This window comes from Saccharomonospora sp. (assembly GCF_027317685.1).
GTDB lineage: Bacteria > Actinomycetota > Actinomycetes > Mycobacteriales > Pseudonocardiaceae > Saccharomonospora.
Genome location: NZ_DAHVQP010000139.1, coordinates 1 through 57,671, shown reverse-complemented (window position 1 = coordinate 57,671; position 57,671 = coordinate 1). Strand labels below are relative to the sequence as shown.

Below are 57,671 nucleotides of genomic sequence, written 5' to 3'. Positions count from 1 at the left end.
TCAAGCCAATGATGCACCACAGTGCGTACCGCTGCTGGAGATTAACGACCTCGTGCGTAGTTGTGGATCTGGTGAGATGGTTTTGGTGTGGATCGTGTGGGCTTGTTGTCTCAGCGTCGGGTGATCGGGTTGTCGGCCGAGGTGATTGGTAATCTGGTGGCCGAGCTTGGCCCGGTATGGCAGGCGCGGCGGGAGGCTCGATTGTCCGCGCGGGCGTGGCAGCGCGCGCTCGGGGCGGGTGCCAAGTACCGACTCGTGTTTGTGGATCGGCTGTGGGCGACGTTGGTGCACCTGCGTCAGGTCACGACGCACGATGTGTTGGCGGCATGGTTCGAGGTCGATGGTTCCACGATCACTCGGGCCATCGGCGAGACCCGGCCCCTTTTGGTCGAGCGCGGCTGCCGGATCGGCCAGGGACAGCGGTTGTCCACGTTGGCCGAGATTATCGACCATCTCGGCGCCAGCGGGCAGGACGCGATCCTGGATGCCACCGCGATTCGAGTCCGCCGACCGGCTGCAGGGAGGATCGATCGGGACTGGTTCACCTGGGGAAAGAGCAAGTGGAATGCCGTGAAAGCCCTGGTGTTCACTGGCCGAGAGGGGCGGATGTTGTTCTGCGGAGCGGTGCGGCCGGGCAGTTGTGCTGATATCACCCACGCTCGGCAGTCTGGATTGGTTGACCTGCTCCGTCACGGCCCCCGCGTCTCGATTCTGGCCGATGTCAGCTGCCAGGGACTCAGGCTCCCACACCGATGGGTAGATCATCACTCCGCCACACCGGAAGTTCCGGAAGAACCCGCCATCTTGGTACGAGCAGTACTACACCCGGCAACGGAAAGCCCATGTCAGCAGGCGAATCCGGGTCGAACACGGCATCGCACCCCAGAAACTGGGAAGCCCTGGCCCGCCACCACGGTCGCCGAGAACTCCTCGACGACACCATCCGCGCCGTCGCGGCCTCATAATCCCTTGGCCGCGGGTTCGAGTCCCGCCCGGCCCACTCGTCTGATCTCGAATCGCAACCACCGACGAGATCACGCGTGATCGCTCGTCCATGGACAGCGCGTTGACGTGTCCGGCTGAACCGGCTGGACGCTGCGGCCATTCGATCAACTGGGGCGGTGGTCGGTCCGTTCCGGAGTTTCGAGTCAGCACTTGCGTGTGGCACTCGCTGCTCGAGTCATCGAAGGCTGTGTTAGAAGCTTGGCGTCCATGGTTTTTGTCCATGAACTCGTGCCGTTCACTGTTCTTCAGGCCTGACGGGTGATTTCGTGACCTCATGATCCTTTGGCCACGTGTTCGGGTCCGCCCGGATCACTGTCGACCTTCCAGCTGCGCCAACGGTCAATGCGGAGCGCTTTGCTCTTCCTGCTATTACCCTGGACGGTAGTTGGGCTGGTTTCTGCTTGCCGTTGGGAAGCGACCGTGTTTGCATGCTCGTGTTCTGGTGTCCCGGCAGGGTATCGGGTGAGGTCAAGCCGAGCGCGGGCACTGCACGCGATGGTGACGTTCTCGCCCTCGCTCTCGCGGCGTAGTGGGAGCTTCGGGTGCCGGTCGAGCTCGAACCTGGCGTGCTTGTTCGACAGGCTGGGGCGCAGGTATGGGTTTGCCGCAGCCACATCCACGTCGACACGTCGCTGGGCGGGCTTGTGGACATAGTTCCGCTGCAGGCTCAGGGCCGGACCCGACACCTAACCGGCCAGTCCGCATTCCGCTCGGGGACCGATATCCAGTGCCTTCGCCCCGTAATCGCGATCCGACATGAGATGGGCCCCGACATGAGACGGGCACTGTCCTTCGGCTGCGGATGTGCGTCCGTCAAGGGGGGCGTGGTGTTGGCTTTTCCGGGCCCACGGATCTCGCTGGCAATATCACCGGGACGAATTCGTTGACGTCCTGACACAGATTCATACCTAGGTGGGCGCAGTGGCCCGTGGTGATTTCTGTTGGTCATGGGGAAGGAACGCGCGTCTTCTGTGGTGATGGCGTGGCCCGGAGGTCGCAGTGCCCGCTCACGCAGGCCAGTGGTCTACATGAGCTGCTGGAGTGTCCTTTGAGGAGGGCGTGCGGCGATGGTGTGGTCGGATCGGCCCAGGCGATGAGGCGCCAGTCGTCATCGACCAGGGACAGGTCGGCAGCGACGGATGGCCGATCGGCAACGCGGGGAAGTGCAGCGGTTGTCGAGTGCCACAGCTGTGTGGGGTTCGTCGTCGAGAGGATCCAGTCGCTGACGGGCAGACGATCACTGTGTGTCCGTCTGCCCGGGGGCATCGGGTATCTCGTTCGCCGGGAAGTCGAGTCGGATGCGGATTTCCCGATCGCACTGCCAGCAGGTGGGATCGAGCCAGACTCCGACCATGTCGTCTGCCTTCGGGGTAACGGTCGCGCCGCACAGAACCGGTAGTGCCCGTGCTGCGGCTGGATGGTGATGCTCGGTGTCGTAGGCGTGTCGTTTGCCGTCCGCCTGTTGCCAGAGGTAGCGCTGCACCATGCCCCCAACTGGTAATGTCATCTGTGCCAGTTGGTGCGGTGGCGGACCGAGGGGCGGGGGTCAAGACGTGATCTGGTCATGACAACCGACCCCGGGGAGAATCGATCGAATGGTGGACAAGACAAGCGGTGTCCCCGTGCACCGACAGGTCGCAGCGGACTTGAGGGAGCGCATCACCGCGGGCGAGTACGCGCCTGGCGACAAGCTGCCCAGTGAGCGAGCCATGATCGAAACCTATGGTGTTTCGCGGCTCACCATTCGCGAAGCACTCGGCATCCTTCGCGCTGAAGGAGTTGTTGTCACCGAGCACGGGCGCGGAGTGTTCGTGCGTCCACCCGCATCCATCCAGCGTCTGTCGCGATCCCGGTTGTCGCGGGCGGCGCGCGCGGAGAACAAGGGCGCCTTCCTCGCCGACGCGGCCGCGCAGGGCTTCACGCCCAGCAGTTCGGTGCGCGTGCGGTTCGAGCCGGCCGACGAGCGTGCCGCCGGTCATCTCGGAATCCAGCCGGGAGATGAGGTGACCGTGCGGGATCGCGTGATGCGGGCCGACGGGCTCGTGGTGCAACTCGCCGTTTCCCGCCTGCCGCGCACGTTCACGCGCGGCACCGCGATCGAAGAGGTCGACACCGGCCCTGGCGGAGCGTACGCGCGACTGGAGGAAGCCGGACACACCATCGGCCACTACGCCGAGCACGTCGGCTCCCGCATGCCCACACCCGAGGAGGCATCAGCACTTCAGCTCGGTCAAGGCATCCCGGTCATCACCGTGACGCGGGTGGCCTACCGGGAGGACGGCACACCACTGGAGATGAACGACATGGTCCTCCCCGCCGACCGGTACGAACTGACCTACGAATGGGCCGCTGAGTAGGTCCGGCATCGCGCGATCACGACACGGACGCGAGGCCGGTAGCCGTCAGGTCCAGTGGCAACCACCGTTGTCCACGGCAGAATGCCGCTTACGGTACGGCCTGCGACGAGCGGAAGCCGGTCCGTGCCACCGAAAGCCGGACGGGGCTCACCGGTGGACGGGGGGTTCACGTCGGTGTCGAGGCGGTTCCGGGTAATCGGCAAAGGTATTCCGCCATTCCGATGTGCTCGGACAGAAGAGCCGGATAGGGGTCTGATGCGCACTGGCGCGTACTCCCGAACCGTTCAGAAAGGACGGTTGCCGACCGAACGGCTTCAGCCACTGTGGGCGATTGTCGCGGGAAACGATCGGGACGGTGTTCCGATCGACACCCCCGATTCAGGATCGACCCGACAGCTCGACGATCAGCGGGCTTTCGTTCGGGAGGCCTGCGGTCGGGACGGGCGTTCCCGCGCCGGCCCGACCGTTTCGAATCAGCACCGTGGCTACACGACCGTCGGCGCCGTCTGTTGGCTGTCGGACCAGGCGTCGAGCGCGCGGATGAGGCCGTCGAACAGGTCACGGAGCACGGTCAGCCAGGTGATGGCGTCCGTCATCGCCTTCCCCAGCGCTGTCAGCAGCTTGCCCACCTTGCTCACCACGCGGGAGATCGCGGTCGTGGCCTGGGCGGCCACGGCGGGGGCGGCCGTGCCCAGCGAACACAGCAGTTCGATGGTCCAGCTCACCAGGGAGCCCGCGATGCTGGCGAGCAGATCCCGCACCGCCGTGCGGACACCGTTGACGACCTCGGCCATCCCCACGGTCAGACCGGCGATGCCGTGCGCCGCGCCCGCCGCGTTGTTGTACACGGCGGAGAGTTCCTCCGCCTTCGCGCGGTAGGCCTCAGCGGCACCGCCCAGCCAGTTCTGCGTCTCCGCCGGAGCCGCGCTCTTGACCTCCTCGGCGAGCTCGGTCATCTCCTTCTCGATGTTGGTCCACGACTCCGCGTAGGCCTTCACCATGTCCGGGTTGCCCGCGAGCTTGTCGAGCGCCTCCCGCGCAGGCTCGATGTGTTCGAGCATCCACGAGATCACCTGGCCCGCGACGAAGCCGATCGGGTCCGTGACGGCGGCGGCGGTGTCGAGCCCCACCCCGACCAGGCCACTGACCGACAACGCCCAATCGCCCCGGTCGATGCCTTCGGCGATCGCCCACCCGGCCTCGAACGGCGTGATCCCGGTCATGAACCCGGTGCCGTCCCGGCTCGGGATTTCCATCTTCGTGAACGGGTCGCCGTCCTTACGGTCCTCGGCGTAGAAGTTGTCCGGGTCGGTGTTGTCCACGACCAACGGGTTGTTCACCGGGCCCCGCCCCCGTGCACGAAGTTCCCGGACGCCTCGACGTCACGGCCGATCCGGTTGAGCCGTTCGACGATGAACTCTTCGAGCCGTTCGTAGGCGTTCGCCGCCTCGTCCAGGGCCCGTGCCAGGTTTTGAGTCACTTTCTGGGTCTTCGCCAAGGCCTCGGCACCTCGGTTCTGCGGTTCCCGCACCATCGAACCGAACGGCTGGCACAACACGCCGTACGCTTCGTCGAGACCGGCCAGGTGCGAGCCGGCGTCCGCGGCCGTGCCAGCCCTCTGCGAGAACGACTCCATCGTCTTCGCGTGGCTGCGGAGTTCCTCCAGCACCACTTGGAAGTCGGCCATCAGCGTCCTTTCTCTAACGCCGCAGGATGGACCCGCCACCCAGATCGTCGTCTTCGTCCTCGAGTGGACGTGGCCGAGGCCGTCGCGGTTCCGGTTTCCGTTCAGCCGATTCGTCTTCGAGTCGACCGATCGACAATTCGCGCAGGGACGGATCGTCCCCGTCCTCGTCGACCGGGTCGGGGAAGCGTTCGGCGTACTGGTTGACGATGTTGTTACCGGCGGGGTCGTCGCCGACCGTCTCGTGCACGAGGGTGGCCACCTGCTCACGCAGCTTGGCCTGCGCCTGCCGCAGACAACTCATGATCGTGGCGGACACCATGGCCGGGTCCATCCCTTTTGTCCGCTCCGACAGCTCCAGATCGGTCAACACGCCGTTCGCGTCGACGGTGACCGTCACCTCACCACCCGCCGAGCGCTCCGTGACGCCGACCGAGCCGAGGCGCTGGTGTAGCGCGGAATAGCGCTGTGCCTTCTGTTGCAGGTTCTCCGCGAATTGCTGCAGTTGCTCACCGGCCTTGATGGGGTCCTGGCCCAGCATCACTGCTCCCTCACGATCCGTGGTTGCGCAGCGAATTTAGCAGCCGGGTCAGGACGTCGGCGGCGGATAGGGCGGCATCACAAAGGCGGTGTCGCGCGCCAGGTCGAAACGCGTACGGAGAGCAACCGGGCGAACACATGCGGTTCGTCCACAGGTAACAGCACGGTTCGGGAGGGAGTGTGCAGGAGCACGGCGGGTCCGGGCGTGGCCTGCACCGCGGAACCGTCGGACAGCATCAGCCACGGAACCGGTCCGGCCGCCTCGGGCAGCACGGTGGGCTGGACGTCGCGTAGTTCGGAGAAGAGGAGTCGGTCGTGGCCGACGGCTCGGTGCCGACGCGCCGTCCACTCGAGGCCGGTCCTGCCGATCGACACCGAACCGGACACGAGTCCGGTGTCGCGAAGCCGTGCTCGAACCGCGACGGTGAACGGTGTCGCGCCCAGTTCCGGGGAGACGGGGGTCAACAACGTGCTCATGGCTCGGCGGGCGAAGGACACGGCGAGTGTCACCGCCGCCAACGCGAGGACGAGGACCACGGTCGCGACGGCGGCCCCGGCCCCACCCGAACCGGCGGCGACACCGACGACCGGGAACACGCCGAGCAACAATTGGGCCCCACCGGTGAAGAACGCCGCCCGCACCCACCGCGGTGGTTCATGCACCAATCCGCGGACACCGACGAGCGCGATCACGGCGGGGAGTATCGAGCCCGCCATCGGTGGGATCAGCCACGCCGTGAAACCGTCCGTGGCGCCGGTGAGCACGGCCGCGAGTACGCACAGCACGACGATCGCCCACGGGCAGCCGGCCAGTGCCGTCAGGAGCAGGCCGCGCGCCCGGTCCCACCGGGGTTGGAGCAGTGCGGCCGTCTGCGGATCGGCGACCCCGGGCATCGTGGTCGGAACGAGCATGCCCGAAACCTAACAGCGGCGACGAGCGGGAAACAGGCCGTGGCGGTGGGGTGGGGTCCCGAGCACCGACCGACGAGTGGCGTGCCCGGCGGAGCCGTTCTCGCTCGCCGAAGGCACCGTCCGCGCCGCGATGAATCCGCCCCACTCGGGCAGAAGACCTGCTGGTCCTTCATGGACAGTCCATGACGGCCACCGCGGCACGCCGGGTGGTGTGGAGCGGGATGTCCGTCGCGTCGTCGAAGACGCCGATCGAGTCAGCGCTCGTGCGCGTGCCGGACCGTTCGTCACGGACGACTCCACGCGGTGCCGTGGAAGCCCGGTGTGGGGAGGGGGAAACCACGCCCGGCGAACACCCCGGCGGTGTCGCTTGCGCATCCGGACCACGACAGGAGGCGGGGTAGGACCGAGGACGGGAGACCATGACGCCCCGACGACCTCCGGTACCGAGGTCGTCGGGGCGTCACCTCACGGTGCCCGCACCGCGGGTCGATCGAACCCGGGACCGGATCACCAGCGGTAGTCGAGGAACTTCCCGTCGAAGGTCACGACCACGCGGTCGCCGTCCGGGTCCTCACGGCGGGAGACGTCGACGCGGAAGTTGATGGCGCTCATGATGCCGTCGCCGAACTTCTCGTGGATCAGTTCCTTCAGCGCGGGCCCGTAGACCTTCAGGGCCTCGACGAAACGGTAGATCGTCGGGTCGGACAGCACCTCGGGGTCGCTGCCGCGCATGGGTTGGCGCTGCAGGCTTTCCGCCACCGAGGAGTCCAGATCGAGCAACCGGCACACCCGATCGGCCTGCTCCTGGGTCATCGGGTGCTGACCGAGCAACGCCGCTGTCGTCCATACGACCGGAGCGCCGATCTCCTCGGCGATCGCCTCCCACGTCAGTCCCTTGCGGATGCGGGCGGCCACGACGAGCTCGGCGGCCTCGGACTTGCTCAGGATCGGGGTCATACCGTCCTCCTTCCAAAACAGGCGCACCCTGATTGTGGATGTCGCATGCGTGCCGTCGCAGCGGGAGGCCTCGTGGAGGGCCGGGCCACGACGGGAGCCGGACCCGCGGGGCAGGGACCGTGACCGGGGTGGGTTCGAGAAAGCCACGAGGGTGTTCAGTCGCGGCGCGACCGCTGTGAAGGGCGGCCGGGTTCGGCGGTTCCCCGGAGGAGGAGCGCCGCCGTGTCGGTCTCCCACGAATCCCTCCTCTCACGAATCCCGCCGACTGCGACCACGCGGACTCGCTGGTCGCCGAGTGTCATGCCCCGGTTTCTTTGAGTGTCACGGGCCGACCGGGGCGGGAGCCGCAGTGCCGGTGACACGGCCCGAGCGGGTGCCTGCGCAAAGGGCGCGGATTCACCGTGTTCCCGCTTATCCGTCCTGCCGACGGGGTAGAGGGACGTCGTGGCGGTCGTGCCACGGGGGTCGACGACGCCCGAAACGCGCAGGCACGTGGGAGGAGTCACCGTGGACGAGTCCAACCCGATCTGGTCAGTGGTCAGCAGGATCGTCGACAGGGTGCGGGAAGGGGACGAATCCACCGAGACCATCCCGGGGCAGCCGGCCGGCCAGTCGCCGGCGTTGGAGGAACCGACCGAACCCCGGGACCCCCTTCACCCGAAGCCCGACCAAGCCGCCCCGGAGCTGCGCACGGCCACGGGCAGGCCGGTGGACGGCTCCGCGCAGGACAGGGCGCAGGACGGCGCACACCTGACCAGCGCACAGGGGGTTCGGCTGTCCGACTCCGATCACTCGCTCAAGGCGGGACCCCGTGGGCCGGTGCTGTTGCAGGACCACCACCTGCGGGAAAAGCTCATGCACTTCGACCACGAGCGGATCCCCGAACGCGTGGTGCACGCGCGGGGAGCGGCGGCCCACGGCGTGTTCGTCAGCTACGGGACGGCCGCCAACGTCACGAAGGCGGCGTTCCTCCAGGAGAGTGTCGAGACGCCGACCTTCACCCGGTTCTCCACGGTGATCGGGTCCCGGGGTTCGGCGGACACCGTTCGGGACACCCGTGGTTTCGCCACCAAGTTCTACACCTCCGAAGGCGTGTACGACCTGGTCGCCAACAACATCCCGGTGTTCTTCATCCAGGACGCGATCAAGTTCCCCGACCTCGTCCATGCCGCCAAACCGCATCCGGATCGGGAGATCCCCCAGGCCCAGAGCGCGCACGACACCTTCTGGGACTTCGTCTCCCTGCACACCGAGGCGATGCACCACACGATCTGGGTCATGTCCGACCGGGGCATCCCGCGCTCCTACCGGACCATGGAGGGCTTCGGCGTCCACACCTGGCGGCTGGTCAACGCCCATGGCGAGACGACGTTGGCGAAGTTCCTGTGGAAACCCAAACTGGGCGTGCATTCCCTGGTGTGGGAGGAGGCGCAGATCTGCAACGGCGTGGACCCCGATTTCCACCGCCGTGATCTGGCCGATGCGATCGAGGCCGGCATCTATCCGGAATGGGAGCTGTGCATCCAGACCTTTCCGGACACGCCCGAGCAGACGTTCGAGGGCATCGACCTGTTGGACCCCACCAAGCTCGTCCCCGAGGAGTTGGCGCCGGCTCAGCCGGTCGGGCTGCTCACCCTCAACCGCAACCCGACCAACTACTTCGCCGAAACAGAGCAGGTCGCCTTCCACGCCGGACACCTGGTGCCCGGCATCGACGTCACCGACGATCCACTGCTGGCCGGGCGGCTGTTCTCCTACCTCGACACCCAGCTCCTGCGGCTCGGCGGGCCCAACTTCGCGCAACTGCCGATCAACCGCCCCCACGCGCCCATCAACGACATGCTGCGGGACGGCATGCACCAGACGGCCGTGCACACCGGTGTCGCCCCCTACAAACCCAACTCCCTGGACGGTGGGTGTCCCTTCTTCGCCGGTGTTCCCGAAGGCGGATACGTCGAGGTCCCCGCGCCGGTCGCGGCCGCGCAGAAGGTACGCGAGGCACCCGAGTCGTTCGCCGATCACTTCACCCAGCCGCGGATGTTCTGGTTGAGTCTGTCACCGGTCGAACGTGAGCACACCATCGACGGCTTCGTCTTCGAACTCGGCAAGTGCTACGAGCAGGCGGTCAAGGAACGCACGCTGCGGGCACTCGCCGAGATCGACCCCTATCTGTGCGAGAGGGTGGCGGAGGGACTCGGACTGCCCGCGCCCGAGCCTGCTCGGGAGCTCCCGGATGTGCCGCCGAGTCCGGCGTTGTCCCAGGTGGGGAGCATATGGCCCGTCAAGGGGCGGGTGGTCGGCATCGTCGCCGACGACAGCGCCGACCTCGACGAGGTCCGATTCCTGCGGAGTGCGATCTTCAACGGCGACATGGTGCCGCTGATCATCGCGCCCACCGGAGGTGAACTCGGGGCCGACACCGACGATCCCCTCACCGTGCAACGCAGTTTCGTCACCGGACGGTCCGTCGAGCTCGATGCGTTGATCCTGGTCTCGGCACCCACCCCGGGCGGGGACGCTTTCGCCACCCGCGACGCCAAGGCGTGGAGCGGTGCCGACGCGTCCGTCGACCCGCGCGTGGAACTCATGCTCACCGAGGCGTATCGACACGCCAAACCGTTGGGTGCCTTAACCGCCGCCCGGTCCGCGTTCGACAGTGCGAGGATCCCCACGAGAGCGCCGGGAGTCGTCATCGACGACGACGTCGAAGCGCTTTTCCGGGGGGTCGTCGATCTGCTCCATCAACACCGGATCTGGGAACGGTTCCCGGCCCACGCCTAGGTCGGTTCCCCGGGATGGCCGTGTCGTGCGCGGTGCGAGGGAGATCCCTGCCTGTGCGACCGGGGGGATTGGAAGGTGATCGACTGGCGTGGCACGCGGACCCCTTCGACCGTTCGGGAACCGGGTGATGCCGAAGCTCGCTCGCGGATGTGGTCCACTCGGCTGGACCGAACATGAAAGCCTTTCATTGCCGGTGCGCTGCGATTAGGATCTTCCGTCAACGATCAACGGAAGGACTCGCAATGTCGCGACTTTCGCGCACTGTGGCCGTGTTCGCCGTCGCGGCCGTGGTCGGTACCGGCTTGACCGCACCTCCCGCGAGTGCACGCCACGCGCCCCTGCCCGAGCCGGCCCCGGACTACTGCGGCGAGCAGTGTCACGACATCCTGCCGCCCGGCCAGAGCGGCAACGCCACCTTCATCGAGCTCATCGGCCACCTGCTGTTCGGCACCCTGCCGAAACACTCCGGGGATCAACTCGACGCCTACGACGAACTCGCCGCCCGGTATTCGAGCCTGACCACCGACACCATCGACGAGTTCTTCAACGACCATTCGTTCGGCGTTCCCGCGGACCAGGTCGAGCGGAGTTACCGGCCGCGCGAGGACGTCACCATCGTCCGCGACAAATCCACCGGGGCTCCCCACATCACCGGCACCACCCGGTCCGGGACCATGTTCGGCGCCGGATACGCCGCCGCCGAGGACAAGCTCTTCCTCATGGACGTGATGCGCCGGGCCGGGCGGGGGACGGTCTCCTCGTTCGCCGGGGGCGCACCCGCGAACCGTGCGCTGGAGCAGCAGTTCTTCGCCGCCGCGCCGTACACCGAGGAGGAACTGCAACAACAGCTCGACGACGTCGCCCGCAAGGGCGAACGCGGCGCCCAGGCGATCGAGGACCTCGAGTCCTATGTGGAAGGGATCAACGCCTACATCGAGAAGGCGCACCGGGGACGTTACTTCCCCGGTGAGTACGTCGCCACCGGACACATCGACGCGATCACGAACAAGGGGCGTATCGAGCCGTTCAAACCGACCGACATCGTCGTGCTCGCCGCGTTGATCGGTGCCCAGTTCGGCGGTGGCGGTGGTAACGAGGTGCAGAACGCCATCGCCCGCCTGGAACTGCACGAACGATTCGGCGTCGAACGTGGAGAGGAGATCTGGAGGGTCTTCCGCGCCGAGAACGACCCCGAGGCCATCAGCACCATCCACGACGGACAGGTCTTCCCGTACGGCAACGCGCCCGAGGACCCGGAGGGCGTCGTGTGGCCGGACCGGGGCTCGGTGATCGAACAGCAACTCGTGTTCGACCCGACCGGATCGGCCGCCGAGCGCGTCGACACGGCCGCGAAGAACGCCGCGCCGAGGAGGCACGACGTGCCACGGCCGGACTCGGACGATCAGACCGAGGTACTGCGCGGGATCTTCGACGACGGTGTCCTGCCCGAGAGTCTGGGCCGGGCTCGGGGCATGTCCAACGCGTTGGTCGTGTCGGGCGCCCACACCGACAGCGGACACCCGGTCGCAGTGTTCGGACCCCAGACCGGCTACTTCGCACCCCAACTGCTCACCCTCCAGGAGTTGCAGGGGCCGGGGATCTCGTCGAAGGGCGCGTCGTTCGCGGGCCTGAGCTTCTACACCCTGCTCGGTCGCGGCCAGGACTACGCCTGGAGCGCCACCACGGCGGGTCAGGACATCATCGACACCTACACCGTGGAACTGTGTGAACCGGACGGTGGCCCGGCCACCATCCACTCGTCGTCCTACCTGTTCCGCGGCGAATGCGTGCCGATGCGCACGGTGGAACGACACAACGAGTGGGAACCCAACCTCGGTGACTCGACCCCGAAGGGTTCGTACCGGTTGGTGTCGTTCCGCACCCACTACGGTCCGGTGACCCACCGCGGCACCGTCGACGGCAAGCCCGTGGCGTTCACGACGGTGCGGTCGACGTTCCTGCACGAGATCGATTCGATCATCGGGTTCCAGAAGTTCAACGATCCCGAGGCCATCACCTCGGCGGAGGACTTCCAGCGCGCCGCCCACGACATCAACTTCACGTTCAACTGGTTCTACGTCGACGCCGACGACGCCGCGTACTTCAACTCCGGGGCGAACGTCGTGCGCCCGCCACAGGTCGATCCGAGCATGCCGATCGCCTCGGACCCCGCCTACGAGTGGGAGGGCTGGAACCCGGACGACAACACCGCGCGGTACATGTCGTTCGAGGAACATCCCCATTCGATCAACCAGGACTACTACATCAGTTGGAACAACAAGCAGGCACCGGGAACGGCGGGCGCACTGCCGGAGAAGGGCGCCGTGCACCGCGGGGACCTGCTGGACCACCGGATCGCCGAACGTCTGGAGGCCGGTGACACGTTCGACCGGGTCAGTCTGACCCAGGTCATGGCCGAGGCCGGGGTCACCGACCTGCGTGCCGAACGGGTCCTGCCCGATCTGCTGCGGCTGATCGACACCGAGCCCGTCGACGACCCCGAACTGGCCGCGCGCGTCGACGAGTTGCGGGAGTGGTCGGAGGACGGCGGTCGGCGGGTGGAGACCGAACGCGGCAGCCACGTCTACGAGCACGCGTCGGCGATCCAGCTGATGGACGCGTGGTGGCCGCTGCTGGTGCGGGGCATGTTCGAACCGGAGCTGGGCACCCCGGCCTACCAGGCGTTGACCGATGTGCTGCGCATCAACGAGTCGCCCTCCGGTTGGCAGAACGGGGAGCCGGGACTGCAGTCCGGCCAGGGGCACCAGGGCTCGGCGTTCCAGCACGGCTGGTTCGGACAGGTGTCCAAGGACGTTCGGGTGGCGCTCGGTGACGATGTGCCCGGCGGGCTCGACGAGTCGCTGTGCGGAGGAGGCGACGCGTCGGCGTGCCGCCAGGTGCTGCTGGACACGTTGGCCGAGGCGGCCGTGACCCCGGCGGAGGAGGTCTACCCGGGTGATGCGGAGTGCGAGGCCGGTGACCAGTGGTGCGCCGACGCCATCGTGCACTCCAAGATCGGCGGCATCGGCCACAAGAAGGTGACCTGGCAGAACCGCCCGACCTACCAGCAGGTCGTGGAGTTCCCCTCCCGCCGCTGACGAAGCTCGACAGGCCCATCGCGGTGTTCTCGACCAGAGCACCGCGATGGGGGTTTTCGGGCGGCTGGGGACACCCCTGTTCTGGTCCGACCACAAAGGACATACGTGCTGTCCGGGGTGTATACGGCGCGGGTGACCGCGTGGAACCGAATACGGCATGGACGTCCGGTTGGGTCCTCCCAGCCGGGCGTTCTGCGTTGCTCACTCCTTCCCGGGCGCTTTTCCGGGATCGCAGATCGTGTGGTGGGGTTTCCTCGTGCGTCGACGGTGCACGACGGGGCCGGCCACGCGCGTGAGTGGTGAATTCGAGCGGTCACAGCGCGTGGGTGATCACCGTCGGGAGCGACCCGGCCGATCCACGCCTTCGGCTGTGCGACACCTTCTGGTTTCGCGAACGACGTCGGATCCGGGTTTGATCGTCGAACGGCGCGGGGAACGGATAACCAAGGACGAGGCTCCCGCGAACCACGTCGCTTTGGTCACGCATCGCACACGACCCGGGCGCAAGCGGTCGCACATGCAGGGGCAACAGAGAAGCTACTCGTACGGAGGGGATCGTGACGAGCGCTCCGACCCAGCACACCGGTTCCATCGGGACCGTGTCACAGAAGGGAATTCCGGACGAGGTCGACGTCGCGGTCGTCGGCTCCGGCGGGGCAGGGCTGATGGCGGCACTCAGTGCGGCCAAGCAGGGAGCACGGGTCCTCGTCGTGGAGTCCAGCCGATCGTCGGTGGCGCCACCGGCATCTCCGCGGGGGCGGCGTGGGTCCCCAACCACGGCTTCTCGACCGAACAGCTCCAGGTGGACGACGACCTGGACAAAGCCCGCCGCTACATCTACGGCGAAGGCCGGTACAAGATCCTCGACCACGAGATCGTGGAGAAGTTCCTGGAAACGGGTCCACACGTCGCCCGGTTCATCGAAGAACACACGTCCTTCGGGTGGGTCCCGGCGATCTGGCCGGACTACCGGTCCGACATCGACGGCGCGTCGGTCGGCCGGGCCCTGTTCCCCGGCCCTTTCGCCCCCGAGAAACTGGGGGAGGCCCGTCAGTACGTGCGACCGGCCTTGCAGACCGGCATGGCCAGGAACCCACTTCCGTTCTGGATGCTGGCCGGGCTGGACAGTAAGGACGTCTGGATGGCCGGGCCGGCCCTGGTCGGCGCGCTTTTGGAAGGGTGCCTGAACAACGGCGTCGATGTGCGGATCGAAGCGCCCGCGGCCCGGCTCCTCACGGAGGACTCCGGGGCGGTGCGGGGCGTCGTCGTGCGGACGAACGGCGCCGAGAAGACCGCGCGCGCCGCCAAAGGAGTGGTGCTGGCAAGCGGCGGCTTCGAAAGCTCGGACGACGTCACCAAGACCTATCTCCACGCGCCGTTCAAGGCGCAGGTCTCCCCGAAGGGACATGAGGGGATCGCGGTGCAGCTGGCCAAGGAAGTGGGCGCCGACCTGACCTCCATGCAGGACGCCTGGTGGATGCCCGCGGTGCAACTGCCCGGCGAAACGCTGGAAGGCCGCCCACTCGCGCGAGTGTTCCTGGGGGAGCGTTCCCTGCCACACAGCATCATGGTGAACAGCAAGGGCGAGCGTTTCGCGAACGAGGCCCTGCCCTACGACCAACTCGGCAAGATCATGCGGGAGGTCGACCCGAAGACGGGCACCATGCCGAACGCCACGGCATGGCTCATCTTCGACCACAACTACTGGACCAAGTTCGGGATCTTCGGCATCCCGCCCGGTGGGGAGGTTCCCGAGTACATCCACCGTGCCGACACCCTGGCGGGGTTGGCGGCCCAGATCGGCGTCGACGAAGTGGGACTGTTGCGGACCGTCGACCAGTTCAACCCCGAAGCCCGAAAAGGTCGCGACCCGTGGTTCGGCCGAGGGGAGACATTGTTCGACCGGTACTTCGGTGCCTACCACCCGTGGTTGGGCAAGAACTCCCCCGACGCACGATTTCCGGGACTCACCGCGAAGGCTCGGGCGGGCATCGCGGCGGCGCTCGGGCCGGTCGTGACCAAGGCCGCGGAAGCCGCGGCGAAGAAGAACGACCCGGAACGTCTCCGGTCGGTCATCGTCGGACCCCTGGCCAAGATCACGCGTCCGATCCTGGAAAGCCCGCAGTCCAGCGTCCTCGGTCCCATCGACACCTCGCCGTACTACGCGCTCAAGGTGGAGGCCAGCGCGCTCGGCACGGTGGGCGGCCCGAAGACCGACGCCCACGGACGCGCACTGAACACCGAAGGCAAGCCCATCCCCGGCCTGTACGCCGCAGGCAACACGGGAGGCGCGCCCACGAAGGGCTTCTACGGAGGTGCGGGAGGGGCGATCTCGCTGGGACTGGTGTTCGGCTACCTGGCGGGACGCGAAGCGGCCCGGTAGGTGGGCGGTCGGCGCTCAGCCCTGACCGTGGGCAAGGCACAAGGGGTATCCGTCGGTATCGCCACTGACGATCCGTCTCGTTCAAGACGTTCCCGATCTTTCGGACGTGCTCTGCACACGGCCGGCGGGTACATACCTGTCACGTTCGGTAGGCGATTGTGCGTGCACCAGCCGAAGCGGCGACGATCCCGGCGACCCCGATGGGATGGAGCTGTACGACACCGAGGTCGGCAGGCGCATCGGGATGGAGAATCCCGACGTGGGCCTTGACGAACCGGTTGTGCTCATCGAGCGAGTCGTGTGACGGGGAGACAAGCGTCATCGACGGGTGACAAGTCCGTGCGCACCGGATCGACCTCGGCGAGGCCGGGCGAACGGGGTCCGACGATGATGGGGCCACCGACAGCCCGAGCGCTGAGGCACATCACACCGGACGACACCTCGGCGTGTTCGGAGCACGATTGCTGGCATGGGACCTCTCATGCGAGTCGTTGCGTTGGTGCTCTTTCTGCTCGTCACGTTCACCGCGTGTGGCGTGGAGGGGGAAAGCGGTTCGATGGAGTACGACGAGGAATTCGCCAATCAACTGCGCGAGCTGCGCGACGGCAAGCAGAGCAGGCCACTCAAGGAGTTGGTGCCGGGGGACTGGACCACCGTGCACATCATCATCGGACCGCATACCGAGGAGTGGATCGAGCGTGAGGTCGGCGCTCCGCTACCGGAATCCGAGTACGGGTTCGACACCGAGGGCAACATCCTCGTGTTCCTATGTGGTGAGGAGGTCGTCCGAATGAAGGGCACCACCGGGCGGTTGTTGGGTGAGGGTCATTTCTCCTCGGAAGTCGTGTTGCGGGGCACGGGCAGCACCATCGACATCATCGACCCGACACCGCCGCAGCCGAACTAAAGCCCCTGCCGGCGGTGGGCGCATCACTTGTCGACATTGATGCACCATTGCCGTCTGTAGCACGAGGTCAAGTAGCGCCCACGCTGGACAGCCCACGGGCCCACGGCGGCAACTTCCCGCGAGGCACGGGAGGCACGCGCATTCCAGGCGCTCCACCGCCGCGCCCTGATCCGGGGCAGTGGTCGAGAGCTCTCGCCAGCTGCAGCGGGCTTATCGCCGCCATCACGGCCCTAACTAGCCTGGCGCTGCGCTGCCACGGCGCGTAACCTCTGAGGCGAAGACCGCAGACCGGTTCCCCAGCGCCGCTGCGCTTCGCGAACAGGTCGTGCAACTCGCCGACCCCGACATACGGCCCGGCACCTTGAAGACCGACCTCCTCACCGCCGGGAACGACCGGACACCGTTCTGGCATGACTGGGACGGCTGAAACACCGAAATTACTCCGGCCAGCACGGATGATTGAGCTGCCAGGTGTGTTCGCTGTCGGGCTGGTCGAGCCAGACGGTGTGGACACCAGGCGTGACGGTGAGGCCGAAGCGGTCCCAGCCGGGTTGGCCTAGTTCGATCCAGGTGCGGTGGGCCTTCTCGACAAGACGCCAGAGGCGACGAGGACCGCCCTCGGCCACATCATGCCGACCATTCTGATCAGCAAGTGTGGTTTCGGCCCAGGAGCCGTCCGATGTGGCGATCCAAGACGCGGTCGGCGCGTTGTTGCTATGGGCGGGGAGGGCGCCGCCGTCCGGGATGGTGTAGCCGTAGGCGATCTCGCCTCCAAGATCGAAGGATGCGAGGAACCAAACCAACAGTGAGCTCCACGGAGTGTGGGGGTCCAAGTTGGTCGTGCCGCGTTCGGCCTGATCACGGTCGCGCTCGACCCGGAATCCAGCCGGGCTGTGGCGGGGCTGAGGGCGCAGGTCCATGAACGCCGCGTAGGTCGCGTCGAAGCGGCCCTCCGCACGGTTAGTGGCGGTGCGGGTGAGCCGGACGAGGTTGTCCGCGCCGGGTGCGGGCTTGAGATCAGTGAGGACCACCCCGCCGGGGGTGGTCTGCTCGATCCACGCCCAGGGGGACGACCGGGACGGCGCAGGTGGCGATAATCGCATCGAACGGTGCGTGCTCGGCCAGGCCCTCGGCGCCGTCGCCGACGACCACGGTCGGATGATAGCCAAGTGCGGCCAGCCTCTGGCGAGCCAGCTCGACGAGCTCGGGCTCGACATCGACGGAGAACTTTGTCCTCCCCCAACCGGTGCGCCAACCGGGCCGCGTTGTAACCGGTGCCGGTGCCGATCTCCAGCACCCGCATCCCGTCGGCGAGGTGAAGAGCTTCGATCATGCGGGTCATCAAGCCCGGCTGAGTCGACGACGACAGCACCGTGATACCGACCGGAGTGGGAGCGAGAGCGGTGATCAGCGCGGTGTTGGCATAGATCGTGCCGAGATAGTCGAGACCGGTGTGCTCGGTCCAGTCACCGTCCGGGGCCTGGCTGGTAGTAGGTGGGTACGAATATGTGTCGCGGAACAGCTCGGATGGCGTCGGCCAGGCGGGGGGTCGATGAGTTTGCCCACCGCGGCCAGCTCATCCGCGAGCCGTGCGGCATACAAACCCCATTCGACGTCAGTGGCCGTGCTCATCATGGGCGTTCCTTTGGCTGGTGAGCAGATCAGCCAGGGCAGCGGTGAGCGGTGCCCCGGTCTGGGCTTCCAGCCACCTGTACTGGCCGGAGCTGTTCGACTCCAGAAAACACCACCGCCCGTCGGCATCAATAGCGAAATCGACTGCGGCGTAACCCAAGCCGAGAGTATCCAGGTAGCGGCGTAGTCCCTTCTCAATCTCGGGCGGCGTGTCGATGAGGCGATAACGCAATGCGGTGAAATCGGCCCTCCAATCCACTCACGCCTGCGGAGAGTCCGCGGTGATGGTGATGGTGAACATCCGCTCGCCGACCACGACCACTCGGGCTTCATAGGCCTTATCTACCTACCGTTGCAGCTGAGTCGCGGTGGAGGCGACCCCGTCCAACTCGACCAAGTCGTTCTCGGTGAGGCAGCGGGTATAGGCGGTCTTGAGCTGACCGCCTTCGGTAATGGTGTTCGGGCCGAAGGACTTGCAGACCACCTCATCGACACCGTGCTCGCGGATGAACCGCGTCGCGGAGGCCAGCGAGTTGGTGACCAGGGTCGGTTGGATGCGCAGCCCGCAGGCCGCAGCGGCCGCGAGCTGAAGAGGTTTGAACATCGCGTCTGCTGCCCGGTTAGGGTGGTTGACCCAGAGCACCGGCAGTGCGGTGAGTACGCCGCCGAAGTCGAGGCGCGCCTCGCGGTGGGCGTGACCTGCCCACGCTGTCGCGATGACCTCGGCGGCTAAGAACACCGGTTCGACACGTTCACGACTGGCGTCCCAGATGCTGATCGCCTGGTCGAGGTAGTCGTCGTGGAAATCCCGCACTCGCCAGACCGGCACGGCACACCTCCACATTCCCGAGGGATGTAAGACGCCTACCCAGTCGAGCCGGTTTTCACCCGTGCGCCACATGGCCGGGCACGGCGAGCTTCCCAGCTGACGAATGCCGGCAGCTCAACCTGCCCGAGGTCGGTCCGTCCCCGGGTTCAGCCGACACGACGCCGGTACGCCCACATCGCGAGGGGGAAGAACACGGCGACGATCCCGACCAGCCACGCCACGACGCCCAAGATCGACGGCGAAAGCTCGTTCCTCAGCATGAGTCCTCGCATGACGTCGGCGATCAGGCTCACCGGGTTGACGTCCGACCAGGCAGCCAGCCAACCCGGCATGGTCTCGGTGGGCACGAAGACGTTGCTGCCGAACGTGAGCGGGATGACGAACATGGTCATCAATCCCTGCACCGACGCGGTGGTCCGCACCAGCATTCCGACGAACACGGACATCCAGCAGAAACACAGCCCGACCACGACGAGCACCACGATCGTCATGAAGAACGCCGGGATCGAGGAGTTCAGGGAGAAGCCGAGCGGGAACGCCGTGAGCAACAGCACCGCCAAGGCGACGAAGTATCGGACGATGTCCGAGATCACGGCACCAATCAACGGTGCCGACCGTGGGATCGCCAGGCTCCGGAACCGGTCGAAGATGCCCTTGTTGATGTCGGTGTTCAGATAGACACCCGCGGCGAAGCTGGCCATGATCGTGTTCTGCACGGCGAGACCGGGGACCAACTGCTGTAGGTAGTCCTCGGTGCTGCCCGCGACCGCGCCACCGAAGAGGAACGAGAACAACAGCAGGAACAACAGCGGCTGCAGCGTGACGTCCAGCAACTGGTCCGGTGCCTTACGGATGCGTAGCGCGCCGCGCCAGATCAGCGCGGCGATATGATTCATCCCCTCGGTGAAGGAGACGCGGTCGGCGTGTTTCGCCGTGGAGTCGGGAGAATCCTCCGCGGCGAACAACGAATGAGGCACGGTGGTCATCGCGTTAGTTCCAATCGATCCGTGGCCTGGCTGTCCGATCCGGCATCGCCGCTGTCCGTGCCACTGTCCGTGGCTTCGGAGTCGCTCTTGTGCCGGCCGGTGAGGCCGAGGAACACCTCGTCCAGACTCGGGAGGCGCAGTGCGAGCTCTTCCACCGCGATGTCCGCCAGATCGAGTTGGCGCACCACGGCGGACATGATGCGGGAATCCTGCACCGGTGCCTTGAACGTGCGTGTCTCGGCTTGGAAATCCGGTCGGGTCTCCGTCAATTCCTCGAGAATGCGAGTGACCGTCTCGGTATCCGCATCAGCCGGGATGCGCAGCTCCAGGGTTTGGGAACCGATGCGGCGTTTGAGCTCGTGCGGTTTGCCCTCGGCGATCACACGACCGGTGTCGATCACTGTGATCGTATCGGCGAGCTCGTCGGCCTCCTCCAGATACTGGGTGGTGAGCAACACGCTCACCCCCTCGCCGACCATCTCACGGATGATCGTCCACATATCGCTACGGGCTCGGGGATCGAGGCCGGTGGTCGGTTCGTCGAGGAAGAGGACACGGGGGCGGCTGACAATGCTCGCCGCCAGATCGATCCGCCGTCGCATACCGCCCGAATACGTCCGCACCGGTCGGTTGGCGGCGTGGACGATGTCGAACCCTTCGAGCAGTTCCTGGGCACGCCGGCGAGCCTCGGCGCGACTGAGGTTTGACAGCCTGCTCACGAGGACGAGGTTCTCCAAGCCCGAGAGGTCCTCGTCCAAGGACGCGTACTGCCCCGTCAGTCCCACCAGCCTGCGCACACGAACGGGGTTGCGCACCACGTCATTGCCGTATACCAGCGCACGACCCGAATCCGGCCGGGTCAGCGTGGCCAGAATCCGTACCGCGGTGGTCTTGCCGGCCCCGTTGGGGCCGAGCAGACCCACGATGGTGCCGGGGGAGATCGCGATGTTGAAGTTGCTCAGCGCCGTCGTCTTGCCGAACCGTTTCACCAGGTTTTCGGCTTCGACTGCGTATTGCAAGGCTTACCTCTCTTCACTTCCCACGGCGCGGCAGCGACGTCTACTTCGCCTCTTCGGGGATTTCGGGAATATCGACGAGGCCGAAGTACTCCAGCCGGAACAGCGCATCGCTGCTGATGTACAGACCGGCGACGACGCACAAAACCAGCAGACCGGTGCGTGAGGTCTTCTTCTTCTCACGCTGGCGCTGCATCCATGCATCGATCTTCGCCCTGAACCTGTTCTTGGATCGCGAGTACAGCACTGCCACGAGCAGACACGGGCTGACCGCGATGAAGTTGTAAACGATGAGGATCAACGCGACTACGGGGACCGGCAGATCCGCTTGGGTCACGATGGCGATGGCACCGAAGTACGGCAACGCCGTTGCCACCTCGATGGCCGAGGCGGTCAGCCCGAGGCCGACCGCGCCGATGATCGATGTCGCCCCTTCAGTGTTGTAGCGTGTCTTCTTCTCCCGTGGCGCGACGAGCCCGTACAGCAGCAGCGCCGCTCCGATGCCGAGCTGGATGTAATCGACGGTCGTCTCATTCAACTCCAGTGATCGCGCGCCCGCCGCGAGCAGATTGCCGACAACGACGTAAATCGTGAAGAAAACACCGATGAACGCCAGTACGCGCGACATCGGTCTTTTATTGGAAACGACGAGGTAGATTGTTCCCAGGATGAGGGAAAAGTTAGTCGAGTCGACAACGGCAAGGCCTGCTACCGCTAGGATATCCTGAGTCCCCAAGTCTTCCTCCGTCGATTACGCGCTCGTTGTCAAACCGCAGCGCGTGTGCGCTGTGTGATCGATCATGGCGCTCGCGTGACGGGGAGCATAGCAGCGCCTCCTTTTCAGGCCTATCGGCCGATCGATCCGCGCCATGGGCCACGGGAGAGTGTGTGTCAGCTCGGGATGGCTTGCTGTGTCACGTAGTCGACGAGGTCTCCCACGCTCTTCAGCTCGGCCAACTTGTCGTCGGGAATCGCGACCCCGAGGTCGTCCTCGATGGTCGCGCCAATCTCCACCAACGACAGAGAGTCGATGTCGAGGTCGTCGATGAGGTACTTCTCGTTCTGCACCTCATCGCGGGGGATATCGCCGATGTCCGCGATGATGTCGATCAGCTTCGAGGTGATTTCCTCAGCGGCCATGACATTCTCCTTTGCTGTTTAGACGCGGTCTATGATCTTCAGTTCGGAAGCCAGCAGTAAGCTTTTGCACTCGCTGCGACGAACTTTCCGACTACTGGTCTTGGGAATTGTTCCACGAGGTACCAGGACGATTTGCTGAATGTGGATTCCGTGAGTCTGATGGACCACTCGACGTAGGTTTCGACCAAGTTCTGTGCGGGTTTCTTCCTCGGCCATGTCCACCCGCCTCACCTCGGTCACGATCACGACCTGCTCGGCGTGGCCGTCGTCGACCGACAGCGCGGCGGAACATTCGACAACCGATCCCGCGGGGGAACCTTCGATGGTGGCCTCGATGTCGGCGGGATCGTGGTTCTTGCCGTCGATGACGATGAGGTCCTTACGCCGTCCCGACACGAAAAGAAGTCCATTATGGAAGAAACCGAGGTCCCCGGTACGCAACCACTGGCCCGGCAACCCATCGCAGACGGCGCCGAACACCTCGGCGGTGCGCTCGGGCTGACGCCAATACCCATCGGCGATATTGGGCCCCTGGACCCAGATCTCGCCGACGCCCTCTCCCACCACCTCGGTGTGGGACTCGGGGTCGACGATACGAACATCGATATCCTTGAGAGCGGTCCCGCACGGCGCCATAGGACGCCCGGTCGGACTGTCGGGTTCGACACGACGGACGACGTTCGCGGCGAGCAGGTCGCGATCGAAGACGAACTCGATATCGCGGGAGTCCTCGTTCCACGAAGTGACGCAGAGGGTGGCCTCGGCGAGTCCGTAGGAGCCCGCGTCGATGTGTGGCTTGAGGCCACATTCGGAGAACGCCTCGAAAAACGCGCGCTGGCTGTCCGGACGTACCATCTCGCCGCCGCTGATCAGCCCGTGTACACAGGACAGGTCGAGGTCACCTTTGAGTTCGGGCCGTACCCGTCGAACACACAAGTCGTAGGAGAAGTTCGGTCCGACCATCCAGCACGATCGGTAGTCCGAAACCGCTTTGAGCCAGCGATACGGAACCTGTATGAACGCGGTCGGGCTCAACTGGACGACATGCGCACCCGCCGCCAACGGCACCACCAAACCGGTGACGAGCCCGAGGTCGTGGAAGTACGGCACCCAGCTCACGGTCGTGGCACCGGGGCCCACGAACGGTGCGAAACCGAGGATCTGCTCGGTGTTGGCGCGGATGTTGCCGTGGGTGATGCGGACCCCGGACGGAGTTCCCGTTGACCCCGAGGTGTATTGCAGGTAGGCCAGATCCGATGGCGCCATCGGCTCCGGCGACCACCCGGCCGGGTCGATGGTGACCAATTCCTCCACCGCGACGACCTGGGCGACCAAGTCGGCTTCCCGGAGGACATCGGCAACCTGGTCCACCGTGGACTCCGCGGTCAGTACGATCTCCGGCTCCGCATCGGAGATCACGGAGACAAGCCGGTCGTTCGGTCGGTACGACTCGACGTTGGGTAGGGGAACGGCGATGCGACCGGCGTAGAGGCAGCCGACGAACGCGGCCACGTATCGATAGTCCTGCGGACACACGATCGCAACGCGGGCCCCCTTCCGCGACCGCTGCGACAGCCAGTTCCCGATGGCAAGGGCGTCGCGATCCAGCTCCGTGTAACTGCGGGTGGTGGCCGATGCGTCGTTGCCCCTGTGATACTTCAGTTCGGTGAACGCGGGACTGTCACCACGTTCCCGTGCAGAGGCGCGCACAGCCTCGACGAATCCCTCGATCACGATTCCTCGCTTGTGTCTTCGCTGTCGTTGTCGAGATTCAGAATTCCGACGGGGACGTCCTTGTCGTGAACCGGAACCCTGATGAGGGAGAAAATCCCCTGCGCGGAGTTTCGGATAGCCTTCGCGAGCGCGGAGCTGAGCTGTCGCTCGTCGGCCACGTCGCAGCCCCAACCGCCGAATGCGGTCGCGAGGTCCGTGACGGAAGGGTGTGCCCGACGCTCGGTGAGCGTGACGTCGACCTGCTCCGAGGCGCGTAGGTGGCGCGGCCAGCCGTAGCCCTGGTTGTCCAGGATGACCACGACGACACCGAGTCGGTGTTCCCTAAACGCGTTGAGCACGTTGACGTTGAGCAGAAACGCGCTGTCACCCGTGACGGTGACGACCGTGCCTTCGTCCGTCGCGATCGCGGCGCCCACCGAGGCGGCGAACCCGAAGCCCATCATGGTTTGTTCACCAGGGCACACCACACGCGTGCCGGGCCGCAGGGTGGTCACGGGGTAGTGGTACGACCAGATGTCATGCAGACCGTTCTCCTGTACGAGTACGGAGATCGGGTCTATCTCCCGTTGCAGCGCAGCGAGCGTGGCGCGTGTGGGGGAACGGTCGAAACCGACGTCCGTGAGCGCGGACTGCTCCGCGCGAACCGCTCGTTGTCTGTGCGCCCACTTCGTCCTGTCCGGATGGGTGCGCCCGGAGAGCTCGTGAAGCAGCTGGGGGACGGTGAGCGCCGCGTCCGCGAGGATTGGCACGGAGGGTTCGACGCTTTCGCCGAACGCCGTGTCGTCGACGTCGACATGGACGACAGGGATGTCTCGCCAGCTGTCCCAGCCCATGCGCGCGGTTTCCTCGAATCGACTACCCACGATGACGAGGAGGTCCGCGTCCTCGAGAATCCGCCCCGCCGGTGGGGTCGTGTAGAGGCCCACGAGGCCAAGGAATCGGTCGGACGACTCCGGCATCACACCCCGGCCGGCCGCGGTGCAGAACACGGCCGCCCCGAGCGCGTCGGCCAGGGATTCCAGCTGTGTCGGCGAGACGCCGCGTGCGCCTCCCCCGACCACCAGCAGTGGGCGCTCGGCCGCCGCGGCGAGATCGGCCGCGCGGGTGAGCGCCTCCGGGGCCGGAGCGGGCGGGGACACCGGTACAGGACGGGGTAGCCCGCTGTCCGGGATCTCGGCCCTGACGACTTCATCGGTGAGTTCGATCAAGGTGATGCCACCACGACCGGCGGAGGCGAGCCGGACGGCGCGGCCGACCGCCCACGCGAGGTTCGACGGATCATCGACGACGTACCGCCACGTGACGAGGTCGGCCGCCATGCCTTGCTGATCGAGGTATTGAAAGCCACCACGTCCGATGTTCTCCGCGGGAACCCTGGTGGTCACGACGACGAGCGGCGCTGAAAGGGACGCGCACTCGAGCAGGCCGGGTATGGCGTTGGCGAAACTCGGACCCGAGTTCAACGCGAGGACCGCGGGCTTTCCGGCCGTGATGGCATAGCCCGCCGCTGCGCACGCGGCAACTCGCTGATCGCCGATGACACGGACGTCGAACTCGGTGCGTTCAGCGGCCTGGTCGAGTAGTCCGGGTTCGTCCGACGGCAGCCCGAACACGGTCGTGCATCCGAAGGCCGACAGTACTTCGGTGACGACGTCCCAGCAGCTTCGCCCTTGTGCCATCAGTGGCTCCACAGTTCGGACAGCTTGGCGTGACCGAGTTCCGCCGAGAGCAGCAGGGGACGTGCGACGACATTCTCGCCTCGCCGGACATGTCCGCTCTCGACGCCGAACCCACCGAGCGGCTCATTGCCGTTCTCGAAGTCGAACGTGGACTGTTCGCGCAGCACGATGCTGGTCCCGACGACATCACCGGTGAGTCCGGGTTCGCCGTAGACGCACAAGTACATGCCGCGTCGCATCTCCTCGGGGCTGTGCAACCACGAGGAGACGTCGGCCGCGTCGCGATACTTCATGACACACAGCACCGGGCCGAAGAACTCCGGGGGATGGAACGTCTCGTCCCAGTCCATCTCCACGATCGTGGGCTGGACGAACCCTGTGTCGAGATCGACCTCACCGCCGGCCGTGATCAGCTCACGGTGTTTCTCGATGAACTCCTGGATGCCTTCGATGGCGTCCGGATACGCCAACGGTGCCACGTCGGTGGTGGGGTCGGTGGTCGGACCGAGCCGTAGTTCGGTGACGGCCTTGTGGAGGCGTTCGACGACCTCGTCGGCCACGGACTCGTGGACGAAGATGAGGTCCGGAGCCAGGCAGTCCTGGCCGGAGTTGTAGAACCGGGCACGCATGATGTCGTCGATGACGGTGAACTCGTCAAGCCGGGGCCCGATCACCACCGGGTTGGGACCGGAGCCGAAGCACAGCATCAATTGCCGAGGGAGCTGCTCGGACACTGAGACGGCGTTCTCCGGCTTCCCGTTGAACACGACGACGTCGGCGTCCTGGCACCGGCGGATGAACTTGCGCTGTGAGATCGGCGCGAACTCGATCGGGAACTGACCGAGCGGCTCGAGCTCCGCCTGGAGGAGATCATGGATCTTCGTCGAGATCTCCCGCACCCGGGCCGAAGGGCGGATCACCACTCGCTCCGCATACCCGGCCGGAATGAGACCGAAGAGGACGTACGAGTAGAGGACATTGTTGGAAGGGAGGAAAACCGCGAGTTCGGAGATACGCCGTGGCTTCCTGCGTTCGATCTCCCACGGTCCTCCGGCCAACGTCGAGACGGACCACCGTAGCTCGTCGACGGCAGCCGAGTGGCTGGCCACGCCGGTCAGTACGTCAAGTAGGTCGTCCCAGCGATCGAGGATCACCCTCATCGCCGCCAGCGTCAGTTGCTCGATGTCTCGCTCAGCCCAGGACAGAGAACCCTCCGAGGGCTTCCTTACCTCCTGTCCCACGGCATCAAGCTCGAGATTCGGCACGTCCACCCCTTCCGTAGTCCTTGTGACGGCTGTGCTCGGTCCACTTTCCGGGCTTCTCACTGGCACCACTCACGCACGAGGAGTACGACGTTGTGCCCGCCGAATCCGAACGAGTTGCTCATCGCGACCTTGACCTTGTGTTCCTGCGGCCGGTGGGGCACGAAGTTCATCTCGGGGTCTTCCGGGTCGTCACAGTTGATCGTCGGTGGCACGACACCGGAACGGATCGTCTCCAGGGTCGTCATGAGCTCGACCGCGCCCGCACCGCCCAACATGTGGCCGGTCATGCTCTTGATAGAGCTGATCGGGATAGCCGGTGCGCGGTCACCGAACACGGAACGGATCGCCAGGACCTCGACGGTGTCGTTGAGTTTGGTCGAGGTGCCGTGCGCGTTGATGTAGTCGACGTCGTCCGGTGTGGCACCGGCGCGATCGAGGGCCATCCTCATGGCGCGCTGGGCGGCGAGCCCTTCCGGGTGCGGAGCGGTGATGTGGTAGGCGTCCGTGGTGGAGCCGGTCCCCGCAAGCTCACCGATGATCGTGGCTTGTCGAGCGATCGCGTGCTCGGCACTTTCGAGGATGACGACACCGGCACCCGCGCTCATGACGAAACCGTCTCGGTCCTTGTCGAACGGTCGGCAGACCTGCGTCGGGTCCCTGTCGCTTCGGGACAGCGCGCGGGAGATAGCGGCCGAGGTGATTTCGAGACGCGTCATGGTGTCGTCTGTCCCACCCGCGATGACGACGTCCGCCTCGCCCAGCTGGATCATCCGGCTCGCTTCCGCGATGGCTGTCGCACCGGTCGCGCATGCCGTGGAGACACAGTAGGAGTTGCCCTGGGCGCCGGCGAGCAACGCGATCTCACTGGCGGCACTGTCGACGCTGCTGCCGGAGAAGCAGAACGCGCTGATTCCCCGTGGGCCGACGGTGTCCAGCTTCGTCCGTGCAGCGGCGGTCAAGTGCACCGGTCCACCTCCCGAGCCGAGCACGACACCGACTCGTTCGGCCAGATCGTCGTCGATCTCGAGCTTGGCGTCCTCCATCGCCATCACGGCCGCTGCGATCGCGATGTGCACGGAACAGTCGGTGCGACGGATCACCTTGCGCGACATGTACTGCTCGGGATCGAAGTCCTTGATCTCACCGCCGATGCGCACGGGGAGGTCATCGCACTTGATACGCGTCAACGGTGCGATCCCGATGACTCCGCGCAGCATGTTCGCCCAGGTCTGAGACCACGTGTTGCCGATCGGCGTGACCGCACCCATACCGGTGACGACGACTCGTCGAAGTGGTGGAGGAGCGTGCTGGGGAGAACTCATGGTCATCTTCTTCCTGCCGAACCGCCGATCATGGCGGGCCGAGGACTGAATGTCTTGCTTCGGAAGGTGTGGACATCCGCGGCTTCCGCGAATGCCGTCAACTGCACGATGTCGGTCTTTCCATTGCTCAGTCGGGGGAACTCGGGAAGGACGAGCACACGGTCCGGTGCCTCGTACCGGGCGAGAACCGATTCGAGACGTCGGCGCCAGGTGAGCGCGTCGGCGTCGGACGGGTCCTCGACGAGGAACACGAGACGCACGTCGCCGTTCCGTCCCGGTGTGGGGACGATGTGGACCTCCACGCCGAGTTGTGCGGCCTTACGGGAGAGCGCGTCGGGATACAGCGTGTTGCCGCGCCGGTGCACGGCCCCGCGTCGCCCGATCACGTGTAGCCCGCCGTGTTCGTCGAGGTACCCGAAGTCCCCGGTGCGGAACATCCCCCGTGGTTGCGGGTGGAGGCCGTCGCCGTGGATCACGCCGGCCATCAGGTCCGGGGAGTCGACCCAGATCTCCCCGGTCTCACCGGTGGCACAGGGCGATCCGTCCGGCCCGGTGATCGAGATCCGCACTCCGTCGAGAGCGGACATCACATGGGGTGCGTCCGGACCGGCAAGAGCGATGTTGCCCAGTTCGGTGGAGCCGTAGCCGTCGAGCAGAGGCTTGCCCATGAGTTCGGCGAAGTCGCTCGCCACGGCTTGCGGTAGTGGTGCGCCACCCACGCACCACATTCGAACACCACTCAAGCGTTGTCGTAGCTCATCACGGTGCCGAAGGAAGTTTGTGGCGCTGCGGAACGTCGAGGGCGTCCCGTCGACGACGGTGGCTCCATGGTCGGCGATAGCCACCAACGCGTGGTCGAGCCGAGCGTAGGGGGTGATGAGCAACGGTACCCTGTTGACTCGGGCCAGCAAGACCAGCGACATGCCGTATTGGTGGCTGAACGGGATCAGTGGAGCGAGGATGTCGCTGTCCTGATAGGACATCCGTGCCGATGTACGACGCATGTTGTTCAGGACGGCGTTGCCGGAGCGGGCGATCAACTTCGGCGTGCCCGTCGAACCGGACGACACCGTGGTCAGTCCGTCGTCCCGGGAAAGCCACCCCGAGGTGTTGTCACCCACGTCCTCGGGATGCTGGGATATGTTCTCGACCAGGTCGGTCAAGCCGAGGACGGTGGTCGTCCCCTCCTCGCCGAGCGCTTGGTGTGCCGGGGTGTCACTGATCAGCCAGCGCACACGTGCCCTGCCGAGGTACTGTCTGATATCGCCGACGGCGAGGGCCGGGTCGAGTAGGACGACACCGCAACCGAGCTTCATCAAGGCCTGCATGGCCCAGATGAAGCCGGGGGAGTTGGTGTCGGACACCGCGACGCGGTCGGCTTCCCGGACACCGAGGCGACGGAGGTCAGCAGCCATGCCGGCCGACCTGGACAAAACGGCATCCGGATCCATTAATGCTATCGGACTCGACACCATTATGCCCTCCAGGAACAATTTCAGCAGGTCTTCGGCCGGGACTGTGCCAAGCTTGCTGGAGCATGTCCGCGAACGCTGTTTCCAGCAACGGATGACGCATTAATTAATGCGTTGTGAACAGTAGACAGTGCTTTCTTGCGCGCATATTAAAGACACAAAGGTGCGTCGCCTTGTGTGGCTTCCACGTCTAAGGGTTGATCGCACAGAGTTGTAGGGGCCTCCCGTTAACTAACCCTATTAGGGTCGCTCTGTCTGGCAGATCTAACAGTGTGTTGATCATGACGTCAAGAAACTTCAGGGGAAGATACGACGTTTGGGGGAGTAGGCCTTCTTTTTGTGTCACCCATACGGGTGCATGCTCTCGATGTCGTCCATCTGGGCGTATATCCCGGCCGCCGAATGGTGTCATGTTTCCTTTGGGCTCGGTGTAAAACGAACTGACAACGTTTAAGTGTAGAGTTCGGCCCACTGCGTTGAATGAGTCTGCGGTTCACATTAGGGCGGTCGCCGGGAAGGAGTTTGCATTCGCACAATTTTATGGGGTCCTGCTTACACCTGGAATCCAAGTCCGGTACAACTAGGCCAAAGTTCTCGTTCGAACGGCTTCGGAGCGCGATGCAAATCGGAGCCACGGATTTCCCATGGTTTCTGTCAAGCTGCCGATGTGCTCGGCTGGCGAAAGCAATGGCGGTCCACAGGTTGAAAGGGCGCATGAACAGCGATGAAAGGGAAGTTGGTATCGCTTGACCCGTCGATGACCGCCGAGGACTGGGATCTACTCGCCCAGTGGTCGTCCTCAGAGGTGTCGGTCTTCTCATCGGGTGGCGTCTATGCCGTGACAGGCGAACAGCTCCGCACGCAGACCAGCGGCCGCATGACGTACATGATGGTCATCGACAAGGACGGCGAACGTGTCGGAGCGGTGAACTGGCATCAGTTGACCTACGACGGACACTTCGAAGTCGGTAGCGCCGTCGGCATCCCGGAGCTGTGGGACCTCGGCTACGGCGTCGAAGCGGTGATGTTGCTGATCGAGTTCCTGTTCCACCAACGCAATGCACACCGCATCCACCTCAAGACCGGAGCCTTCAACCGCCGCATGGTCCAGATCTTCACCTCCGGCCACATCCGCATCGAAGGTGTGCTGCGGGACTACTTCTTCCTCGACGGTGAGTACCACGACGCGATCATCGGCTCGATCCTGCGGCACGAGTACTACCACTACGCGGAGCTGGACGGCGACCAGGCGTCGATGGACCTGATCCCCGCCGAGGACAAGGTCGAGGCCAAGCGCCGACTGCGCGAATACCTGACCGAGAACCCGATCAGGTTCTGAAACCGTGAACACAGCAGGACACATGAGCGAGGGAACTTGATGAAGGTCGTCGCGCCTACCGAACAGCAACTGGCGATCCGCGGCCGCATCCTCGACTGGGTCAGCGAACGAGCCGACATCCCCCAGCACTCGATCAGCCTGACCATGCCGGTGTACGAGGTAGGTCTGAGCTCGGCGGACATCGTGGAACTCACCGGAGAGCTGGGCGAGCACTACGGCCTGGACATTCCGCCGGACACGGTGTTCGAGTTCCCGAGTATCGCCCTGCTTGCGGCCCACATCGCGAGTCGGCTGTCCCCGGGTGCCGAACAGGAAGTGCCGGAAGAGTCCACTGTAGATGCCAAGATGGACGATCCCGTCGCGGTGATCGGACTGGGGTGCCGGTTCCCCGCCGGTATTCACGGACCCGAACGGCTGTGGGACTTGTTGGTCTCCGGCCGGGACGTCATCGGGCGTGTCCCCCGTGGCCGGTGGGACTTCGAGAAGGCAAGGTCGACCGACGTGGCCACGCTGGTCGACGGCCCGGCGGGTCTGGGAGGGTTCCTCGACGACATCGCCGCGTTCGATCCCGGCTTCTTCGGCATCTCGCCCAACGAGGCGAACGCCATGGATCCGCAACAGCGGATCGCTCTGGAAGTGGCCATCGAGTGCCTGGACCACGCCGGTGTCACACCGGCGACGCTGTCCGGATCCACCACCGGGATCTTCATGGGCGCGTCCTCCGCCGACTACGTCCCGGACGATCTGTCGACCCTCGACGGCTGGGCGGCGACCGGCGCCTCGATGGGGATCGTGGCGAACCGGATCTCGTACGCGCTCGGCACGCGCGGCCCGACGATGACGGTGGACACGGCCTGTTCCAGCTCTTTGGTCGCGGTTCACCTCGCGGTACAGAGCTTGCGCGCCGGTGACTGCGACATCGCACTCGCCGGTGGGGTGAACGTGCTGCTCTCACCCGCGGTATCGGTGGCGTTCACGCGTTCCGGTGTGCTCTCAAGCGATGGCCGGTGCAAGACTTTCGATGCCGACGCGGACGGCTACTCGCGCAGCGAGGGCTGCGGCATGGTGGCGTTGAAACGGCTGAGCGACGCCGTCCGGGACGATGATCGGGTGCTCGCCGTGATCCGGGGTAGCGCGGTGGGGTCGAACGGCCAATCCAACGGCCTGATGGCACCCCACCCCGGTGCGCAGGAAGAACTGCTGCGTACCGCCTACCGCAATGCCGGGGTCGAACCGGGCAGTGTCGATTTCGTCGAAGCGCACGGCACGGGAACGACCTTGGGCGATGCCGTCGAGCTGTCCGCGCTCCAGGCCGTCATGACCGCGGGCCGTGACCCCGCACATCCGCTGCGGCTCGGTGCGGTCAAGACCAACCTCGGCCATCTCGAAGCCGCGGCCGGTATCGCCGGGCTCATCAAGACGGTCCTCTCGCTGTGGCACGAGCGGTTGCCGGGGAACCTCAACTACGCCACACCGAACGCCAAGCTCGCCGAATCCGATGGTCTGCTGGACGTCGTCCGCGACAGTGTCGCCTGGCCCCGCCGGGAACGGCCCCGCCTCGCAGGGATCAGCTCATTCGGCTTCGGCGGCACGAACGCGCACGTCGTCGTCGAGGAGGCTCCGCAGGAAGCGGAGGAGCCACGGCCTCGCGGTTCCGCGTCCGTCCTACTCGCGGTGGCGACGTTGTCGGCGAGTTCGGCCGAGGCGGTCCGGGCCGACGCCGAGGCGATCCTGTCCACCCTTCGGGACGGCGCCGAACCGGATGTCGCCGACATCGCGCACACGTTGACACTTCGTCGTGCCCCGGGAAGGGTTCGTGCGGCGATCGCGGCCGACACCGCCGACGAGCTGTGCTCGGCGCTGGAGGCCCTCGCCAGGGGAAGGGCGCACGGGAACGTTGTCACCGGCACCGTCCGTGATAACCCGACTCCGGTGTTCGTTTTCTCAGGCCAGGGTTCGCAGTGGATCGGCATGGGGCGTGAGCTGCTCGACGAGCCCGCCTTCGCCGACGTGATCGAGGAGCTCGAACCGATCATCGCCGAGGAGAGCGGCTTCAGCCTGCTTGAGGTCCTGCGTTCGGACGACCAACACACACTCGACTCGATCGACGTCGTGCAGCCGGTGCTGTTCGCTGTCCAGGTGGCGCTCGCGGAGACATGGCGCGCACACGGTGTCACACCGTCGGCCGTCATCGGGCACTCCATGGGAGAAGTCGCCGCGGCGGCGGTCGCCGGAGCCCTGTCCCTGACCGATGCGGCGCGGGTCACGTGCCGTCGTTCACGCGCGCTGCGCGGTATCGCCGGTCGCGGGGCCATGGCGATGATCGCTGCCGGTGAGGCCGTCGTGCAGAACGTGATCACCGAAGAGGCACTCGGCGAGGACGTCACGGTTGGCGTAGTGCCGAGTCCGAGCTCGACGGTAGTTTCCGGCTCGGTCGACGGGATCGAACGGCTGGTGAAGACGTGCACGGAACGTGGCCTCGACGCCGTCAAGGTACAGGTGGACGTCGCGTCGCACTCGTCGCAGGTGGACGACATTCTCGACGACATTCGCGCCGACCTGGCCGAGATCGTGCCGAAGGAACCGACGATCCCCGTGTACTCGACCGTGTCCGGTCACAGGTTGGATCGGTCCACGGACGCCGAGTACTGGGCGGACAACCTGCGCCAACCGGTCCTGCTGGCGGACGCCGTCAGCGCAGCAGCGGCGGACGGACACTCGGTCTTCATCGAGGTGAGTCCGCACCCCATCTTGGTCCGGCCCGTCACCGACACCCTCGCGGCGGCCGACACGGATGGTCAGGTGTTCGGAACACTCCATCGGGAACAGAGGGACGGCCTGGCGTTCTCGCTGGCATTGGCCCACCTGCACTGCCTGGGCGGTGGGATTCGATGGCCCTCGAGCATGGCCAAGGGGCGCCTGGTCGCCTTGCCGCCACGCGCGTGGAACCACCGGCGCTACTGGCGTGACCGGACACCACTCGCCGCTCCGGCCTCGGCGGAGGGACACCCACTACTCGGTACGTTCACGGTACCGGCCGACGAGCCGCGGACCCGGATCTGGCAGCTCACGATGGACCCGGTGGCACTCGGTTGGCCCGCGGCGCACCGTGTCGCCGGAACTCCCGTGGCCCCCGCCTCGTACGCACTGGGGCTTCTCACGGTGGCCGGGCGGGAATGTGGCTACGACCGCCCCTCGGCGAGGGCGGTGACCTTCCACGCTCCGATTCCCGCGGAAGGTCCGATCGACGTCCAGATCATCTGTCGCCGGGACGACGCAACGGATACCGCGGAAGCCCGCACCTTCTACCGTCCAGTGGGGAGTCTGGATTGGACCTTGTCGGTGTCGGCGCGGTTCGAACCCGCCGGGCGAGGCAAGGTCGAAGCGCCCCCGATGTCTGAGGGCTCCGAGGTCGTCACCGGGGACGATCTGTACGCGGGACTGGCTGCCCACGCCATCGAGTACGGACCCGAACTCCGCTGTGTCACGACGATGCGCGGCGACGGGCGTGCTGCCGCGGCGCAGCTGGACTTGCCGCGTCTCACCGACTCCCACGGTCAATACCCGCTACATCCGGTGTTGATCGACGGCGCCATGCAGCTCGCGGGCACCGTGCTCGAAGAGACGTCCGGGGTGTCCATCGTCGCCGCCGTCGACGCGTGGACGGTACTGCGCCCGGGCCGGCCCGACCGGGCCCAGGCGTTCAGGCGGGAACCGGAACCGAACGTCGTCGACGTCGTCCTCAGCGATGAGGACGGACCCCTCGCGATGCTCGGTGGTGTGCGTTTCGCCCCGACCGGGACGCACGCCGCGGCCCCGACCGGCACGAGGACCACGCCTTCGACCGGAGAGCTGGCCGAACTGGCCTATCAGCTGGCGTGGCGTCCGGCACCGGCGAGCCCGAGGCCGCCGCAGCAGGAGACCTGGCTGCTCCTGGGGGCGGACAGCAGTCTGTTGGACACTCTCCGGCAACGTGGTGTCCGCTGTTACCGGATGCGCGGCGAGCCGACGGCCGACGAACTGCTCGATCAGCTCCACGCGAGCGAGCCAATCGACCGGATCGTGTCCCTCACACCCGTGTCGGTGGAGGACGCCGACCCACAGGAGGCGCTCAAGCTCGTTCGCGACGCCGTGGCGACGCTGCGTGCATTGAGCACTGTGGACGATGCGCCACGATTGCACTACGTCACCCGGCACGCGGTGCAGACCGCGACGGACGACACGGCGCCGCAGGCCGCGCAAGCCGCGTTGTGGGGATTCGGCCGAACCGCCGCACTCGAGTACCCCGACCACTGGGGCGGAACGCTGGACCTCGACGAGACCGACACGCGGGCTGTTGCGGAGGCACTGCTGAAGGAACTCGTCGGGTCGACGTCCGTGCTTCAGATCGCCCGTCGGCGGGGGAAACGCCTACAGCCGCGGTTGGTCACGGCCCCGGCGCCCGAACCGGCCACATCGCTCGGTGAGGGCACGCACCTGGTCGTGGGCGGCACCGGACGACTGGGATCGCTCCTCGTACGGGAATTGGTGGCCGCTGGTGCCGAATGCGTCGTCGTGGCCTCCCGACGCGGTGGTTTCGGTCCACTGACCGACGAGGTCGAGACACTGCGGGAAAGCGGGACGCAGATCGTCGAGATGTCCTTCGACGTCCGCGACCCCGACTCCGTGACCGCCGTCGGCGATCGGTTCGGCCGTGACCTGCCGGAGCTGCGACGGGTGTATCACTGCGCCTTCGACGGGTCGATCGCGGACATCGGCGCCCTTTCCGATGCGCAGGTGGACACGATGTTCGCCACGAAGGCGACCGGGATGGCGAACCTGCGCCACCTCGTTGCCGAACATCGTGGCGCGGACGTCGTCTGCTTCTCGTCGACGGCCGGACTGCTGGGCTCGGTCGGACTCGCGCACTGTGCCGCGGCGAGCACCTATCTCGACGCACTGGCCGGTTCCGGCGTCCGTGTGGTGGGGTTCGGCCCGATCGACCACGGAATGGACGGCGGCGAGCAGGATGAGGCTCTCCGAGTGCCGGGGCTGCGCACGTTGAACGCCGGGGTGCTGCGCTCCGTCGTGCGTGGTCTGTCGGATCGATGGCCGGGATCCCCGGTGGCCATCGTCGACGCGGAGTGGTCCTTCGTGGCCCAGGCCCACGCCTCCGGGAACGCCTCGCTGACCGCGGACCCGGTCGCCGGCAAGACCGGTACGGCGGGCAAACCGGTCGGATCCGGCGGGGCCCTCGCCGACGCGGTGCGATCGGCGAGCCCGGAGGACCGGTCGAGCGCATTGCTCGCCTACCTGCGGCACGTCATCGCCGGAGCCCTCGGGATGTCCCCGGCCGAGCTCGACGAGAGACAGAACCTCTATCAGGTCGGCATGGACTCCCTCATGACCGTCATGGTCATTCGCACGATCAGTACCGAGCTGGGATACGAACTGTTGCCCACCGTCGTCCGGGACAACCCGACGTTGCAGGCGCTGGCGGAGCACCTCGCTCGACAGTCGCTCCCGAAACGGTTTCGCGCCACGGGGAAGGCGACGGCATGAGCATGATCAACGAGATCGCGGCCTGGTACGACGAGCGCCGTGACGCATCGCTCGGGCACGGTGACTGGCACGAGGTGACGCTGGAGGACGTGCGTGGCTTCGCCGGAGTCACGCGCGACGACCAGTGGATTCACGTGGACCCGGTGCGGGCCGAGAGCGGACCCTACGGCGCGCCGATCGCGCACGGATTCCTGGTCCTGTCCCTGGTTCCTCACCTGTGTGACAGTCTGTTGGATTTCCGGTGGTCCGCGATGGCGATCAACTACCGGGTCGACAAAGTCCGTTTCCGTGCCGCGGTTCCGGTCGGCGGACACGTGCGTGCCACCGCGAAAGTGCTGAGTTGCCGAGTCCGACCACGTGAGTTGCTGGAACTGGCGTTGAACGTGTCGGTGGAGCTGCGCGGAAGCACCACACCGGCTTGCACGCTGGTGCACACGGCGCTGCACCAGGTGGCCGCTGAAGCCACGCTGCCGGTCATCCGGGGCGCGGCCGGAGATTCATCCGCGACCGACACACCGGAGCAGGCCCTCGCCCCAGTCCCTGGCGGCATGGAGAGAAACATCGAGGTCAACTAGCATGTCCGTTACCGCGCGGGAAGTTTATACATTCGCCGATCCGGTCTTCTACGACTCCCCGGAGAACTGGAACGGCACGGACGCGGACTCCTTCGAGGTCGCCCACAAGCCCGTTCCAGACGGATGGCTTCGTGACGCGAGAGGATTCTGGACGTTCCTCCGTCCCCGGGACGCGGTTCTGCCTGAGCGGGGATGGAAGGTGCACATCACGGCCGGCCCCGACCAGGCCGACAAGGCGTGCAACATCGTGTGGGATTACTGCGTCGACCACGGAATCCCGTTCAAACACCTGGCGAACTGGCGCACCTACCTGGCCGTGAACTCCAAGTACGCCCCGCGTGGCTCCAGCGGAAAGCTGGTGACCATCTACCCTCACGATGACGGTGAGCTGGAACGCATCGTCACCGAACTCGAACAGGCGTTGGCCGGTATCGAAGGCCCCGCGATACTGAGTGACCGGCGGTGGCGGGACTCGCCCGTGTTCGTCCGGTACGGGTCGTTCGCGCCGAGGATGGCGTTGGACGCGGACGGCAACCTCACGCCGGGCATACTCACCCCGGACGGTGCGCTCGTCCCCGACCGCAGGAAAGCGGGCTTCCACGTCCCACCTTGGGTGGAGCTCCCCGCGTTCCTGACGAAGGCCGGTAGCGCGAGCATGGTTTCGGCCGAGGAGTTCCCCTACACGGTCACCGAAGCCCTCCACTTCTCCAACGCGGGTGGCGTGTACCTCGCGAAGCGGAACACCGACGGGAAGACGGTGGTCCTGAAGGAGGCGCGTCCCGGCGCCGGGTTGGACCGATCGTTCACCGACGCGAGTACCAGGCTCGAACGTGAGGCAGCGACGTTGCGGATGTTGGCGGATGTCGCCGCGGTTCCGGAGATCTTCGACCTCATCGAAGCCGGTGGCCACAAGTTCATCGTCATGGAGTACGTCGAGGGCACCAACCTCTGGACTTGGTTGGGCCAACGTCATCCGATGATCGTGTTCGACGAACCGACCGAGGACGCTTACCTGGAATACGCACGGGAGGCCATGGCCGTCCTCGATGCTGTCGGCCGGACGCTCGACGACATTCACGAGCACGGCATCGGGTTCGGCGACATGAACTTCGGCAACGTCATCATCCAGGATGACGGATCTGTCCGACTCGTCGACCTCGAGATGGCCTACGAGCTGTCCGATGAGGATTACGAACCCGGTCTCGGCACCATGGGCTTCATGCCGGGCGAGGGGGCGACGGGTACCGAGATCGACGACTATGCCCTCGCCGCGCTCAAGATATCGGTGTTCCTGCCGCTGGAGAAGGTCCGGGTCTTCGACCAGTCGAGACTGGACGACCAACTGTCGATCCTGAGGGACCGGTTCCGGCTGCCAGCCGATTACGTCGAGGACATCCGGACCACACTGACCAAGCGGCCACCGGCACCTCGCAGCGAGCTCGTCGGGGCGCCACCCCCGCTCGACCTGGCCACTGCTGGGGACCTCCCGACGGCGATCGAGTCGATGCAACAGGCGATCGTCGAATCGGCGACGCCGGACCGCACCGATCGTCTCTTCCCCGGTGATTCCGCGGGCTTCTCGGCGGGAGGCGGTATGAACCTCGCCCACGGTGCCGCCGGGATTCTGTGGGCATTGCAGGAGACGGGCGCGACGATCGAGCCGGGACTCCGACAGTGGTTCCTCGACAGGGTGGACGCGGACCCCGTGATGCCGCCGGGCTTCTACAACGGCGCGCACGGAGTCGCGTACGTGCTCGACCGCTTGGGCCACCGCGACCTGGCGCTGCAGGTATTGAACCGGCCCAATGCCAGGGAGGACGCTCTCGGCTCCGTGGGGTTGTACAGCGGCTTGGCGGGTGTCGGGCTCAACCTCCTCCACTTCTCGGACATCGACGAGTTCGCGGAACGCAGGAACCAGGTGACCAAACGTCTCGTCGAAGCCCTTGAACAGCCGGTGGCCCCGCTCACGAGTACGCACTCCGGAGACGGTGACCGGGCACCCGCGAAAACGGGACTGATGCACGGGTTCGCCGGTGTCGCGCTGTACTTCCTGCGGCTGTACGAGCAAACCGGTGATCAGTCTGATCTGGACAGAGCTGTCACGGCGTTGCACCGGGACCTCGATCGGTGCGTTCGCACGGCGTCAGGCTCTTTGCAGGTCGAGGAGCCGGGGTTGAGGACGAACTGCTATCTTTCGGTGGGAAGCGCCGGGATCGCCCTCGTGGCGGACGAGCTGCTGGCACACCAACACGACGACCGTATCGCTGACGCATTGCCGGCGCTGCTGCAAGCGTGTTGCAGTGAGTTCGTGCTCCAACCGCAACTGTTCGCGGGGCGGGCGGGGATGCTGGCGGCCCTGGAGCGCAACCGACGCCGCGACCCGGCACTCGGGTTCGAGTCCGCTGCGCAGCGGCACTTGACGAACTTTAGTTGGCACGCTTTGTCCTATCGAGGGCACCTCACATTCCCCGGGGAATACTGCCTGCGTCTCTCGATGGACCTGGCAACCGGAACCGCGGGAGTTTTGATCACAATTGCGGAAATTAGTGGTGCTGGAGCGAGTTTTCTGCCATCCTTGAGTGCAAGGAATAGGCCCACCGCGAACTCCGTGTAAGCGAACTCGAAGACGCTATGAATATGGAATTTCGGAAGAGAGACTCAGGGCGCTGATCCTGCAGAACCTGAAGGTTTTCACGACGGAGATCGAGCTATCCAACAGCTCCGCGTCGTGGAACTGCTGATTAGGTGTGTCTTTTTCCGAATAGATTGTGCGGAAGGAGGTGTTTCGTGATGTCGATCCTGGACCTGCAGAACCTGGAGGTTTCTGCGACGGAGGCCGAGCTGCCCAACAGCTCCGCGTCGTACAACTGCTGACCTTGATGGTTAGTGGTTAGAGCGGTGGGGGCGTGTTCTGCACGTCCCCACCGCCGCGCAATTGAAGAAGGAACGTTGACTCTTCCGGACGGTGGCCGATGAAAGCTCTCCTTTACGCATATGGTTCGCGTGGCGACGTTCAGCCTTACCTCGCCCTGGCTCACGCAATGGTTAAAGCGGGCCACGAGGTCATGCTCGCGGGCCCGGAGAGCTTCGCCCCTCTCGCCGCACGGTACGGAATCGAATACTTCCCTCGCAGCGAAGAACTGCTGGACTTCTATTACAATGATCCGGATGTCGCCGATTGGCTTCGTAACCAGGGTCATGACTATCGAGCCACGGCGAAGATCAGGAACCGGGCCCTCACCAAACTCGGTGAGTACATGGCCCCGCGTTTCCCCGAGATGTTGAAGGAACTGTCCGACGCCGCCGATCAGTTCGGTCCGGACATGATCATTCAGTCCTACGAGATGTGGCCGTGGGAAGAGGCTCATCACGTTGCGGAGAAGTTGGACGTGCCGTACGCCGTCGCGACCCTGTTTCCCAATGTCGTTCCTAACTGGACTTACCCGGTCAAGTTCGTCCCTCCACATTGGCGATTGCCGGGTGTGGTGAGTCGGCTGACCTACGAGTTGCCGAGGCTGGTCCGGCCCGTCGGCTATCGCGACATCGCTGACTGGCGGCATCGCGTCCTGGGGTTGCCCGAGAGGAAGGGCGTACATCCTTTGCGCACGGTCGACGGGAAGCCCGTTCCTGTGGTGCACGGATTCAGCAGCAGGCTGGTGCCCGAGGCGAAGGGCTGGCCGCCGAATTCCCGGACCACAGGGTTCTGGTTCCTCCCCACGCCTCCCTCGTTCGAACCCGATCCGGAGCTGGTGAGGTTCCTGGACTCCGGGTCGAAGCCGGTGTGCGTCACTTTTGGCACGGTGCGGGGAACCGATCCCCGTCGTGCTGGTGAACTCGTCGTCGAGGCCGTACGTCGCGCGGGCACACGTGCCGTGGTCATCAAGTCGCGCGGCAGTATCGAGATCCCCGCTCCCCCCGCGGACGTCTTCGTCACGGACGACGTGCCGTACCCGTGGCTGCTTCCTCGGGTCGCTGCCGTCGTGCACGCGGCGGGAGTCGGCACCGTCAACGAGGCACTGCGAGCGGGCGTGCCGCAGGTCGCCTGTCCCGTGCACAACGAACAGGCCTCCTGGGCCATGCGAGCCCACGCGATCGGTGTCGCGCCGCGTCCGATCCGCAATCGTGACCTGGAATCCGACAATCTGGCGCAGGCGATCCGTACCGCGACGAATGACCCCGAGATCGCCCGCCGGGCTGAGGAACACGGCGCGGCGGTGCGGCAGGAGACGGGAGCGGCGACCGCGGCGATGGTGCTGGAGCAGGTCTACAAGCAGCAGGTCACGGCGGGAGTCAGTGGCGCACGGTAGGGCCGGGAACAGCGTGGGCTGCGCCACGTGCGGTGAAGAACCCGCTCGACACCGGGGTGGTGATGTCAGGGGTCTGGTCGAGCGCGGCCACCAAGGACGTCACCCGCCGGATCGCCGTGAGGGGGACCGGACCTCGGGTCGGTGGGAATCGCGGAATCTGCCGTCGGACCGGTCCTCGATGAGGTCGGACGGGTGCTAGCGGGAGCGGTTCACAGGGCGACGGCCGTATGACACGCGCGGTAGGGCGGTGCCGCTGTCGGTAGAGGACGAGGCGATGTAGCCGCGCCACGCGCCCGATTCCCGGCCTCGGCTTTCGATGTAGTGCTTGAACCCGGCCAGTCCTTGTTCGGCGAGCTGGGCGGCCATGTCCGCCGCGGTGTCGGGCACCGTCAGTTCGGCCATGACCCGGCTGTGGTGGTCATCCAGTTGCTGGAACGTGGCTCTGCCAAGGTGCGCGGGGCCCTGCGCCGCTTGCCAGGCGATCCACTCGTCCGGTTGCTGGTCGACGATGTCGACCTCGAACATGTGGCGTCGTCCGGCCAGTTCGATATCTCCGTGCAGCAGGGTGTCCGTGCGCTGGATGAGCCGTTGTAGGTAGTCGACGAAGTGGGGGAACGTCTCAAGCTGGGTCCACTGGTTGTAGGCAGTGCTCACCGGGACGTGTACGTCGATCGAGCGTTGAATGGTACTCACGGCGACTCCTCACCACGGATCACTCAAGCACTACCCGATCGAGTCACGTCTCACACCGGCCCACCGGAGACAGCCGGGTTGTTCGGGAAGGTGAACGCTCGTTCGACCGGGATGGCCTCGGCGTGCCCGTCGTCGACGGCGAACCGGGACAAAGACGGGAGGACCAGCGCCGAACGCTCGGGCGCACGCGGCAACAGCTCGTACGCTGGACTGGTGCGGATGAGACCGACTGTGAGCTGGACACCGACGGGGTCGGCGCCATGGACAACGGATCTGGCCGAGGTCGTCCGAGTGGTCGGCGGCCGTGGTGTCGTGGTCCTCAGCGGGGCGGGCCTGTCCACCGAGTCCGGTATTCCGGACTACCGCGGTGCCGGGGGAACGCTGCGGCGGCATTCGCCGATGACGCACCAGGAGTTCATCGGTAGCGAGGCCGCCAGACAGCGGTACTGGGCTCGCAGTCACCTCGGCTGGACGGCGGTGGCGCAGGCCCGGCCGAATGTGGGCCACCGGGCGGTGGCGGTGCTCCAACGGGACGGATACCTCTCCGGGATCATCACGCAGAACGTCGACGGACTGCACCAGGCGGCGGGTGCCACGGCAGTGATCGAACTGCACGGCAGCCTCAGCCGGGTCGTGTGCCTGGACTGCGGAGAGATCAGTTCTCGACGGTTCCTCGAACAGCGGCTGCGAGAGGCGACCCCGGACTTCCGCGCCGGGGCCACCCGCCTCAACCCGGACGGCGACGTCGACTTGCCCGAGGAGGTCGTGCGCGAATTCCGGATCGTGTCATGCCATGCCTGCGGAACCGGGGTGCTCAAGCCGGACATGGTGTTCTTCGGTGAGAACGTGCCACGACCCCGCGTGGACGAGTGCTACCGCCTGGTCGACGACGCGAACGCGCTTCTCGTGCTCGGCTCCTCCTTGGCCGTGATGTCCGGACTGCGCTTCGTCCGACACGCCGCGAAAACGGGCAAGCCGGTGCTCATCGTGAACAAAGGTGAAACCCGAGGTGACCCCCACGCGCTGGTGCGGGTCGATCGGACCTTGGGCCCCGCGTTGGCCGAACTGGCCGAACGACTCGGCTGCCCACTGTCCGAACCAGCCGTGGACGGGGCCCGGCGCCGCGTGCCACCGGTGCCCGAGATGCCGCGACGGTAGCCCGGTTATTCGGCCGCGCGGCGGAGCAACGGGGTGATCCGGTAACCCACGAGTTGCCGCATCACCAAGCTGGTGTTGGTGCGCTCGATTCCGGAGATGGCGAGGATGCGGCCCGCGATGCGGTAGAGGTCATCGGCGTCGCGGGCGACCACGTGGATCATCAGGTCCACCGGGCCGGAGATGCCGTGGACCTCCAACACCTCGGGGATCTCGGCGAGTGCTTCGGCGACCTCGTCGAGCAGGCGCTGGGCCACCTGGGCGGTGATGAACGCGGTGAGCGGATATCCCAGCGAAGCCGGTGGGATGCGGCGCTCGAACGAGTCGAGGGTGCTCTCCTCCAGGCGTGTGAGCCGGGATTGCGCCGTGTTGCGGGAGACGCCGACACGGTCGGCGAGGGCGAGAGTGGTCGCGCGGGGGTGTCGGGTCAACTCCAACAGGAGCTTGGCATCGACCGCACCGACCGGGCCGTCGTGGGGCATTGTGCTCACCTCTTCGCCGCACCTGCGAGCTCTTATTGCGCAGATTGCTCAACTTAATGGCCAACTATTGAGCATCAGTCCAACAGATTGCTTCACTGGCAGCAACCTGCACGCTTGAACGAGGATGGCGAGATGAGCGAGTCCGTCACCACCCCGCCCACCACGGACGTCCTGCGCGCGATAGAGGACCGAGTGCTGTGGTTGTCGAGCGCGATCATCCACCACGCCAATCGGGTCCGGCCGAACCCGTCGGGATTGAAGGTCGGCGGACACCAGGCATCGTCGGCCTCGATGGTGTCGATCATGACCGCGTTGTGGTTCAACCACCTGCGCCCGCAGGACCGGGTGTCGGTGAAACCGCACGCCTCGCCGGTGTTGCACGCGATCAACTACCTGTTGGGTGAGCTGGACGAGTCGTACCTGCCTCGGCTGCGCGAGTTCGGTGGACTGCAGAGCTATCCGAGCCGCATCAAGGATCCCGACCCCGTCGACTATTCCACCGGATCGGTCGGCATCGGCGCGACCGCGCCGATCTGGGGCGCGATGTCCCGACGCTACGTCGACATCGCCTTCGGGGGCGCGGGAACCGGGCGGCAGTACTCGCTGGTCGGGGACGCCGAGCTGGACGAGGGCGCCGTGTGGGAGGCCGTGCTCGACCCCGGTGTCGCCGAGCTGGGGGAGGTCGTCTGGATCGTCGACCTCAACCGCCAGTCGTTGGATCGGATCGTGCCCAACATCGCCGCCGACAAGCTGCGGAAGATGTTCGCCGCCGCCGGCTGGCAGGTCATCCAGCTCAAGTACGGCAGTTTGTTGGAAGAGCTGTTCACGCGTCCGGGCGGTGCCGAGCTGCGGCAGCGCATCGACACCATGACCAACCCGGAGTACCAGCGGCTGTTGCGGTGTGACGCCACCGAATTGCGCCGCCGTCTGCCAGGTGAAGGGCCTTCGTCCAAAGCCATCGCCGAACTCGTCGCCGGACTCGATGACACCACACTGGTCGATGCGATCGCGAATCTCGGCGGACACGATCTGGCGGCGCTGGACCGCGCTCTGGGCGCGATCGACGACACCCGCCCCACGGTGATCTTCGCCTACACCGTCAAAGGCTACGGCTTGGCGACGAAGGGGCATCCGCAGAACCACTCGGCGCTGCTCACCGATGAGCAGATGCGTGAGCTGGCCGAGCGCCTGGGCGCCGATCTGGACAACCCGTGGCGCGCGTTCCCCGAGGGAAGCCCCGAACACGAGCTGTGCCAGGCAACCGCGCGACGCCTGAAGCGGCCCGAGTTCCCCGCTCTTCCCCCACCCGCGATCCCCGTCGACTTCGGCCGCACCCCCTCCGGCACCGCCACCACGCAGGCCGCGCTGGGCCGTGTTCTGCTCGACCTCACCCGCGAAGCACCCGACGCCGCGCGGCGCGTCGTCACCGTCAGCCCCGACGTCAGCTCCACCACCAACCTGGGCGGCTGGATCAACAAAGTCGGTGTGTGGTCGGTCCGGGAACGTCCGAACTGGTTCGCCGACGATGCCGAGACCATCCTGCAGTGGCAGGAAAAACTCACCGGGCAGCACATCGAGCTCGGTATCGCCGAGGTCAACCTGGTCGGCCTGATCAGTGAGCTGGGCGCGACCTGGAGCCGCTGGGGACAGCCGCTCCTGCCGATCGGGGTGCTCTACGACCCGTTCGTCGAACGGGCTCTGGAACCGTGGTCCTACGGCATCTACGCCGGTGGTCAGTCGATCCTCGTCGGCACCCCGTCCGGCGTCACTCTCGCACCCGAGGGCGGAGCACACCAGTCGATCAAGACGCCGTCGATCGGCCTGGAGCAGCCCGGCTGTCTCACCTACGAGCCGGCGTTCGCCCAAGACGTCGAATGGACGTTGCTCGCCGCTCTCGCCCAGCTCGGCAAACCCGGCGGCTCGTCGGCCTACCTGCGGCTGTCCACCCGACCCGTCGATCAGACATTGGCCGCCGTGCCTACCGATCCCGCTGCCCGGGAACGCCGTCGACGCCAGGTCGTCGCCGGCGCCTATGCCCTGCGCCGCACCGAGAACGTGAAGGTCACCATCGCCGCCATGGGCGCCGTGGTTCCCGAAGCCCTCGACGCCGCCGGTCGTCTGGACCAGATCGGCATCCCCGCGGACGTGGTGTGCGTGACCAGCCCCGGCCTGCTCTACCGAGCTGTGCGCGCACGACAGGGCCACGAGCGAGCCGACTCCTGGATCCTTGACCAGGTCTTCCCCGCGCAGCGCGCCACGCCGCTGGTCACCGTCCTGGACGGACATCCGCATACTCTGTCGTTCCTGGCCACGATCAACCGGGTGGCCACCACCGCGCTCGGTGTGGCCAGCTTCGGACAATCAGGTTCACTGGAGGATGTCTATCGCCACCACGGCATCGACTCCGACAGTATCGTTCGCGCCGCGCTCGACATCACCGACTGAATCGGGGAAGTGGCATCCCATGGTCTTGTCCATCCTCGACTCGGCGGGGCGGGGTGTCCGAGTGAACGGGGCTCGGCACCGTCTGAAGAGGATCGGTAGTCGTTTCAACGCCTTGTTTCTCCGGAGTCGTACCTTGATCCTGTTCGATTGCGGAGACAGTCGGGTTGAACACCGGTGTGGTCTTCGTGGTCGGCTGGCCGACCGGCTCGGCTGCCGGGTCGCCTGAACACGCCGTGGCCTAAGTGCCGAGCATACGGACCGGCTGTCGAGGCGTCGGTGTCCGACGGGCCCTTCATTGTCGGTGACGATGTTCCACTGACCGTGACCATCGCCAACGCGGGAGACGCCGATGCCCACGGTGTCACCGTGAGCGTGTACGGCGAGGGTTACTTCTCGTTCAGCGTTCCGGACGAGCAGCTCGACGGCTACACCGGGGCGGGGAAAACCCTTCCGGCCGGGGAATCGGTCACGCTGGAACCCACCGGCACCATCCATGAATGGTGGGACGGGGAGCCACACATCTCCGTGTACGTGCGAAGCTCGAACGCCGGGTCCGACTCGGTTCAATACCTGACGCTGCCCGTCGTGCCCCTGACCGAAACCCATCCGGTGAACGGACTCGTCTACGGCGACGCGGACGAAAACGGCGCCTACGACGAGGGTGAGGGGCTGGCGGGAGTCACCGTCAAGTTGTTCCGCCCCGGTTACAGCAAAAGCGTCAAGACCGACGAGGACGGACGGTACAGTTTCACCGACGTGCCCGCCGGCGTGTACCTCCACAGTGTCGGCCAGATCGAGGACGGTTGGGTCGGCGACACCAGAACCGAGGGACTGCGAGTCGACGGGTCCGGGGAACACACCGGGATCGAATTCCGCATGGTCCGTCCTGTCTCCGACGTGTTGATTCCGACAATGGAATTCGACAAGGACAGTTACCGGTCCGGCGAAACCGCGCACATGACGATCACCCTGACCAACGAGGGCAGCGAGCCCCTCGCCGGTGTGACGGCGTTCTGCGGAGGAGCCGGCAACGACAACGAGCTGGGGGCGTCTCGAAGCCGGAGCACTTCGGTGACCTGGTCTGGAGTGGTAAAGGGGTCACCGTGGAGCCGGGAGGAACCCAGACCTACCACGTCACCGGGATCGTGCCCGACGGTGCGGCCGACTACGGGTTCGTGGTCGTCGGGTGTCATTTCGGCCCGGGAGAGGGCACCTCGGGACATCCGTATGTGGACGCCCGGGCCAAGGTGCCGGGGCGGGCCTCCGACGCGACCGTCGCCCTCTTCCACGATCGTGATGGCGACAACATCGACGACGACGACGAGTACGTGCCCGGCGTGACGGTCGGACTGCGAGACGTCGACGACGCGGACGCCCCGATGGTGACGGCTGTGACCGATGAGCAGGGGCGCGCGGTGTTCACCGACCAGCAGGCGGGCCTGTACCACATCGAGATCTTCGGTCCGTGGCAGCGCGAGGAGGGCGCCGCCGCCTTCGCCCGAGTACACGCGACGTACGGCGAACACCACAACACGACCACCGTCGGCATCGTCCCGGGACCTGACCGGCCGTTGCCGGGTGAGGACGGGGACAGCGCCGGTGACTCACTGGTGGGTGTCTCGCTCGAAGACCCGTCGGCGAATCCGCCGGCTGGTTCCCAGAACCGGGCGGACGACGTCGACACACTCGCCTCCACCGGGACCGACGCGGTGACGCTCGTCGGCGTCGGAGCAGCGGTACTGCTCGTCGGTGCCGCCACGGTTGTGATCACGCGCCGCCGTGGGAACAGCTCGACCGCTTAGAGACCGTGCGGGTCACGCCGGTGGATCACTCGGCCCGCCCGCCGACCCGTGCCGTGAGTTCGGCGGCCGTGGTTTTGACCTCGGCCGCCGCCTCGGGCCATTCCCGTCCGCACTCCCGTTCGCCGTCGCATTCGTGTCGGAACGTCACGCTGATCGCCGCGATCGGCCGTCCATCCGGGTTGAACACCGGCGCGGCCACCGAGGCGAACCCCTCGGTGACGTAGCCGTCCTCCACCGCCCAGCCACGTCGGCGTTCTGCCGAGAGCAGGCGCCGCAGTCGTGGCAGGTCGGTCGGTCCCCGCTCGGTGCGGAGCACGAAACTCGCCGCGCTCGGGAACAGGGCCCGCACCTGAGCCGCAGGCAGATGGGCGAGCATCGCGCGCCCCGACGCGGGTAGGTGCGCGGGCAACCGTACGCCGACGTCGGTGACCAGACCCAACGGCCACCGGGGCTGTTCCCGCAGCAGATACAGCGTTTCGGCGCCGTGCAGCACACCGAGATGGGCGGTGAGATCGAGGCGGGAGACCAGCCGCCGCAGCAGTGGGCGCGCCAGCTCCTCCAGCGGGTCGTGCCGCAGGTAGGCCGACCCGACCTCGAAGGCCGCCAGCCCCAGCCCGTAGCGGCGCTCCTCGGGCAGGTGGGTCGCGAATCCGGCGTTCACCAGTTCGGACAGCAGGTGGTACGTCGTCGAACGAGGCAGGCCGAGCTCGCGTGCCACCGACGCGGCGGTCACCGGTTCGGCCTTCGTGGCCAACAGCCGCAGCACCGCCAACCCTCGGCGTAACGCGGGGACGTCGCTGCTGGCACCCACCACGCACCTCCGAGCACCTTCCGACTGTCTGGAGTTCCAGACAGTCTCGCTCCTCGTGGCCTCGCTCGCGAGCCTTACGCGAGGTGTGATGGAGGACATGCGAGCAGTTCCCATCGGCCACCCGCCCCTGACCAGGGACCAGGTGGTCGCCGTGGCCCGCGACGGCGCACCCGTCGAAGTGACCCCCGAGGCGATGCAGGCCGTCGCCGAGGCACGCGCCCACGTGGACGCGCTGGCCGCCTCGGCCCGCCCCACGTACGGCGTGTCCACCGGGTTCGGGGCCCTGGCCGTCAAATACATCCCCGCCGAACGTCGCGCGCAGCTGCAACGATCACTCGTGCGCTCCCACGCCGCCGGAGCGGGGCCCGAGGTGGAACGCGAAGTGGTGCGGGCCCTGATGCTGTTGCGTCTGCGCACCCTCGCCACCGGCCACACCGGAGTGCGTCCGTCGACCGTGCGGGCGATGGCGGACCTGCTCAACGCCGGGATCGTGCCCGTGGTGTCAGAACACGGTTCACTCGGCTGCTCCGGAGACCTCGCGCCGCTGTCGTCGGTGGCGTTGGCACTCATGGGAGAGGGCCAGGTCCGCGACGTCCACGGTACGCTGCGGCCCGCCGCCGACGCACTGGCCGAGGCGGGTATCGAGCCGGTGGAGCTGGGGGAGAAGGAAGGCCTCGCGCTCATCAACGGCACCGACGGCATGCTCGGCATGCTCGCACTCGCGCTCGCGGATCTCCGCCTCCTCCTCGACACCGCCGATCTCACCGCCGCCATGAGCGTCGAGGCGCTGCTCGGCACCGACCGAGCGTTCGCCGCCGACCTGATAGCCCTGCGCCCTCACCCCGGACAGGCGTTGTCGGCCGAGAGGATGACCCGGTTCCTCGCCGGGTCGGAGGTCGTCGCCAGCCACCGCGGCCCGGACTGCACGCGGGTGCAGGACGCCTACTCGCTGCGTTGCGCGCCCCAGGTGCACGGAGCGGCCCGCGACATCGTCGCCCACGCGGAGACCGTCGCCAACCGGGAACTCGCCGCCGTCGTCGACAACCCCGTGGTACTGACCGACGGTCGCGTCGAGTCGAACGGCAACTTCCACGGTGCCCCGCTGGCGTACGTGTTGGACTTCCTCGCCATTGCCGTCGCCGACGTGGCGAGCATGGCCGAACGCCGCACCGACCGGCTGCTCGACGTCGCCCGCTCCCACGGACTGCCGCCGTTCCTCGCCGACGACCCGGGCGTCGACTCGGGACACATGATCGCCCACTACACGCAGGCCGCCGTGGTCGCTGAGCTGAAACGACTGGCCGTCCCGGCGTCGGTGGACTCCATTCCCACCAGCGCCATGCAGGAGGACCACGTGTCGATGGGATGGGCGGCGGCCCGCAAACTGCGCCGCGCCGTCGACGGGTTGACGACCGTGCTCGGCATCGAACTGCTCACCGCGGCACGCGGCCTCGACCTGCGGGCCCCGTTGTCCCCGGCCCCGGCGACCGCCGCCGCGCTCACCACGCTCCGCGAGCACGTGCCCGGGCCGGGACCCGATCGGCACCTGGCACCCGACATCGCCACCGCCGCCGACCTGATCCGCTCCGGCACCGCACTCCGCGCTGCCGAGGAATCCCGTGGGGAGGAACGATGACCGCACCCGTGAGAGCGTCCCGGGGCACCACGCTCACCGCGCGCTCCTGGGCAACCGAAGCGCCTCTGCGCATGCTGCACAACAACCTCGACCCCGACGTGGCCGAACGCCCCGAGGACCTCGTCGTCTACGGCGGAACGGGGAAAGCGGCACGGGACTGGCCGAGTTTCCACGCCATCACCGCCGAACTCACGGATTTACGTGAGGACGAGACCCTGCTAGTGCAGTCCGGTCGTCCCGTGGGAGTCCTGCGCACGCACGAATGGGCGCCGCGCGTGTTGCTGGCCAACTCCAACCTCGTGCCCGACTGGGCGAGTTGGCCGGAGTTCCGTCGACTGGACGCGCTCGGACTGACGATGTACGGGCAGATGACGGCCGGGTCGTGGATCTACATCGGGACCCAGGGCATCCTCCAGGGCACCTACGAGACGTTCGCGGCCGTGGCCGAGAAACGGTTCGGCGGGTCGTTGCGCGGCACTCTCACCGTCACGGCCGGACTCGGCGGCATGGGCGGTGCGCAACCGTTGGCGGTCACGATGAACGAGGGCGTGGCGCTGGTGGTGGAATGCGACGCCGAGCGTGCGCGCCGCCGGGTGGAGACTCGCTACCTCGACGAGGTCGCACCCGATTTGGACAGCGCCGTTCGCACGGTGGAGGCCGCCAAACGGGAAGGCCGACCGCTGTCGGTGGCCGTGATCGGCAACGCCGCCGAGGTGCTGCCCGCGCTGCTGCGACTGGGTGTCGAGGTGGACATCGTCACCGACCAGACCTCCGCGCACGACCCGTTGTCCTATCTGCCCAAGGGCGTGGCCGTGGACGACTGGCACGACTACGCCACCGCGAAACCCGACGAGTTCACCGACCGTGCCCGTGAGTCGATGGCCGAGCACGTGAACGCCATGGTGGGTTTCCTCGACGCCGGTGCGGAAGTGTTCGACTACGGCAACTTCCTGCGCGGTGAGGCGAAACTCGGCGGCTGTGAACGCGCGTTCGACTACCCGGGTTTCGTGCCCGCCTACATCCGCCCGTTGTTCTGCGAGGGCAAGGGCCCGTTCCGCTGGGCGGCACTGTCGGGGGAGGCGGCCGACATCGCCGCGACCGACCGCGCCGTGTTGGAGCTGTTCGGTGACGACGAGAGGTTGGCGCGCTGGATACGCATGGCGGGTGAGCGCGTGGCGTTCCAGGGGCTGCCCGCGCGTATCTGCTGGCTCGGCTACGGCGAACGCGAGGTCGCAGGAGCGCGGTTCAACGAGATGGTGGCCCGAGGCGAATTGGCCGCGCCCGTCGTCATCGGACGGGACCACCTCGACTGTGGGTCGGTGGCCTCCCCCTACCGCGAGACCGAGGGCATGGCCGACGGCTCGGACGCCATCGCCGACTGGCCGTTGTTGAACGCTTTGGTCAACACCGCATCGGGGGCGACGTGGGTGTCGATCCACCACGGCGGTGGCGTGGGGATGGGCCGTTCCGTCCACGCCGGTCAGGTCACCGTCGCCGACGGCACCGAGCAGGCGGGCCGCAAGATCGAACGGGTGCTCACCAACGACCCCGCCACAGGCGTGCTGCGGCACGTCGACGCCGGATACGACCGTGCCCGCCGGGTGGCCGCCGAGCGAGGTCTGCACATTCCGATGCCCGAGGAGGAGAGCCACGCATGAGCCGCGCGATACCGTTACTGGAAGCGATCGCCGACGTGGGCGCCGATCCCGTGCGCGGCGGGTACTCGCGCCACGGCTTCGACCGGGTGGAGCTGGAACTGCGCGAATGGTTCACCGCCGAGGCCGAGACCAGGGGACTGGACGTGCACACCGACCGCAACGGGAACCTGTGGGCGTGGTGGGGTGCGCCCGGCCCGAACGCCGTGGTCACCGGCAGCCACCTCGACTCCGTTCCCGGCGGTGGGGCGTTCGATGGCCCGCTCGGAGTGGTGTCGGCGCTCGCGGCCGTGGACGTGTTGCGGGCACGCGGCTTCCGGCCCGCACGACCGTTGGCGGTAGTGGTGTTCGCCGAGGAGGAGGGTGGGCGGTTCGGCGTCCCGTGCTTGGGCTCGCGGCTGCTGACGGGCACCCTCGACGCCGACCACGCCCGCGCGCTGCGTGATCCGGACGGGGTGACCCTGGCGGAGGCGATGTCGACGGCGGGCCTCGACCCGGCGTGGGTGGGCCGTGACGACGAGGCATTGTCCCGTATCGGCTGCTTCGTCGAGCTGCACGTGGAACAGGGACGCGGACTCGTGGACGTCGACGCACCGGTGGGGGTGGCCGATTCGGTCCTCGCGCACGGCCGTTGGCGGTTGACGTTCCACGGGGAAGGCAATCACGCCGGTGCCACGCCGTTGACCGACCGTGCCGACCCGATGTTGCCCGCAGCGTCAGTGGTGCTGGCCGCCCGCCGCATCGCGGGAGCGGTGCCCGAAGCGCGGGCCACGGTCGGTCGTGTGGTTCCCCTTCCGGGCGGGACGAACGTCATCCCATCCACAGTGGACTTGTGGTTGGACGCCCGTGCGAGCGACGACGGTGACACGCGAGCCGTCGTCGACGAGATCCTCGCCGAGGCCGAGGAAACCGCGAAGGCGGAGGGCTGCACCGTCACCGTGCGCGAGGAATCCTACGGCGGCACCGTCACCTTCGACGTCGGTCTGCGTGACGAGCTGTCCGGCGTGCTGGGCGGTGTTCCGGCGTTACCGACGGGCGCGGGACACGATGCGGGAATCCTCGCCGGCCGGGTACCCACCGCGATGCTGTTCGTCCGCAACCCGACCGGCATCAGCCACGCCCCGGCCGAACACGCCGAGCCGGAGGACTGCGAAACCGGCGTCGTCGCACTGGCCCGGGTGCTCGCCCACCTCACGGAGACACCGTGCTGAGCTACTGGTGCGAGCGTGCGTGGCTGCCCGACGGGGTGGCGGATGGGATCCTGGTCACAGTGGCCGCCGACGGCGGCATCCGCTCCGTCGAGCGGGCGGGGCCGCGCCCGCACTCACATCGGTTGTTCGGGCTGGTGCTGCCAGGGTTCGCCAACGCGCACTCGCATGCCTTTCACCGCGCGTTACGGGGACGTACTCACAGTGCGGGCGGCACGTTCTGGACCTGGCGCGAGACGATGTATCGGGTGGCGGGCCGACTCGACCCCGACTCCTATCACCGTCTCGCCAGGGCGGTCTACGCCGAGATGGCGCTCGCCGGGGTGTCGTGCGTGGGCGAGTTCCACTATCTGCACCACGGCCCGGACGGGCGCCGTTACGCCGAGCCGAACGCGATGGGCGAGGCGTTGCGGCAGGCCGCCGCCGAGGCCGGAATCCGACTGACCCTGCTGGATGCGTGCTATCTCACCGGAGGTATCGGCGAACCACTGGAGGGGGTGCAGCGCAGGTTCGGCGACGGCAGCGCGCACGCCTGGAGGGAACGGGTCGAAGCTCTGGCCCCGAGCGTCACCGACGCCAACACCCGCGTCGGCGCCGCCGTGCATTCCGTGCGGGCCGTGCCCGCAGAGGCCCTGTCGGACGTGGCGGACGCGCTACCCGGTCGACCGCTGCACGTGCACGTCTCCGAACAACCCGCCGAGAACGAGGCCTGTCAGGCCGTCTACGGACGCAGTCCGGTCGCGTTGTTGCACGAGTCCGGAGTGCTGTCCCCGCGCACCACGGCCGTGCACGCCACACACCTGAGCACCGACGACATCGCACTGCTCGGGGGTTCCGGCACCGCGGTGTGCTGCTGCCCGAGTACCGAGGCCGACCTCGCCGACGGCCTGGGACCGATGCGGGAACTCGTCGACGCCGGATGCGCACTGTCGCTGGGCAGCGACCAGCACGCCGTGGTGGACCCGCTGGCCGAGATGCGGTTGGTGGAGTACGGGGAGCGACTCCGTACCGGGCGGCGGGGACGATTCGACCCGCACGAACTACTACACCATGCCACTGTGGACGGTCATGCGAGCCTGGGTTGGCCGGAGGCGGGACGGATCACTCCCGGAGCGCCCTGTGACCTGGTGGCCGTCCGGGAGGACACTCCGAGAACAGCGGGCGCGCTGCCCGAACAGATTCCCATGGTGGCCTCAGCATCCGATGTGGACTCCTTGGTGGTCGGTGGAAGGATCGTCGCGCAGGAGGGTGTGCACACGACACTCGGAGACGTCGGGACACTGCTGGCACGCGAGATCGAGGAACTGTGGAAATGACGGCGACACTCGTCACGGGTATCGGTGAGCTCACCACGAACGACCCCGAGCTGGGACGGCTCACCGACGCGGCACTGGTGCTGGAAGGAACACGAGTGGTGTGGGTCGGGCCGGGCGCGCGAGCTCCCGACACCGACGAGCGCGTCGACGTCGAAGGACGTACCGTGCTCCCGGGCTGGGTGGACAGCCACACCCACCTCGTGTTCGCCGGCGACCGTTCCTCCGAGTTCGCCGCGAGGCTCGCCGGGCAGCCGTATGACGCGGGCGGCATCGCCGTCACCGTGGGGGCGACGCGATCCGCCCCCGACCACGTGCTCGCGGCTACCCTACGACGGCTGGTGCGCGAGGCGGTGAACCAGGGTACGACCTGTCTCGAAACGAAGACCGGGTACGGACTCACCGTGGCCGACGAGACCCGATCCGCTCGGTTGGCGAGCGAGATCGTCGACGAGGTCACGTTCCTGGGTGCGCACGTGGTGCCGTCCGGATGGAGTGCCGACGACTACGTGCGGCTCGTGTGCGGTGAGATGCTCGGCGCGGTGGCCCCGTATGCGCGGTGGGCGGACGTGTTCTGCGAGCGTGGTGCTTTCGACGCCGAGCAGTGTCGTGAGGTGCTGACGGCAGCCGACCGTGCGGGGTTGGGTCTGCGTGTGCACGGTAATCAGCTCGGTCCCGGGCCGGGTGTGTTGCTGGCGGTGGAACACGGTGCGGCGAGCGTGGACCATTGCACGTATCTCACTGACTCCGATGTGGACGCATTGGCTAACTCCGACACGGTGGCGACGTTGCTGCCCGCCTGCGACCTGTCCACTCGTCAGCCGTTGCCGGACGCCCGGGCGTTGCTCGACGCCGGGGCGACCGTGGCGTTGGCGTCGAACTGTAATCCCGGCTCGTCTTACACGACATCGATGGCGTTCTGTGTCACCACGGCGGTGCTCCAGATGGGGATGACGGTGGACGAGGCCGTGCGTGCGGCGACCTGGGGAGGCGCACGAGCGCTGCGCCGTGAGTCGGGCGAGGATGCCGTGGGCGTGCTCCGGCCGGGCGCACGGGCGGATGTGCACGTCCTCGACGCGCCCTCGGTGGCCCATCTCGCCTACCGCCCCGGTGTCCCCTTGACCCACGCGGTGTGGCGAGCGGGCCGCCGAGTCCGATGACTCTCCCCGCCGGCGTGTCCGCGCTCGCCGCACGCTCGTGCCGACTTCACCGATGCCCGTCGCCGGAGGGAGCGGCCCGAAGTAGCTCCGCCACGCCGTCGAGCACGCGAGCGAGCCCGAACCGGAACCATTCGTCGAGACCGGCCGCGGTCGGCGAACCGACCGGGCCGGCCCCGGTCCACCCGTCGCCGGTGGTGATCGTTGTCGGAAGAGCGCGCCCGGCGAGACCGCAGGAGTCTTTCCCTTCGGCGCGACCGGATGACCGAGGTAGGTGCCGTCCCTACGCGTTCTCGGGGAGCGGCGGGATGTCCTGGGCCGGAAACCCGGAACGGACCCGCCATTCGCGGTCGCAGACCCAACAGGTGGGGTCGTGCCACCAACCCGACAGCTCCACGAAGTCCTGCTTCCGAGGGATGACCTCGATCCCGCATAACGTGTCGAACGCGATACCGGGATGCGGTACGGCGGTCTTTTCGATGTTGTAGGCGTGCCGCCGTCCTTCAGCCTGTTGCCAGCGAAATGGTCCCATCGTCGTCCCCCTGCTTGCTGATCTGTGCTGATCACGTTGTCTGTCTACGGGCTGTAGTTGCAATCTCCCGATCGTGTGACTTGCTGGACCCCGTGTGAGGCTGACTACGATTCCGCTCGTGCCTGTTGACACCACCGGTCTGACGACACGCGCTCGAGCGCTGGCTGCGGCGATCCGCAAACTGCTCGACGCGTCGGGAATGAGTGGGCGGGAGCTTTCGCAACGACTAGGGTTCAGCCATGGCACGGTGTCGCACTGGGTCACGGGGCGTCGTCTACCGAGCCCGGAGGACATGGCGTCGTTGCTGACGCTTCTCGGTATCAAGGGGGAGGAGAAGCAACGCCTCATCGACCTGGCCAGGCACGCGGCGGAACCGAACTGGCTGGTGGTGGGCATGCCGGGAATCCCGCAACAACTCGCGGGTGCCATCGAGTCGGAACGCCACGCGTCGTCCCTGGTCGAGTGGTCCCGGGACATCGTGCCAGGGTTGTTGCAGACGGCGGATTACGCACGCGCGCTCGCCACGGCGGTCGGCCTGCCGGAGCCCGAAGTCGATGCTCGTGTGCTGCTCAGAGTGGGCCGGTCCGAAGTGATCACGCGACGCGACCCCGTTGAGCTGTTGGCTCTCATCAGCGAGGACGCGTTGCACGAGAAGATCTGCGTGCCCGAGGTGATGCTTGACCAACTCCGACATCTACTGTGCATGGCCGAACGCCCCAACGTCACCATTCAGGTCGTGCCACCGCGGGTCGGCTGGCACCCCGGATTACTCGGGCCGTTCGTGCTGTACTCATTTCCCGACGCACAACCCGTCGTGCATTTCGAGCATTACAGTTCGGGCGCGTTTGTCATCGACGAGGACGACGTGCACGCGTATCAGGACGCGGTAGAGGTCATTCGCGGTATCGCGAGAAACCCCGATGATTCCGCGAAACTCATCGCGACGATCGCAAAGGATTTGGAGCAGAAATTATGACAAGCCCTCTCCTGTGGAGGAAATCGAGCTACTCGGGCCCCAACGGCAACTGTGTCGAATTCGCTCCCGCCGGTGACGGCAGTGGCGATGTGTTGATTCGTCACTCGAAGCATCCGGACGACACCGTGGTCCGCTACACGGCGGCGGAGTGGACGGCGTTCATCGCGGGAGCCAAGGACGGCGAGTTCGACCTGTAAGGCCGGGCTGTGTTCGCGGCGAGGACATGGAGGAGCTCCGGCCGACACCGAATGCGGACACGGCTACGCGAGCTGCGGACACGACTACGCAGACTACGGACACGGCTACGCGAGCTGCGGACACGACTGTGGCGGTCACCCTGGTCAG

At 66.6% G+C, this 57,671-nt stretch carries 46 protein-coding genes; 22 read left to right on the top strand and 24 right to left on the bottom strand.

The window, feature by feature from the left end:
- The first annotated feature begins 120 nt into the window (after nucleotides 1–120).
- Nucleotides 121–1,044 carry a transposase family protein gene (locus tag M7H19_RS17130; protein WP_298182667.1) on the top strand — a complete coding sequence of 308 codons (924 nt, stop codon included), beginning with the start codon at nucleotides 121–123 and terminating at the stop codon, nucleotides 1,042–1,044.
- A gap of 1,198 nt (nucleotides 1,045–2,242) precedes the next feature.
- Here M7H19_RS17130 and M7H19_RS17125 read toward each other — a convergent pair.
- Nucleotides 2,243–2,488 carry a zinc finger protein gene (locus M7H19_RS17125; RefSeq protein ID WP_037312701.1) on the bottom strand — a complete coding sequence of 82 codons (246 nt, stop codon included), beginning with the start codon at nucleotides 2,486–2,488 and terminating at the stop codon, nucleotides 2,243–2,245.
- 112 nt (nucleotides 2,489–2,600) lie between these two features.
- Between M7H19_RS17125 and M7H19_RS17120 the strand changes: the two genes are divergently transcribed.
- Nucleotides 2,601–3,362, top strand: coding sequence for a GntR family transcriptional regulator (locus M7H19_RS17120; RefSeq protein WP_298182665.1), 762 nt, complete (start codon nucleotides 2,601–2,603; stop codon nucleotides 3,360–3,362).
- 485 nt (nucleotides 3,363–3,847) lie between these two features.
- Here the strand turns inward: M7H19_RS17120 and M7H19_RS17115 are convergent, their stop codons facing one another.
- The 5 genes from M7H19_RS17115 to cynS form a co-directional block, all read right to left on the bottom strand.
- Complete coding sequence (locus tag M7H19_RS17115) at nucleotides 3,848–4,702, bottom strand: EspA/EspE family type VII secretion system effector (RefSeq protein ID WP_015785759.1); 855 nt, start codon at nucleotides 4,700–4,702, stop codon at nucleotides 3,848–3,850.
- Nucleotides 4,699–5,049, bottom strand: coding sequence for a type VII secretion target (locus M7H19_RS17110; protein ID WP_015785760.1), 351 nt, complete (start codon nucleotides 5,047–5,049; stop codon nucleotides 4,699–4,701). The genes M7H19_RS17115 and M7H19_RS17110 overlap by 4 nt, the downstream gene beginning before the upstream one ends.
- Nucleotides 5,050–5,062: 13 nt before the next feature.
- A complete protein-coding gene (locus M7H19_RS17105) occupies nucleotides 5,063–5,587 on the bottom strand; it encodes a YbaB/EbfC family nucleoid-associated protein (protein WP_282772566.1) in 525 nt (174 codons plus the stop codon).
- A gap of 77 nt (nucleotides 5,588–5,664) precedes the next feature.
- Nucleotides 5,665–6,498 (bottom strand): hypothetical protein, encoded by an 834-nt coding sequence (locus M7H19_RS17100; RefSeq protein WP_298182660.1) that lies wholly within the window; start codon nucleotides 6,496–6,498, stop codon nucleotides 5,665–5,667.
- A gap of 507 nt (nucleotides 6,499–7,005) precedes the next feature.
- Nucleotides 7,006–7,455: a cyanase gene (cynS, locus tag M7H19_RS17095; RefSeq protein ID WP_037311579.1), complete on the bottom strand. Its 450-nt coding sequence runs from the start codon at nucleotides 7,453–7,455 to the stop codon at nucleotides 7,006–7,008.
- Between the two features lie 507 nt (nucleotides 7,456–7,962).
- Here cynS and M7H19_RS17090 point away from each other — a divergent pair.
- From M7H19_RS17090 to M7H19_RS17075, 4 genes are all read left to right on the top strand, one after another.
- Complete coding sequence (locus M7H19_RS17090; RefSeq protein ID WP_282772571.1) at nucleotides 7,963–10,236, top strand: catalase; 2,274 nt, start codon at nucleotides 7,963–7,965, stop codon at nucleotides 10,234–10,236.
- Nucleotides 10,237–10,478: 242 nt separating this feature from the next.
- Entirely contained in the window at nucleotides 10,479–13,334 is a 2,856-nt protein-coding gene (locus M7H19_RS17085; protein WP_015785766.1) for a penicillin acylase family protein, read from the top strand.
- 724 nt (nucleotides 13,335–14,058) lie between these two features.
- Nucleotides 14,059–15,717 carry an FAD-binding protein gene (locus tag M7H19_RS17080; RefSeq protein WP_298182679.1) on the top strand — a complete coding sequence of 553 codons (1,659 nt, stop codon included), beginning with the start codon at nucleotides 14,059–14,061 and terminating at the stop codon, nucleotides 15,715–15,717.
- Nucleotides 15,718–16,186: 469 nt separating this feature from the next.
- Nucleotides 16,187–16,624 carry a hypothetical protein gene (locus M7H19_RS17075; protein WP_298182651.1) on the top strand — a complete coding sequence of 146 codons (438 nt, stop codon included), beginning with the start codon at nucleotides 16,187–16,189 and terminating at the stop codon, nucleotides 16,622–16,624.
- A gap of 437 nt (nucleotides 16,625–17,061) precedes the next feature.
- Here M7H19_RS17075 and M7H19_RS17070 read toward each other — a convergent pair whose 3' ends face one another.
- The 13 genes from M7H19_RS17070 to M7H19_RS17010 form a co-directional block, all read right to left on the bottom strand.
- Nucleotides 17,062–17,655, bottom strand: a complete 594-nt coding sequence (locus M7H19_RS17070; protein WP_298182683.1) for a hypothetical protein — start codon at nucleotides 17,653–17,655, stop codon at nucleotides 17,062–17,064.
- Nucleotides 17,642–17,803: a hypothetical protein gene (locus M7H19_RS17065; RefSeq protein WP_298182677.1), complete on the bottom strand. Its 162-nt coding sequence runs from the start codon at nucleotides 17,801–17,803 to the stop codon at nucleotides 17,642–17,644. The genes M7H19_RS17070 and M7H19_RS17065 overlap by 14 nt, the downstream gene beginning before the upstream one ends.
- A 436-nt stretch (nucleotides 17,804–18,239) precedes the next feature.
- Nucleotides 18,240–18,515, bottom strand: coding sequence for a hypothetical protein (locus M7H19_RS17060; protein WP_298182649.1), 276 nt, complete (start codon nucleotides 18,513–18,515; stop codon nucleotides 18,240–18,242).
- 87 nt (nucleotides 18,516–18,602) lie between these two features.
- Complete coding sequence (locus tag M7H19_RS17055; RefSeq protein ID WP_298182647.1) at nucleotides 18,603–19,085, bottom strand: hypothetical protein; 483 nt, start codon at nucleotides 19,083–19,085, stop codon at nucleotides 18,603–18,605.
- 146 nt (nucleotides 19,086–19,231) lie between these two features.
- Nucleotides 19,232–20,071, bottom strand: coding sequence for an ABC transporter permease (locus M7H19_RS17050; RefSeq protein ID WP_298182645.1), 840 nt, complete (start codon nucleotides 20,069–20,071; stop codon nucleotides 19,232–19,234).
- On the bottom strand, nucleotides 20,068–21,090 hold the full coding sequence (locus M7H19_RS17045) for an ATP-binding cassette domain-containing protein (RefSeq protein ID WP_298182643.1): 1,023 nt from the start codon (nucleotides 21,088–21,090) through the stop codon (nucleotides 20,068–20,070). Before M7H19_RS17045 ends, M7H19_RS17050 begins: the two co-directional genes overlap by 4 nt.
- 40 nt (nucleotides 21,091–21,130) lie before the next feature.
- Nucleotides 21,131–21,823, bottom strand: a complete 693-nt coding sequence (locus M7H19_RS17040) for a GAP family protein (protein ID WP_298182641.1) — start codon at nucleotides 21,821–21,823, stop codon at nucleotides 21,131–21,133.
- Nucleotides 21,824–21,978: 155 nt separating this feature from the next.
- Nucleotides 21,979–22,227 carry an acyl carrier protein gene (locus M7H19_RS17035; protein ID WP_298182639.1) on the bottom strand — a complete coding sequence of 83 codons (249 nt, stop codon included), beginning with the start codon at nucleotides 22,225–22,227 and terminating at the stop codon, nucleotides 21,979–21,981.
- A gap of 18 nt (nucleotides 22,228–22,245) precedes the next feature.
- Nucleotides 22,246–23,961: a fatty acyl-AMP ligase gene (locus tag M7H19_RS17030; RefSeq protein WP_298182637.1), complete on the bottom strand. Its 1,716-nt coding sequence runs from the start codon at nucleotides 23,959–23,961 to the stop codon at nucleotides 22,246–22,248.
- Nucleotides 23,958–25,640 (bottom strand): thiamine pyrophosphate-dependent enzyme, encoded by a 1,683-nt coding sequence (locus M7H19_RS17025; protein ID WP_298182635.1) that lies wholly within the window; start codon nucleotides 25,638–25,640, stop codon nucleotides 23,958–23,960. Before M7H19_RS17025 ends, M7H19_RS17030 begins: the two co-directional genes overlap by 4 nt.
- The gene (locus M7H19_RS17020; RefSeq protein WP_298182634.1) at nucleotides 25,640–26,905 is read right to left on the bottom strand and encodes an aldehyde dehydrogenase family protein; all 1,266 of its coding nucleotides are present in this window, start codon (nucleotides 26,903–26,905) and stop codon (nucleotides 25,640–25,642) included. Before M7H19_RS17020 ends, M7H19_RS17025 begins: the two co-directional genes overlap by 1 nt.
- Before the next feature lie 56 nt (nucleotides 26,906–26,961).
- Nucleotides 26,962–28,227 (bottom strand): beta-ketoacyl-ACP synthase II, encoded by a 1,266-nt coding sequence (gene fabF / locus M7H19_RS17015; RefSeq protein WP_298182632.1) that lies wholly within the window; start codon nucleotides 28,225–28,227, stop codon nucleotides 26,962–26,964.
- A gap of 2 nt (nucleotides 28,228–28,229) precedes the next feature.
- Nucleotides 28,230–29,678, bottom strand: coding sequence for a class I adenylate-forming enzyme family protein (locus M7H19_RS17010; RefSeq protein WP_298182629.1), 1,449 nt, complete (start codon nucleotides 29,676–29,678; stop codon nucleotides 28,230–28,232).
- A 745-nt stretch (nucleotides 29,679–30,423) separates the two neighbouring features.
- Between M7H19_RS17010 and M7H19_RS17005 the strand changes: the two genes are divergently transcribed.
- The 5 genes from M7H19_RS17005 (at nucleotide 30,424) to M7H19_RS16985 (ending at nucleotide 41,461) form a co-directional block, all read left to right on the top strand.
- Nucleotides 30,424–31,038: a GNAT family protein gene (locus M7H19_RS17005; RefSeq protein WP_298182627.1), complete on the top strand. Its 615-nt coding sequence runs from the start codon at nucleotides 30,424–30,426 to the stop codon at nucleotides 31,036–31,038.
- Nucleotides 31,039–31,077: 39 nt separating this feature from the next.
- On the top strand, nucleotides 31,078–36,579 hold the full coding sequence (locus tag M7H19_RS17000) for a type I polyketide synthase (RefSeq protein ID WP_298182625.1): 5,502 nt from the start codon (nucleotides 31,078–31,080) through the stop codon (nucleotides 36,577–36,579).
- On the top strand, nucleotides 36,576–37,154 hold the full coding sequence (locus M7H19_RS16995; protein ID WP_298182623.1) for a MaoC family dehydratase: 579 nt from the start codon (nucleotides 36,576–36,578) through the stop codon (nucleotides 37,152–37,154). Before M7H19_RS17000 ends, M7H19_RS16995 begins: the two co-directional genes overlap by 4 nt.
- Before the next feature lies 1 nt (nucleotide 37,155).
- Nucleotides 37,156–39,768 (top strand): class III lanthionine synthetase LanKC, encoded by a 2,613-nt coding sequence (gene lanKC, locus M7H19_RS16990; protein WP_298182621.1) that lies wholly within the window; start codon nucleotides 37,156–37,158, stop codon nucleotides 39,766–39,768.
- 358 nt (nucleotides 39,769–40,126) lie between these two features.
- The gene (locus tag M7H19_RS16985; RefSeq protein ID WP_298182618.1) at nucleotides 40,127–41,461 is read left to right on the top strand and encodes a glycosyltransferase; all 1,335 of its coding nucleotides are present in this window, start codon (nucleotides 40,127–40,129) and stop codon (nucleotides 41,459–41,461) included.
- A gap of 195 nt (nucleotides 41,462–41,656) precedes the next feature.
- Here the strand turns inward: M7H19_RS16985 and M7H19_RS16980 are convergent, their stop codons facing one another.
- The gene (locus M7H19_RS16980) at nucleotides 41,657–42,154 is read right to left on the bottom strand and encodes an SRPBCC family protein (RefSeq protein ID WP_298182616.1); all 498 of its coding nucleotides are present in this window, start codon (nucleotides 42,152–42,154) and stop codon (nucleotides 41,657–41,659) included.
- 50 nt (nucleotides 42,155–42,204) lie between these two features.
- Nucleotides 42,205–42,348 (bottom strand): hypothetical protein, encoded by a 144-nt coding sequence (locus M7H19_RS16975; protein ID WP_298182614.1) that lies wholly within the window; start codon nucleotides 42,346–42,348, stop codon nucleotides 42,205–42,207.
- A gap of 25 nt (nucleotides 42,349–42,373) precedes the next feature.
- On the opposite strand from M7H19_RS16975, the gene M7H19_RS16970 reads away from it, so the two are divergent.
- On the top strand, nucleotides 42,374–43,312 hold the full coding sequence (locus tag M7H19_RS16970) for an NAD-dependent protein deacetylase (RefSeq protein ID WP_298182612.1): 939 nt from the start codon (nucleotides 42,374–42,376) through the stop codon (nucleotides 43,310–43,312).
- A 5-nt stretch (nucleotides 43,313–43,317) separates the two neighbouring features.
- Here M7H19_RS16970 and M7H19_RS16965 read toward each other — a convergent pair whose 3' ends face one another.
- Entirely contained in the window at nucleotides 43,318–43,791 is a 474-nt protein-coding gene (locus M7H19_RS16965) for an Lrp/AsnC family transcriptional regulator (RefSeq protein ID WP_298182611.1), read from the bottom strand.
- A gap of 132 nt (nucleotides 43,792–43,923) precedes the next feature.
- Here M7H19_RS16965 and M7H19_RS16960 point away from each other — a divergent pair, with 132 nt between their 5' ends.
- From M7H19_RS16960 to M7H19_RS16950, 3 genes are all read left to right on the top strand, one after another.
- Nucleotides 43,924–46,236 (top strand): pyruvate dehydrogenase, encoded by a 2,313-nt coding sequence (locus M7H19_RS16960; protein ID WP_298182610.1) that lies wholly within the window; start codon nucleotides 43,924–43,926, stop codon nucleotides 46,234–46,236.
- Nucleotides 46,237–46,512: 276 nt separating this feature from the next.
- Nucleotides 46,513–47,577, top strand: a complete 1,065-nt coding sequence (locus M7H19_RS16955; protein ID WP_298182609.1) for an SdrD B-like domain-containing protein — start codon at nucleotides 46,513–46,515, stop codon at nucleotides 47,575–47,577.
- Nucleotides 47,574–48,038, top strand: a complete 465-nt coding sequence (locus M7H19_RS16950) for an LPXTG cell wall anchor domain-containing protein (RefSeq protein ID WP_298182608.1) — start codon at nucleotides 47,574–47,576, stop codon at nucleotides 48,036–48,038. Before M7H19_RS16955 ends, M7H19_RS16950 begins: the two co-directional genes overlap by 4 nt.
- A 25-nt stretch (nucleotides 48,039–48,063) precedes the next feature.
- On the opposite strand, the gene M7H19_RS16945 is transcribed toward M7H19_RS16950, so the two are convergent.
- The gene (locus tag M7H19_RS16945; RefSeq protein WP_298182675.1) at nucleotides 48,064–48,849 is read right to left on the bottom strand and encodes an IclR family transcriptional regulator; all 786 of its coding nucleotides are present in this window, start codon (nucleotides 48,847–48,849) and stop codon (nucleotides 48,064–48,066) included.
- A gap of 97 nt (nucleotides 48,850–48,946) precedes the next feature.
- Here M7H19_RS16945 and hutH point away from each other — a divergent pair, with 97 nt between their 5' ends.
- From hutH to hutI, 5 genes are read left to right on the top strand one after another with little or no spacing between them, the layout of a single operon-like run.
- Nucleotides 48,947–50,485: a histidine ammonia-lyase gene (gene hutH, locus M7H19_RS16940; protein WP_298182607.1), complete on the top strand. Its 1,539-nt coding sequence runs from the start codon at nucleotides 48,947–48,949 to the stop codon at nucleotides 50,483–50,485.
- A complete protein-coding gene (hutU, locus tag M7H19_RS16935; protein ID WP_298182606.1) occupies nucleotides 50,482–52,143 on the top strand; it encodes a urocanate hydratase in 1,662 nt (553 codons plus the stop codon). The genes hutH and hutU overlap by 4 nt, the downstream gene beginning before the upstream one ends.
- Complete coding sequence (locus M7H19_RS16930; RefSeq protein WP_298182605.1) at nucleotides 52,140–53,351, top strand: allantoate amidohydrolase; 1,212 nt, start codon at nucleotides 52,140–52,142, stop codon at nucleotides 53,349–53,351. Before hutU ends, M7H19_RS16930 begins: the two co-directional genes overlap by 4 nt.
- Complete coding sequence (locus M7H19_RS16925) at nucleotides 53,345–54,664, top strand: formimidoylglutamate deiminase (protein ID WP_298182604.1); 1,320 nt, start codon at nucleotides 53,345–53,347, stop codon at nucleotides 54,662–54,664. The genes M7H19_RS16930 and M7H19_RS16925 overlap by 7 nt, the downstream gene beginning before the upstream one ends.
- Nucleotides 54,661–55,821, top strand: coding sequence for an imidazolonepropionase (gene hutI, locus M7H19_RS16920; RefSeq protein ID WP_298182602.1), 1,161 nt, complete (start codon nucleotides 54,661–54,663; stop codon nucleotides 55,819–55,821). Before M7H19_RS16925 ends, hutI begins: the two co-directional genes overlap by 4 nt.
- A 280-nt stretch (nucleotides 55,822–56,101) precedes the next feature.
- On the opposite strand, the gene M7H19_RS16915 is transcribed toward hutI, so the two are convergent.
- A complete protein-coding gene (locus M7H19_RS16915) occupies nucleotides 56,102–56,350 on the bottom strand; it encodes a zinc finger protein (RefSeq protein ID WP_298182600.1) in 249 nt (82 codons plus the stop codon).
- 118 nt (nucleotides 56,351–56,468) lie between these two features.
- Here M7H19_RS16915 and M7H19_RS16910 point away from each other — a divergent pair, with 118 nt between their 5' ends.
- Together M7H19_RS16910 and M7H19_RS16905 are read left to right on the top strand one after the other, a co-directional pair.
- On the top strand, nucleotides 56,469–57,326 hold the full coding sequence (locus M7H19_RS16910; RefSeq protein ID WP_298182598.1) for a helix-turn-helix transcriptional regulator: 858 nt from the start codon (nucleotides 56,469–56,471) through the stop codon (nucleotides 57,324–57,326).
- The gene (locus M7H19_RS16905) at nucleotides 57,323–57,523 is read left to right on the top strand and encodes a DUF397 domain-containing protein (protein WP_298182596.1); all 201 of its coding nucleotides are present in this window, start codon (nucleotides 57,323–57,325) and stop codon (nucleotides 57,521–57,523) included. The genes M7H19_RS16910 and M7H19_RS16905 overlap by 4 nt, the downstream gene beginning before the upstream one ends.
- Nucleotides 57,524–57,671: the final 148 nt, after the last annotated feature.

Excerpts from the sequence above, each read along its gene's own strand:
- M7H19_RS17120 (WP_298182665.1), top strand. The coding sequence starts at position 2,601 with ATGGTGGACAAGACAAGCGGTGTCCCCGTGCACCGACAGGTCGCAGCG.
- M7H19_RS17110 (WP_015785760.1), bottom strand. The coding sequence starts at position 5,049 with ATGGCCGACTTCCAAGTGGTGCTGGAGGAACTCCGCAGCCACGCGAAG.
- M7H19_RS17105 (WP_282772566.1), bottom strand. The coding sequence starts at position 5,587 with ATGCTGGGCCAGGACCCCATCAAGGCCGGTGAGCAACTGCAGCAATTC.
- M7H19_RS17100 (WP_298182660.1), bottom strand. The coding sequence starts at position 6,498 with ATGCTCGTTCCGACCACGATGCCCGGGGTCGCCGATCCGCAGACGGCC.
- cynS (WP_037311579.1), bottom strand. The coding sequence starts at position 7,455 with ATGACCCCGATCCTGAGCAAGTCCGAGGCCGCCGAGCTCGTCGTGGCC.
- M7H19_RS17085 (WP_015785766.1), top strand. The coding sequence starts at position 10,479 with ATGTCGCGACTTTCGCGCACTGTGGCCGTGTTCGCCGTCGCGGCCGTG.
- M7H19_RS17075 (WP_298182651.1), top strand. The coding sequence starts at position 16,187 with ATGGGACCTCTCATGCGAGTCGTTGCGTTGGTGCTCTTTCTGCTCGTC.
- M7H19_RS17050 (WP_298182645.1), bottom strand. The coding sequence starts at position 20,071 with ATGACCACCGTGCCTCATTCGTTGTTCGCCGCGGAGGATTCTCCCGAC.
- M7H19_RS17035 (WP_298182639.1), bottom strand. The coding sequence starts at position 22,227 with ATGGCCGCTGAGGAAATCACCTCGAAGCTGATCGACATCATCGCGGAC.
- M7H19_RS17025 (WP_298182635.1), bottom strand. The coding sequence starts at position 25,640 with ATGGCACAAGGGCGAAGCTGCTGGGACGTCGTCACCGAAGTACTGTCG.
- fabF (WP_298182632.1), bottom strand. The coding sequence starts at position 28,227 with ATGAGTTCTCCCCAGCACGCTCCTCCACCACTTCGACGAGTCGTCGTC.
- M7H19_RS17010 (WP_298182629.1), bottom strand. The coding sequence starts at position 29,678 with ATGGATCCGGATGCCGTTTTGTCCAGGTCGGCCGGCATGGCTGCTGAC.
- M7H19_RS17005 (WP_298182627.1), top strand. The coding sequence starts at position 30,424 with ATGAAAGGGAAGTTGGTATCGCTTGACCCGTCGATGACCGCCGAGGAC.
- M7H19_RS17000 (WP_298182625.1), top strand. The coding sequence starts at position 31,078 with ATGAAGGTCGTCGCGCCTACCGAACAGCAACTGGCGATCCGCGGCCGC.
- M7H19_RS16995 (WP_298182623.1), top strand. The coding sequence starts at position 36,576 with ATGAGCATGATCAACGAGATCGCGGCCTGGTACGACGAGCGCCGTGAC.
- lanKC (WP_298182621.1), top strand. The coding sequence starts at position 37,156 with ATGTCCGTTACCGCGCGGGAAGTTTATACATTCGCCGATCCGGTCTTC.
- M7H19_RS16985 (WP_298182618.1), top strand. The coding sequence starts at position 40,127 with ATGAAAGCTCTCCTTTACGCATATGGTTCGCGTGGCGACGTTCAGCCT.
- M7H19_RS16970 (WP_298182612.1), top strand. The coding sequence starts at position 42,374 with ATGAGACCGACTGTGAGCTGGACACCGACGGGGTCGGCGCCATGGACA.
- M7H19_RS16965 (WP_298182611.1), bottom strand. The coding sequence starts at position 43,791 with ATGCCCCACGACGGCCCGGTCGGTGCGGTCGATGCCAAGCTCCTGTTG.
- M7H19_RS16960 (WP_298182610.1), top strand. The coding sequence starts at position 43,924 with ATGAGCGAGTCCGTCACCACCCCGCCCACCACGGACGTCCTGCGCGCG.
- hutH (WP_298182607.1), top strand. The coding sequence starts at position 48,947 with ATGCGAGCAGTTCCCATCGGCCACCCGCCCCTGACCAGGGACCAGGTG.
- hutU (WP_298182606.1), top strand. The coding sequence starts at position 50,482 with ATGACCGCACCCGTGAGAGCGTCCCGGGGCACCACGCTCACCGCGCGC.
- M7H19_RS16930 (WP_298182605.1), top strand. The coding sequence starts at position 52,140 with ATGAGCCGCGCGATACCGTTACTGGAAGCGATCGCCGACGTGGGCGCC.
- hutI (WP_298182602.1), top strand. The coding sequence starts at position 54,661 with ATGACGGCGACACTCGTCACGGGTATCGGTGAGCTCACCACGAACGAC.
- M7H19_RS16915 (WP_298182600.1), bottom strand. The coding sequence starts at position 56,350 with ATGGGACCATTTCGCTGGCAACAGGCTGAAGGACGGCGGCACGCCTAC.
- M7H19_RS16905 (WP_298182596.1), top strand. The coding sequence starts at position 57,323 with ATGACAAGCCCTCTCCTGTGGAGGAAATCGAGCTACTCGGGCCCCAAC.